Genomic DNA, 44,602 nt, shown 5'->3' on the forward strand with positions numbered 1-44,602 from the left:
CATAAATTCTTTTTTTTGACAAATGAATCCTATTATAAGCTTTTGCTCTCTTTAAAGCTGCTGAGTATGGATTCCCGGCTGCTGGTTTTGGTTGCCACACACCATCGTATCCTACATAGTAACGACCACCATCTACCCATTTATCCCTTACCATTTTGCCTTTAGAATCAACATAGTAACGACCGCCATCTACCCATTCATTCTTGGCCACCTTTCCATCTGATTTATAATAATAGTATCCTACCCATTTATTGCGGGCAATGCTTCCTTCTGGTGTTAAATCTAGTTTTTGAATTGCATAGTTTGCTTCTTCTTTTGTAAATTGTCCAATCCAAGGAGAAGTTAGCCTCTCATAAATTTTTGTCTTTGATAAATTGGCATTCTTTCGGTATTCTCTTGCTTGAATTAAGGCATTCGCCTTATAGTCTGCTTGCAAATGATTGATAGCATATTGTGCAGTGTCACTATTAAAACCTTCAAAAATTAACATCTCATAAATTCTTTTTTTTGACAAATGAATCCTATTATAAGCTTGTGCTCTCTTTAAAGCTGCTGAGTATGGATTCCCGGCTGCTGGTTTTGGTTGTCGCACACCATCGTATCCTACATAGTAACGACCACCATCTACCCATCTATCCCTTGCCATTTTTCCTTCAGAATCAACATAGTAACGGCCACCATCTACCCATTCATTCTTGGCCATCTTACCATCTGATTTGAGATAATATCTACCTACCCATTTATTACGAGCAGAGCTTCCTTCTGCTGTTAGATAATAATAATATGAACCATAGTTTTTATCATAAATCCAGTCACTTTTAACCTTTTTTCCATCAGAATCAACATAATAACGACCACCATCTACCCATTCATTTTTAGCTCTCTTTCCATCTGATTTGAGGTAGTAATTTCCTACCCAGCCAGACTGAACTTTAGATTGTGATTTATCCTGTTTAGGAGTTGTTTCTTTAGCTTTTTCAGTCGGTTTTGGTGCCGGCTTCAGCGCGGGTTTTGGTGCTGGTGTTTTCGGTTTCTCAGCGGATTTTGGTGCTGGTTTCGGTGCTGGTGTTTTCGGTTTCTCAGCAGGTTTTTGAGCTGGCGTTTTCGGTTTCTCAGCGGGTTTTGGTGCTGGCTTTGGTGCCGGCTTCGGCGCAGGTTTTGGTGCCGGCTTCGGCGCGGGTTTTAGTGCCGGCTTCGGCGCGGGTTTTGGTACGGGTTTTGGTGCCGGTTTCGGCGCGGGTTTTTGTGCTGGTGTTTTCGGTTTCTCAGCAGGTTTTTGTGCTGGTGTTTTTGGTTTCTCAGCAAGATTTGACGCCGAAGTTGTATTCTCTTTTACAACCTTACCGCTTTTAGAAACATCCTTTTCTTGAGCAGAAACATGCTGAGCCGAAAAAGGAAAGGCTCCAGTTGTATCTGTAAGTGAAATGAGTCCCAGTGTTGCAGTTGCTAAGCTGGTGACTAAAATTTTTTTTGATTTTTTCATAAAAATCTCCATTGTTTTTAATGATTTATACCTATAGTATACCATATGCTTTATTTTTCTTTCAAATCAAATATTAAATATTCAGAAATAAATCTAAAACTTAATTGAAAATCTATAGTTATATCACTTCCAACTCATACAAGCCTCTGACTGCATTACAGCCATAGATAGCCTCCGCCTGAGCTAGGTCTTTTAAAGTCAAGACTTTTTCCTCTACCTGTCCTCTTTCCAGCAAATACTGACGATAAATTCCTGGCAAAATTCCTAGACTGGTAGGCGGTGTGTAGAGTTTTCCAGCGATTTTCAGAACTAGATTACCGATAGATGTTTCCAAAAGCTCCCCTGCTGCATTATGGTAAATGATTTCCTGTTTACCTAGACTTAAGTGTGGTCTATGAGTTGTTTTAAAGTAGGTAAACGCCTGATTCAAATCTGCTTCTTGCAGGCAGAGTTTAGCTTTGCAGAAGGTCGGACTAAGAGGTGTTAATACTTGCCGACTGAGTTCCATCTCTCCAGATTTGCTGAGACTAATTCGCAAACGGTAGTCTTGGTGGGAATCACAAGCTTGGCACTCTTCCTCTATCTTTTGTCTCAGTTCTTCTGGATCAAAAGGATAGGCAAAATAACGACTCGCCTTTGTCAGCCTTTCCAGATGTTGATCTTCAAATAGCAAACGCTTCTGGCTGATTTTCCCAGTCGTAATCAATTGGAAGCGAGCTTGTTTACGATAGAGAACAGCCGCCTTTTGATGCACTTCACGGTATTCAGACTCCCAGGTGCTATCCCAAGTAATCCCTCCGCCAACTCCATAAATGGCTTGACCCTTGTGAAGTTGAATGGTCCGAATGGCGACATTAAAAATCCGTCGCCCATTTGGAAGTAAGAGACCAATCGTTCCGCAGTAGACTCCTCTGGGTCGTGGCTCCAAGTTCTTGATGATTTCCATGGTCGCAATTTTCGGAGCTCCCGTTATGGATCCACAAGGAAAGAGTGACTGAAAAATTGCAACCAAGTCCACATCCTCTCGCAACTGACTCTTGATGGTCGAAGTCATTTGCCAAACAGTTGAATACTGCTCCACTTGGCACAGACACTCCACATATTCACTGCCCACTTCAGAAATACGGTTCATATCATTTCGCAAGAGATCCACAATCATCATATTTTCAGAGCGATTTTTAGGATCTTGCTCCAACCAAGCTGCCTCTTTCAAATCTTCATCGTCAGTCAGACCACGTCTAGTTGTTCCCTTCATTGGACGAGTCGTTAATTCTCGGTCATTTTGCTCAAAAAAGAGCTCTGGGCTCATGGAAATCACTGCCATCTCATCATGTTCAACATAGGCATTGTAACCCGCCTCCTGCTCAACCACCATGCGATTGTAAATGGCAAAAGGATTGGCACTTAAATCTTGCTTGAGTTGGACAGTGTAATTTACCTGGTAGGTGTCCCCCTGACGCAAATGATGGTGAATCTGGGAAATAGCTTTTTCATAGTCCTCTGCAGATGTTTTTTCTCGCCACTTTGAAGGCAGATCTACTTCCTCATAAGTCAGAGGAATAGGGGATGTTTCCACCCTATCGTGAACGGTAAAGTAAAGCAAATACTCGCCCAGTAGAGGAACCTTGTGAACTGCTAGTTTTTCCTCAAAAGCAGGTGCGGCCTCGTAACTGACATAGCCCACGACATAATAGCCTTGCTCTTGGTAGCTTTCCACTTTTGCTAGCAAGTCTGCTACTTCTACTAAATCTCTCGTTTTTAACTCTTTAATCGGATGGGTAAAAGTGTATCTCTCCCCCAAAGCTCTAAAATCAATCACTGTTTTTCTATGCATATCTTAAGTATAGCACAAAAAAGCCGACCTAGAACAGCTAAATCCAGCTTTGTTTACTGATTTCTATGACGAAAAATCTTCTCTAAGTTACTTTTTCCTACTTTTGGCAATTCTCCATCAGATAGCAATAGTTCTTCTAGTTAAAAATACTCTTGTTGTTGGAACACTTGGCACAAGAATTCAACAAAAAACAGAGAGAGCCTTGGTTTCTATACCCTTACTCTCTCTGTCTTTTACTTTTTAAAAATTAAAAACCAAATTGCTTTTTTCTGTTACTACAGAATGATTTTACGACTTTCTGATAGAATCTTGTGGATACTGCGCACGCGCACCACCAATGAGTTTTGGACGGCTAGCAAGAACCGTTACGTGGGCGTGCCCAATCTCACGCAAAACTGGTCGAATTGGAACCTGAACATGCTTGACATGCATACCAATTGCAGTATCTCCGATATCAATCCCTGCATGAGCCTTGATAAATTCAACCTCAACTGGATCTTGCATAAACTTGAAGGCCGCCAACTGACCTGAACCTCCTGCATGAAGAGTAGGAAGGACACTAACGATTTCTAGCCCAAACTGCTCCGCCACCTGACGTTCGACGACGAGGGCACGATTGACATGTTCACAACCTTGAACGGCTAGATGAATTCCTTTCCCTCCCAGGATATCCAAAATCGTCTTCACAATGATTTCCCCAATTTCTTGGCTGGATTCCTTGCCAATCTGGCCACCTATCACCTCACTAGAAGAAAGGCCCAAAACAAAGATAGATCCTTGCTTCAGATTAGCTTTTTCTAATACATCTTTTACAATCTGGCTTGTTTCTCTTTGAATGTCTTTTTCCTTCATACTTGATACCTCTTTTGTCATTATCTATCATATCGTTTTTTCTACGTTTTAGCAAGATAGATAACCTAGAAAGCTTGCTCAATTACGCATAAAACTCCCAGAATTGACTGGGAGTTAACTAGTTTCTATTCTATTGATGTATATTTCAACCGTCGTCCCTTTTTCGGGTGCAGAATTGATCTTCATCTGGTAATTGTTTCCAAAATGAAGTTTGAGCCGTTGGTCAACGTTTTGAAGACCAACTCCCCCACGTTTGAGCTGACCTTGACTGCTATCACCAGGATTTTGGAAACCAACTCCATCATCCTCAATGCGGATGATTAGTCCTGAATCCTTTTTCTGGACGGAAACTTTAATATATCCCTGTCCATCTTTCTCCTTGATGCCGTGATAAAGGGCATTTTCTACAAGGGGTTGTAGCACCAGTTTAGGCAAGACTAAATTATCAAAGTCAGGATCTTCAGCAATTTCATACTCCAGCTTATCCCCATAACGTTGTTTCTGGATAAAGAGGTACTGGCGGACATGATTGATTTCATCAGACAGACAAATCAAATCCTTGCCTTGATTGAGCGCCAAGCGGAAATAGGTTGCCAAGGACTTGGTCACCTGAACCACTCGCTGACTATCCTGAAACTCAGCCATCCAGATGATAGTGTCCAAAGTATTGTAGAGGAAATGGGGGTTAATCTGACTTGACAAGGCTTGAAGTTCATACTGCCGGGTCGCTTCTTCCTGCCTGCGCACATCTGCCATCAGCTGATCAATCTGATCCAGCATGGCATTAAACTGGCGAGTCACTTCTCTCAGTTCATAGGCACCAGCTTCCTTAGCACGCAGATTTTGTGTACCAGAAGCAATTTCCAGCATGGTTTCTCTCAGGTCCTTCAAGGGGGCGATCCAGCGCTTGAGACTGAACCACACCAAGCAGAGACAGGTAAGAAGAGATGTGACACTAGCCCCAAACAAGGTCCACATGAGTTGACTCCGAACTTTGTCTAACTTCTCCAACGAAGACACGCCTATAACCGTCCAATCAGTTCCTGCAATCTTTTCCTGACTGACATAGGATTGATGATTCAGCGTATAGCCCTGCCCCGTCTCAATGTAGGGTTTCATGGCCTCCATTTCACTTGCTGAGCTATAGACAGTACGTTTAGGATGGTAGACAAATTCATGGTTTTCATTGATGATAAAGGCAAAGCCCTGCTGGCCCAACTGGAGTTGGTTGAGATAGGCTTCCAGAGTTTCATAGGAAATATCCAAACGAAGTACGCCAAGATTGGCTCCCTTTGTATCAACAAGTTCCTGAGTGACAGAAATGACCCACTGACTGTCTGATTTACGAGCTGGTGTCAAAACTGGCTTAGCTCCCTGATGAATAGCCTTTTGGTACCAATCCTCAGCCATCATATCTGAGGAAGTTTTCATCTGCACACTATCATCTGTAGAAATAACCTGACCGGATTTGGTGACCAGTACCACCGTTTTCAAGTCCTGGTCTGCCTTTAAGATAGTCAAAAACAGATCTCGGATTCCCTTGACTTGGTCTTGGTTAGGATTCTCAGCATAGGCTAAGACATCCTTCTGCTGGGTCAAACTGGTAGAGGTGGTTTCTAATTTTTTGATATAAGACTGAATAAAGTGGCTAGTTTGGCTAATGGTCGTTTGGCTATTACCCTCGATAGTAGCCTCAATAGCTGATGAACTAGATTGATAATAGAAAGTCCCAACCACAGCTAGTAGAATGAGAAAGACCAGAAAGATGGAAATAACCATTCTGACTAAAAGAGAAGAACGCTTCATCGACCTTCTCCCTTCTTAAACTGACGAGGTGTCACACCTGCAATCTGTTTAAAACGTTGAGTAAAGTAGTTCATATCTTCAAAGCCAACCTTTTCGGCTATCTGGTAAATCTTTAAATCTGTTGTCAAGAGCAAGAGCTTGGCTTGTTTGACACGCTCTCTCACCAGGTAATCCTGAAAAGGCAGCCCCAACTCTTTCTTAATCAAGGAACTCAAATAAGTCGGACTAAAGCCCAAGTCACTGGCCAAGCTCTTTAAACTAAATTGACTATCAGCCAGATGAGACTGGATCTTCTGAGCAATATTTCCCTCAAACTTATCGGTTAATAAATCTTGTAACTGCTCTTCTTTTTCTTCCTTGTCTAGCTTTTGCTTGATTTTCCCCAACATTTCCTCAATATCCTGACGAGAAAAGGGCTTGAGCAGGTAATCATCTACACCGAGTTTGACAGCAGACAAGGCATAATCAAAATCATCGTAACCCGTCAAAAATACCAGATGCACCTGAGGATAGGTTTCTCGTACCAGACTGGCCAACTGGATGCCATTTAGCTGAGGCATGTTGATATCGGTTAAAATGATATCTGGCACCTGCTTTTGAATCAAGTCCCAAGCCTGTCTTCCATTTTCAGCCTGACCGATGATTTCCATATCGTAGGCTGCTACATTGACCAGCTTGGTCAAGCCTTGTCTTACCAGATACTCATCTTCTACGATTAAGATTGTGTAGGTCATGCTCTGCTCCTTTACCACTTACTAGTATCAGTATAGCAAAATTCTCCTCTAACTGCTTAGGAAAGACTTCTTAATCAACATAATCTAGTAAATAAGCATAGCCTTTTTCTGCCATTTGGTCTTTGGGAATAAATCGGATAGAAAGACTATTGATACAGTAGCGCAAGCCACCCTTGTCCTGAGGCCCATCTGTAAAGACATGGCCAAGGTGAGAATCTCCAACTCGACTTCGCACTTCCATGCGCGTCATATTGTAAGACTTATCTTCCTTGTAGGTAGCAACATCTGGACTGATTGGTTGGGTGAAACTAGGCCAACCACAACCAGACTCAAACTTGTCCTTTGATGAAAAGAGGGGTTCGCCAGTGGCCACATCCACATAGATACCGGATTCAAATTTATCCCAATAGCGGTTTGAAAAAGCTCGTTCTGTTTGATTTTTCTGGGTAACTGCATACTCCTCAGGTGACAAGGTCTTTTTCAATTCTTCATCGCTTGGTTTGGGATATTTGCTGGCATCGATGACGGGATATGCAGCCTGATTGACATTGATATGACAGTAGCCATTTGGATTTTTCTTGAGGTAGTCTTGATGATAGTCCTCAGCCACCACAAAATTTTTCAAGGGTTCCTTTTCAACTGCCAGAGGTTGGTCATATTTTTTAGCAACTTCATCAAAGACTTGATTGATTACTTCCAAATCCTTGTCATCTGTGTAATAAACGCCGGTACGATACTGAGTCCCCACATCATTTCCTTGTTTATTTTTGCTGGTTGGATTAATGATGCGGAAATAATGAAGCAGAATTTCTTTGAGGGAAATTTGATTGGCGTCGTAGGTGACATGGACAGTCTCTGCATGTCCTGTTTGGTTGATCAATTCGTACTTGGTTGTTTCCCCTCTACCATTTGCATAGCCTGAAACGGCATCTGTCACTCCGGGCACGCGTGAGAAGTATTCCTCAACTCCCCAGAAACATCCCCCAGCTAGATAAATTTCGTGCAAGTCTGCGTCTTTACTAATTTCTGTTTTTTTCACTGTTTTTCCTCCTTGGCTAACTGACGCTTTCTCAATTTGCGAGCTATCTGTCTGCCCTGCATTTCGCGTCAATAGAAAATAGAAACCGGTTAGGGCTAGGAGAATGACCCCTGCCAAGACAAAAAGTTTTACTTTATCATTCATAGCCTTTCTCTACCCCATTTCTTTCAATTCTTTTAAAATCATATCCTTATCCATAAAACCTGGTTGCGTTTTGACCAGCTTGCCTTCCTTGTCTATAAAGGCTTGAGTGGGGTAAGAACGAACACCATAACTTTCCAAAAGTTTGCCTGACGGATCAATTAAAACCGGAAAATTTTTATAATCCAAGCCCTTGTACCAGTTCTTAAAGTCCGCTTCTGCTTGCTCCCCCTTGTGGCCAGGAGATACCACTGTCAAGACCACGTAGTCATCACCTGCATCCTTAGCAATTTCATCCGTATCTGGAAGACTGGCTAAACAGATAGAACACCAAGAAGCCCAGAATTTAAGATAGATTTTCTTGCCTTTGTAGTCAGATAAACGATAGGTCTTACCATCTACTCCTATTAGTTCAAAATCGGCAACCGCCTGACCCTTGGTGGCAGTTTGCGAGCTGACTTGTTCTGTTTTGGATTGCTCCTTCATAGTTGATTCGTCTGACATGTTTTTTGCCGAACAGGCTGCCAAGCAACAGACTGAGCCTACTCCAAGGAGACAAGTTTGCCATTTTTTCATTTCTTTTTCCTCTCTATTCAAATAATCTTGTCAAAATGGAAGCATTTCCCAAAAGCACCAAGATTCCCATCACGATAATGAGGAAACCACCCACTTTTTTGAGGGTTCCGAGGTAAGGATGGAGTTTTCGAAAATGTTTCAAAACATAGCTGGAGGCGAGAGCTAGAACCAAAAATGGTAGCGCCAAACCCAGCGTGTAAACCAACATGAAACCAGCTCCCTGCCAAGCACCTGAGCCACCTGAAGCCGCTAAGGCCAAAACAGACCCCAGAACCGGCCCTACACATGGCGTCCAAGCAAAACTAAAGGTCAACCCCAGTAAAAATGCCTGACTATAGCCCTTACCGCTTTGTCCCTGTCTCTTTAATTGTAGCCTTCTTTCCTTGTAAAGTCCCTGCAAATGTAAGACTTCCATCTGGTGCAAACCCAAAAGAATGATAACGGCGCCCGTCACATACTGAAACCAAGAAGCATACAGCAAGTTACCTAAAAAACCAGCTCCATAGCCCAGTAAGATAAAGATAAAAGAAATCCCCGCTATAAATGCCAGAGTTCGTAATAAACTAACAACTGAGATTGAAATTTTTCCGCTAGAAGCCTGAGCACCATCTTTGTCATCCAACAAGACCCCTGCATAGACCGGTAACAAGGGTAAGATACAAGGAGAAAAGAAGGAAAGAATTCCAGCAAGAAAAACACTGATAAAAAAGAATACATTGTCCATTGCCTTCCTCCATTCTTTGATTTGATAAGTCTATTATAATTCCCAACTCTAAGAAAAAACAGGGACAATGATAGGAAAAAATAGGAATTTAATCAGTTTATTCAGAAATCTGGCACAAAAAAAGCCAGACAATGTCTGACTTTGATAGAAACAGAAAAGAAATCACCTGTCTTCCCTACTTATCTGGTAATAAATAAGGTCCGAAACGTAGTCTTTTCTCTCCACACCATTGGCAATAGTTTTTAGATAGGACATTCCAGCCTTCTCCATCACACGGCCTGAAGCTGGGTTAAGACTGGCGTAACGAGCTCTGACCTTTTGAAAGCCTGCTTGAGTAAAACAAAAGTCTAACACAGCTCTCAAGGCTTCCGTCATCATACCACGACCCCAATAGTTTTTTCCTAAAATATATCCAATTTCACAACTTGAATCTTTCTCATTCATCTCAACGATGCTGATATCTCCTATCACTTGCTCCGGATTTTCTTTGAGACAAATGGCCCATTTGTAATAGTTGGGATTGGGATAGGATGCAACCCAATTTCGAATCGAGTTCCGAGTCACCTCAACATCAAGATGAGGATCCCAGGTGACATAGGTCAGATTCTTAGCAGACGAAGCCCAATTTTGAAACATGGCTTCCGCATCACTCTCCACAAATCTTCTCAAGATTAAACGTTTCGTCTCTAACATTTGCGTACTGATTGCTTTCATAATGTTACCTCGCTTTCTAAGCTTAAGGCTCAAGATAAAAAGGCCCCCCGGACCTTCCTCGCTTTCTCATTTCTAGGCTCAGGGTAAAAAGGTCCACTGGAGGTTCCTCGTTTTCCCGTTTCTAGACTCGGGCTGAAAACCTCCACTGGAGGTTTTCACTCCCAAAAGTCATCAAATACGGTGATTGGTAGATGGCGTTTGTGTTGGCCTTTGTACCACCAGTTTTCGATAATCGCTTGGGCTTCTGGACTGATTGTTTTGTCTTCGAGGTAGTCATCAATTTCATTGTAAGTGACTCCAAGTGCGACTTCGTCTGCTAGTCCAGGTTTGTCTTCTTCTAGGTCTGCTGTTGGGATTTTTTCATAAAGGGCTGGGTCTGCACCAAGCTCTTTCAAGAGTTGCTTTCCTTGACGTTTATTGAGGCGGTAAAGGGGGAGAATGTCTGCACCACCATCACCAAACTTAGTAAAGAAACCTGTGATATTTTCCGCAGCATGATCTGTTCCAATGACCGCTCCGCTATGGGCACCCGCAAGGGCATATTGGGCAATCATACGACTACGAGCTTTAATATTGCCCTTGTTAAAGTCTGAAACAGGACTTCCTGTCGCTTCAACTGCAGCTGCCATGGCATCAGCTGATTCCTTGATATTCACAACCAAGCTGACATCTGGTTGGATGAAAGCAAGAGCTTTTTGAGCATCTGCTTCATCAGCTTGCACGCCATAGGGCAGGCGGACAGCGATAAATTGGTAGCTGTCATCTCCTGTCTCTGCTCGCATTTCTTCCATAGCTAATTGCGCCAAGCGCCCTGCTAAGGTTGAGTCCTGACCTCCAGAAATCCCTAGTACAAAAGTTTTAAGGAAGGGGTGTTTTTTCAAGTATCTTTTTAAGAAGTCAATGGAACGACGGATTTCTTCCTGAGCGTCAATCACTGGCTTGACACCCAGTTGCTGGATAATTGTCTCTTGCAAACTCATTCTTCTTCTCCTTCACCAAGGGCTTCTTTGCGCATCTTGTCAATCAAGTCCATCTTATCTTGCCAAATATCATGCGCCAAATCTACTGGATAGTGCTGTGGATTGAGTACCCGTTTATACTCATCCCAAAGCTTGTCAAATTCTTTGCGAGCATAGGACTGAATCTCGGTCAAACTAGGCAAATCGTAAACCAATTTCCCTTCTTTGAAAATATCCACCAAGAGAGGAACAGCATCAAAATTTCGAACAGTCTTTTTGATGTAGGTATAAGTTGGATGGAACATCTTGATTTCAGTCATGCCGCTCACATCAACACCATCATAGGTGATGTAGTCACCTTCTGACTTGCCTTTTTCACGACTGGTAATGCGCCACACCTGTTTCTTACCTGGCGTTGACACTTTTTCAGCATTATTAGACAGTTTGATGGTATTGCGCATACGACCATTCTCATCTTCGATAGCTACAATCTTATAAACTGCCCCAAGAGCTGGCTGATCATAGGCTGTAATCAGCTTGGTTCCCACACCCCAGACATCAATCTTGGCCTTTTGCATCTTGAGGTTGAGAATAGTATTTTCATCCAAATCATTAGAAGCATAGATCTTGGCCTCTGTAAAGCCAGCCTCGTCCAGTTGCTGACGGACTTTCTTGGAAATGTAGGCAATGTCCCCAGAGTCGATCCGCACACCCATAAAGTTAATCTGATCACCCAGCTCACGCGCCACCTGAATGGCAGCTGGCACACCGATTCGCAACGTGTCATAAGTATCTACTAAAAAGACACAGTCACGATGGGTCGCCGCATAAGCCTTGAACGCTTCATAGTCGTTTCCATAAACTTGTACCAAGGCATGGGCATGAGTCCCCAAGACAGGAATATCAAAGAGTTTACCAGCACGCACGTTGCTGGTTCCATTGGCGCCACCAATCACGGCTGCGCGTGTTCCCCAGATAGCTGCATCCATTTCTTGCGCACGACGTGTCCCAAACTCCATCAAGGGTTCATCTTCAATAACCGAACGAATACGTGCCGCCTTAGTCGCTATCAAGGTTTGAAAGTTAACGATGTTTAAAAGAGCAGTTTCAACCAATTGACATTGGGCTAGAGGGCCTTCCACCTGCACAATCGGCTCATTAGCAAAAACCAAGTCCCCTTCCTGGGCAGAACGAACCGTCAACTCCAACTCGAGATTGCGGAGGTAGTCTAAGAACGCACCGTGATAGCCAAGCGACTCCAAGTAGGCAATATCGCTATCTGAAAAGCGCAAGTCTTTAAGATAGTTCACAATTCTTTCCAAACCAGCAAAAACTGCATAACCGTTGTTAAATGGTTGCTGGCGGAAATAAACTTCAAAGACCGCCTTCTTATTGTGAATCCCTTGGTCAAAGTAAACTTGCATCATATTGATCTGGTACAAGTCCGTGTGCAATGTCAAACTATCATCTGGATACATCTGTTTTCCTTCTTCCTTCTTTATAAAGGTATGAACGTATTCTACCACTTTCACACCATCCGATAAATTTAGTACTATTATAACACATTTTACCGAGATTGATAAAAAGCTAACAAGCTATTCTCCATTCTCCAGTTCATCCATATCTTGCTCAAACTTTTTTTGAGCCCATTCGCCATAACTTTTAAGGCCTAGATTGCCAATAAAAACCCAAGGAAGATAAATCAGATAAGTAAGCACCCAAGCAGATAAGTATTTAACGTTCAAAGGATTGTGCTGATAAATTTCGATATTGAATTGATAATTTTGCAACATCAAGAGAGTCGTAATAGCGAGAGTTACCAGCAAACACCCTACAATCGTAAAATGAAAACGACTATAGTAGGTCACTCCAAGATGTCGTGCACGATTGAAAAAGAAGAAAATTCCTAACAAAAGGGTAATCAGAAGAATATTAGGATTAAACAGAGCAGGTGCTAATACAGCCACCAAATAACTTAGTAGAATGAGCCCGATAAACACATGAAAAGACTCTGTCCCAGCTTTGTTAATCAGTTGTTCTTCCCTTTCGTCTAGTAATTGATAATAAAAAAATCTATTCTTCATCTTCTTCCTCCCAAACTTGCTGATTTCTGCGATTCAAGTATAGGATAACTCGGTCCATAGAATAACTCCCAACGAGATAGATGATAACTGCTAGAACCACTTTTAGGGAGTACTTCCAAGTCAATAGACTGACCAGTTCCTCGCGATTGCCTACGATATCAATCAATAAAATCACTATAGAAAATCCCAAAGCAGATAAAATTCTTTCTTTTCCAGTATTCTCAACAATATCTCGAATATCAATTCCTACATACATGCGGCGAATAATGGCATACAAACCTACTCCAATCAATAAAAGTAATTCTGGTGAATAGGATAGAAGCGTTAAATTGAAAATATAAACTTTGGCAAAAATTTCCAGTGCCAAAAATAGGCACATTCCCAAAAGAATTTCTCCTGAAATCTTTCCATCCAATTTTTCCGTACGTTCATCTTTGATCACAAGTTTTTTTCTATTTTTCATCTTCTTCCTCCCAAAATAGTTGGTCTAATGTTTTTCCTAAGCATCTGCAAATGGACTGGCAGAGGGAGAGACTAGGATTGTATTTCCCAGCTTCAATCAAGCCTATAGTCTGCCTAGTAACGCCCACAGCTTCTGCCAAATCCCCTTGTGTTAAATCACACTCCACCCGAGCTAATTTTAATTTTAAATTTTTAGCCACTAGTGTCCTCCTTCACATTCTTAAAAAGTTGCGCTTCTTTTAAAAACATTATACCATATATCTAACTTAATGCAATATATAAATGTCATTTTGTAAGATTTTATTAACAAAAAAACTCTCTACTACAAAAAATAGAGAGCGTTGCCTTTAAATATAGGATTTCAAAATATCAACGACATCACTTCTTTTCTTGACCTGATGGGCCTTGATGCCCAATTTCTGAGCTGAGTTTGTATTGTCCTCAATATCGTCTAGAAAGACACAATTTGTAGGATCTAGCTGGTATTTATAGAGAATCTCCTTAAACATTACCAAATCAGGCTTTATAGCTTTTATATCACAGGATAAGACAAAGCCATCTAAAAGTTCTTTTAAGGGAGATAGTTGCTCTTCCAGCAAGTCATAAAATACCTTTGAGGTATTGGACAAGACAAAGATGCGATGCCCCTTTTTCTTTAGTTCTGACAAGACAGGAGAGACTTCCGTATAAATGTCAATGTAGCTAGGCCAGTTCCAGATAACTTCTTCGACCTTCTTTTGAAAGGTCCTGCCAATCATTGACACAACTTTAAGCACCAACTCTTCTCTCGTCATGGTTCCAAGATCTAATCTTTCCCAAAGCCCCGACTGAAAAATGGCCTTATCTAAAATCAAATATTCTTCCTTCGTATCCGAAACACCTTGCAAAATCTTATCTTTGTTCCATTCTAATAAAACGTTACCCATATCTAGTATGATATCCATTAGCCCACCTCCATAGTGATGTGAAGATTTCCTCTTTGATTTATACTTTCATATTTAGCTTACAAATCCTTTTGGTAATAGTATCTTTTCCCTGTATAGGGATAGTTTTGCAAGGTAAAGACTTCCTTGTAGCCATGCCTTTTATAAAAATCTGGTGCTTGAAACTGGTAAGTATTTACAAAAGCAAAACGACAGTTTCGTTTCTTGGCTTCATTTTCTGCTCGCTGCAATAGTTTTGAACCGATTCCTTGTCCCCGTAATTCCTCTCTCACAAACAAATATTCGATTTCCAACCAATTTCCGAAAGTCTCAGCTACTAAGCCCGCCATGAGATTGCCCTTTTCGTCTTCAACATAAAGGTTCAGTGGCTTACTTTCAGCCTCTTCTCTTTTAGAACGATTATAAGCACGAATCAAATTCCCTATTTCTTGCGCTTTATGAGATTCCTTATTTTCCAATCTAAGGTACATCCAAACCTCCTAATAAACTACTACAGCTTGATTATAGTCTTATTTCGATGGACTGTCAAACTAGAAAAACTCACCAAACAAAGTTGATGAGTTCATGATTTATTTTCTAAATTTCCACTGACTATAAATCCCAAAAACAAAGATCCAGATAGCAGAACCAACTGCCCCCATGAAAGTGGACTCTTGCAAAAAGAGAGTCACAAAAACAAAGACAAAAAAGAGAATGGTTAGGGGATTAAGCAAGCGATACTGAGGCATGAGGTAGCCATCAGCCATGAAATCTTGTGACTTGCGGTATTTGAGATGGGCCACCATTATCAAGATATAAATCGCGATGTAAACACCTGATGAGGATGCGGTGATCAAAGCAAAGGCATCGGAAACACCTGGCAAAACATTGATAAAGGCAGCCAGAGCAATTAAGATTGCTGAAGCGATGATGGCATTTTGCGGAACATTGTGACGAGAAAGAGTATCTGCCTTAATAGCTTTTAAGAAGCGATTGGGTGAATCATGAGCAATCTGGTAGAGGTGTCGCCCTGTTGAATAGAGGGTTGAATTAAGAGCAGATGCTGCTGAGGTCAAGACAACAAAGTTGATTAGAGCCGCTGCCCACTTGATCCCTGCCAGCTCAAAAACCGTTACAAATGGTGAATCTGAAGAAGCAAGTTCTCTCCAGGGAATAATAGACATAATGGCTAATAGAGCACCACCATAGAAGAAGACAATTCGGAGAGGAATTTCTTTAACTGCTTTTGGCAAAACCTGACGAGGATTCTTCGTTTCAGAGGTTGTCACTCCGATAAATTCAATCATCAGATAGGCAAAAAATACCATTTGAAAGGCCATGACAAAGTTCATGACTCCATTTGGGAAAAGAGAGAATTGATTGCTGATATTTGCCAGACTTGCAGCACCATATGGTGTTTCAAATCCTGTCAAGACCATAAAGACCCCTGTTGCAATCATAGCTAAAATAGCCACAATCTTAACCATAGCAAACCAAAACTCGACTTCTCCAAAGAGCTTAACCGCAATCAGATTGACCAAGGCCAAAATCGTTAAAAAAACAATCTGAATCAACCAACTAGGCCAAGAAGGAAACCAAAACTGAACATAATGCGAAATCGCAGTGATTTCTGCCATACCGATAAAGACGACAGACAACCAATAAGACCAAACTGAGAAATAACCCCAGCCTTTCCCCAAATGACGGGTGATAAAGTTGATAAAAGTATGTTGTTCTGGATCCTGATATAGCATCTCCCCAACAGCCCTCATCATCAAAAACATAAAGGCTCCTGTAATCATGTAAATCAGGAGGATAGAAGGTCCAGTAAGGCTGATAGAACGACCAGCACCTAGGAAAAGTCCTGTTCCGATTGTCCCCGCAATGGCCATCACCTGAACATGGCGATTGGTTAAACCACGCTCCATTTTATTTTTTTTCTTATTTGAACTCATATAGTCTCCTATTTATTCAAAAAATCAAAAAGGAGTTGAGCAAGTCAAGACCTCCACTACTCCATTTTCATTCTATTTAGGCTGTTTTTTCAACCTTTAAAATTTTGACATCGTAACTACCAACAGGTGTCTCAATCGTAACAATATCGCCTGTTTTTTTGCCGATCAAAGCTTGTCCAATCGGACTTTCATTTGATACCTTCCCAGCGAAAGCATCTGCACCTGCAGAACCGACGATGATGTAGACTTCTTCTTCCTCTTCACCGATTTCTTGAATGGTTACGGTCTTACCGATAGCTACCTCATCTTGGGAAACTGCATCGCTATTAACAATTTCAGCATAGCGAATTTTTGTTTCTAGACTTGAAATTTGTCCTTCAACAAAAGCTTGTTCATCCTTAGCTGCTTCGTACTCACTATTTTCTGAAAGATCCCCGTACGAACGAGCAATTTTGATACGCTCTACGACTTCAGGACGACGAACGAGTTTCAATTCTTCTAATTCTTTTTCTAACTTTTTCTTTTCTTCAAGGGTCATTGGGTAAGTTTTTTCTGCCATTTTTTCAACTTTCTTTTCTATTACTTTTTTAAAACAAAATTATGTGGAAAACCACATAATTTTAGTTTGAACTACTTGATTGTGTTAATTTACTATTGATATGTTCTGCAACGTTTTGGTCATGCTCTTCTTTTGTCGTTGCAAAGTATACTTTACCGTCTTCAACATTAGCTACAAAGTACAAGTACTCACTCTTTGTCTGATTTACACTTGCTTCAATCGCATCGAGGCTTGGACTATCAACTGGTCCGGGCATGAGGCCAAGATGTGTATAAACATTATAAGGTGAATCAATCGTAGTATCAATTGCAGTATCATCAGCCAAGCTAATCTTTTGGCCAAGTTTTCCTTCAGCATACAAGATAGCAATGTTGCTTTGAAGTGGCATACCAAGATTCAAGCGGTTATAGAAGACTCCCGCAATCAATTTACGATCTTCGGTCTTAGCACCTTCTTTTTCGACAAGAGAAGCAATACTGAGCAATTCATTAACTGTCAGATTCTTTTCTTTGATCGTAGTGTAATACGGTGACATGGCCTTGTCCATAGCTGCTAACATATCATCAATCAAGCTTTCAACTGTGGTGCTGTCTTTGATAGTGTAGGTTGCTGGGAAAAGGTAACCTTCAAGGCGATAACGAACGCCACTGTCTTTTGTTGGAAGACTTCCAAGAAGGTTTGGATACTTGGCTACTAGTTGGGAGATGAAGGTTTCATCTTGAGCTTTTGCCATGAAAGCATCCGCTGTAAGAGGTTCTTTAAAATCACCTTGGAGTTGACCTACTGTCTGAGCAATTTGCTCTAAGGTATAACCTTCCGGAATAGTTAAGTTCGCAAGCACTGGTTCTTGAGGTTCAGGAGTTCCACCTTTTTGCAATTCTTGAATCAAGTCATCCGTACTCATGCTCTTCTTCAAATTGTAATAACCTGACTTCAAATCTGAACCCTTATACTTAGCATAAATACTAAAGATAAGTCCATGTTTGACCAAACCAGATTTTTCCAAAGTGCTCCCAATTTGTTGCACGTTTGATCCTTCTGGAATTTGAACTGTCACATACTCCTTAGAGCTCGCATCAACAGGTTTCAAAGAGTTTTGAACGTAACCGTATCCAAAGTATCCACCAGCAGCCACAAGCACCAAGAGGACTAAAAAGGTTACTAGGAAACCTTTGGCCTTTGATTTCTTCTTTTTCTTGGTTGGTTTTTTACCTTTACGGCGACGGTTACGACGTGGTTCCTCCGTTAATCTGTCTGAGGATCCAGTTGAAACTAGCGCTTCAGCTTTATTATCAGAAGAAGGAACTGATGTATTGGCCTCTTCTGTCTTATAAGTCACATCTATCTTGGTCGGAGTATCGTTAAATTCTTTTTCTTCAGGTTCAAGATCAACTGGTTCCACCTTAGGTTGAACGGACTCCACTACAGGTTCTTCAGCTGGATGAATCGGTTCTACTAGAGGTTCTTCAGATTCTACAACTTCAATCTTGTCAATGACAGGCTGTCTAATCTCTTTCTCTTCTTTTTCATCCGTTTTATCAGCTTCAGCACTCGAAAGTGGAGGAACACTCGGCGCATTCTTTAGAATTTTATCGACAACAGATAGGGAATCAGCCATCAACTCTTCTGTTGAAGTATCCGATTCAGGATTTACAGGAGTTACTGAACTAGCTTGAGATGATGAAGCTGTCAGATTTGGAATGTCTACTTCTTTCTCTCTTCTATCTTGTTCTTTTACTCTCTCTAAATCACGTAGAATCTGCTCTTTAAAGCTTAATTTTTCTTCTTCTCTTGATTTTTCAGTCAAAAGCATTACCTCCTTGTTGACAATCCATAATATTATATCTTAAAAGTCGCAGAAAAGCAACTAACTAGGGCATTCCCTAGCTAGTTTTCTTTATTTTCTGGCTGCCAAACCATATCATACCATGTTTCCCCAGCAAAGCTTGACTGGGATACTCCTTCATTAACAAAGCCATGTTTTTCGTAATAAGGGATGAGATAGTCATGGCAGGTCAAGTTGATACCTTCTCGTTCATGTTCTAAAGCGACTTCTTTCAGAGCCCTTAACAATCTTTTCCCCACGCCCAAGGCTTGTGCCTCCTTAGCTATGGAGAGACAGGTCACAGAGATATAGCCTCCAGGTCGATGGCTATAGTCTTTTATCTCTTCTGTAAAGGACTGATCTTGTAGATGACGATGTGGGACGACTGGACCTTCGATATACCCAAGGATACGTCCCTCCTTTTCAGCTACGAGAAAACTGGTCTGAATTTCACGTAAGTGCGCCTCAAAGACCGAACGAGGAATCGCTTCTTCAAGGGAGAAATTCTCCAGTTCTATCTCTAAAATTTGATCTAAATCCGAAAATCTTGCTTGTCTGATTTTCATACTTCCTCCTGATAAAAAGGATTGACCCAAATCAGATTCCATCCCGAAAATCTTGCGTACGGAGCCTCTAGCAATTCTCCCGTAGCAAAGTCATTCATCTCAAAATAAGAGAGCAAGTCATCAGGACAAGTCAAGCGAAGATACTCATACCCTCCTTCTACCGCCACTTGTTTCAAGCTAGCAAGAAGAAGGGTTCCCAAGCCTTGCCTGCGATGGTCAGGATGAATAGCAAATGATTTTATTTCTATCCATGTGGGATGAAGAGACTGAGACTCTCCTAAAACATAGCCTACGAGCTGGTTTTCATCTCTAGCTACAAGAAGGGTATCCGCAATCTTACGGATACTCTCTTCTAAAAACTCGTAGTTCACTATTTCTTCTGAGGATAAACAAGATTCTTCAATTGCTACAATTTCTTCTAAATCCGATAAAGTAGCCCGTCCTATGGTGATTGGAATTTCCATTCTTTTTTCTTATTGAACGTTACTTGTCAAATTAGACAAAAGACGTTCAAATGAGTACTCATAGGTTTGGATGTCTCCTGCTCCCATAAAGACATAGACTGCATTATCATGCTCAAGGAGTGGTGATACATTTTCAACTGTGATGACTTGGCTTTTCTTCTTAATTTTATCTGCTAGGTCTTCTACCTTGACGTCACCATGGTCCACCTCACGGGCTGATCCATAGATTTTCGCCAAGTAAACAGCATCTGCCTGGCTCAAAGCTTTAGCAAAATCGTCCAATAGGGCAATGGTTCTAGTAAAAGTGTGTGGTTGAAAGATTGCAACAATTTCCTTGCTTGGGTATTTCTGACGAGCCGCATCTAAGGTCGCAATGATTTCCGTTGGATGGTGGGCGAAATCATCAATAATAATGGTGCCATTGACAACCTTTTCAGTGAAACGACGCTTGACACCAGCAAATGTTTTCAAGTGTTCACGTACCAAGTTCAAGTCAAACCCTGCTGTATAAAGTAAACCAATAACGGCTGTCGCATTCATAATATTGTGACGACCAAAGGTTGGAATGTGGAATTGACCCAACTCTTGTCCGCGGAAATGAACTGTGAAGGTCGAACCAGTCGTAGAACGTAGAAGGTCGCTGGCTACAAAGTCATTTCCCTCAGCATCAAAGCCATAGTAATAGATTGGAGCATTGGCTGTAATCTTACGCAACTCAGCATCCTCACCGTAGACGAATAAACCTTTGGTAATTTGTTTAGCATAATCATTAAAGGCATTGAAAACATCCTCTAGACTAGTAAAGTAGTCTGGATGGTCAAAGTCAATATTGGTGATAATAGAGTATTCTGGGTGGTAAGGCATGAAATGACGCTCATATTCGTCAGATTCAAAAACAAAATACTTAGCATTTTCAGAACCTCGACCCGTTCCATCCCCAATCAAGAAGCTAGTGTCTGTGATGTGAGACAAAACATGAGACAGCATCCCAGTCGTTGATGTCTTACCATGCGCTCCTGCAACCCCCATGCTGACAAAGTCACGCATAAAGCTGCCTAGGAATTCATGGTAACGTTTGTAGCTGATACCATTTTTGTCGGCATAGGCGATTTCAACGTTATTATCTGGACGAAAGGCATTTCCAGCAATAATTTCAAGATCCCCTTGCAGATTCTTTTCATCAAAAGGAAGAATCGTAATCCCTGCCTGCTCTAGTCCACGTTGAGTAAAGTAGTATTTTTCAACGTCTGAACCTTGAACCTTGTGTCCCATTTGGTGCAACATCAAGGCCAAGGCACTCATCCCTGATCCCTTGATTCCAATAAAATGATATGTTTTTGACATGTTTTTCTCCCTTACTCAGTAATTCTTGTCAGATTCAACTCTTGAGCAACCTGACGTTCCTGTTCCGTTTGCTTATTCTTTTTATTATATATTTGACTCTTCTTTAGGAAATCATAGTTGTTCTTTTTAGCCTTTCCTGTTTGGACTTTCGGAGTTGGAGTTACTACCTGCCCAGCTTCCTCAGCTAAGATATAGTGGGACTGGCTCAAGTTTTTACTAAACTTAGCAAACTCACCTGGATTTTCCTTTTGAAATGGTGCTGTTGGTTGGTTTCCTTGACGAACAAGTGTTGAACCATTGTGTCGTCTAGTATGACTAACATCCTGAGTCAAATACTTGGCCGAACGTTTCTTCTTCAGATCCGCACGCGCCTCTTCTCGAGCCAATTCAGCATATGTTTTTTCAACTTTTTTAGATTCTTGGCCTGGTTTTGACTCCTTGCTAGCTACCGAAGGAGTTACAGCCTGTTCCTCATTGATAGGAGACCATTCCAAATAGTTTTTATCGCGGTAATCACCCTTGATATTGCTAATAAAGTCTGACTCATCGTACAAGTCCATGACTGGCATTTTGGTCAGCATGATCTCATCATCTGACACCAATGGAAATCGATCTTGTTTCATTTTGTATTTCCTTTCAACACTTCATTATAGCGTATTGTCTTGATTTTTCAAGTGCTGGCTTCAGAAATCCCTAAAATTTCTCGAATTTCTGCCAGACTTAGGCTCGCACGCGATTCTGTCCCATCCAAAACTTGGGAAACCAGGTGTTTCTTCTGTTCCTGAAGTTCTTGAATCTTTTCTTCAATGGTTCCTCTAGTAATCAAACGGTAAACCTCTACCTTCCGCTCCTGTCCCATTCGGTGAGCTCGTCCGATAGCCTGAGCCTCGACAGCAGGATTCCACCAGAGGTCCACTAGGATGACGGTGTCAGCTCCTGTCAGATTGAGACCGACACCACCCGCCTTAAGGGAGATAAGAAAGATATCCCTTTCCCCTTGATTAAATATTTTGGTCATCTCTTGTCGGTCTTGAGCAGGAGTTGAGCCCGTAATTTTGAAGGAAGTCAAGCCCAAATTTGGGAGCTCTTGCTCGATTTTTTCCAACATTCCTTTAAATTGAGAGAAAATCAAGACCCGATGCCCACCATCTGCCACTTGTAGCAATAAATCTCGGAGACTATCCAATTTACCACTGGCTCCTTGGTAATCGTCCATAAAGAGAGCTGGCGTATCGCAGATCTGGCGCAAACGCATGAGACCAGATAAAATTTCTACCCGGCTTCTCTGGAATTCTTGATCTGTCACTTGTGCTAGGCGGTCTCGCATCTGTTGCAACTGGGCGAGATAGATGGTCTTCTGCTGGTCTTCCAGTTCATTTTTATAGACGACTTCGATCAGATCAGGCAGTTCTGTAAGGACTTCTTCTTTCTTACGCCTCATGACGAAGGGCTTGATAAACTGCGCTACTCGGTCAGCCGGTAATTTCATAAACTCCTTTTTACTTGGTAAGAGCCCCGGAAGCACAATTTGGAAGATAGACCACAACTCTCCTAAATGATTTTCGATGGGCGTACCTGACAAAGCAAAGACTGCCGGCACCACAAACTGGCGCAAACTCTGAGCAATCTTAGTCTGGGCATTTTTCATGACCTGGGCTTCATCTAAGAAGAGAAAATCAAAAGCCATCTCTTGATAAAGCTCGCTGTCTTGACGAAAAGTAGCATAGCTAGTTACATAGATTTGGTGATTTTCAGAAAGAATCGCTTCTCGATTCGCTTTCAAACCATGAACGACAGCCAAATCCAACTGTGGTGCAAATTTTCTGAATTCATCTGCCCAATTGTAGATTAAACCTGACGGAGCTAAAATCAAGACCCGACTTTCTTCGGTCACCTGACTGGTCAAAAAAGCAATAGTTTGCAGTGTTTTTCCCAGTCCCATATCATCGGCTAGGATGCCACCAAAGCCATAGTGATGAAGCATCTGGAGCCAACGGACACCCTTTTCCTGATAGTCTCTCAAACTCGCCTGAACCTGTATATCTCCCAAAGGAAAATCCTCTGGATGAGTCAAATCATGAGCTAAATGCTGAAATTCCTCTGAGAAGGAGATCCTGTCTCGACCTTCGAAAAGCTGAGAAAGGCTATAAGCCAGAGATTTTCGAGCTTGAAAAGAACCATCTTTTAGATCAACCCCCAGTTCCTGCAAATTTTGACGAATCTGCTTGGTTTCCTCATCAAAAAAGTACACTTGGTCAGAAGAACTGATATAGAAATCCTGATTGCTGGTCAGGGCTTTAAGAGCTTGATCAATCTCTTCTTGGGCAATCCCTTGGAAATCAAACTGGATTTCCAACAATCCTCCCTTGGACTCAATCTGAACCTGAGGAGCTTGGACACTGTAGAGCTGATTCATCTCATCAGACAAGAAAACCTGACCCAACTTCTCAAAAGCTGGAATCGTATGGTGAAAGAAAGAATAAACCGTTTCCGGCTTCAAAGCCTGTCTCCAAGACTGAAAATTGGCCTCAAAACCAGCTCCTAGACAGACTTGAAATAGCTGGTTTTCCAAGACGGCATCGCTTGAAAATGGTAATTGTTCCAGCTGTTGACGACTAGTTACCTTAACATCTCCATAGTCAAACTGGATATCCAAACGGATGCGGCCGTCATCCTCCCTATCAAAGTAAAAGATTGGTGAAAAGGGTCTGATTTGCAAGCGCTCAGGAGCAGAAACTGTGCCCAGCTGTCCAAACAAAGGCAGACAGGCGGCCAGACGGTCACGATCACTGTTGTCAAACTGGAGGCATTTTCTCCCTCTCTCCTCCTGAGGAAGCTCCTTGATTTCCTTTAGTAGGCTGATTTGTTTAGGGTTTAAGAGATAAAGATTCCCCTTACGAAAGAGAACCGCCCCTCCATAGAATACGTTGACTCGCTCAGTCTCAGAGATCTCCATCTCAAAATAATCGGGATACTCCTGCACGGAAAAAGAGAAGAGTTCCGCATCGGGAGTTAAATCGTGAAAGATAAGATTTTCATAACTATCGATCTGGTGCTCAAAATGAAAATCCTCCAAATTCATCAGCAACTCCACTCCCTGCTCAAAAAAGGTCAGAGGGAAAAAGAGGTGACGACCTTGATTGGGGAAAAAGAGGTCTTGACTCAGTCCCTCCTCAATCAAGCCACATAAAAAAGTAAGAACTTCTTGACTAGCTGTATCAAAAGCCTCCCAAGACAAGTCATTTTCATAGTGTTTCCCAATCATATATGGCTTTCGATGGACTAAGACCTTCAAAAAGAGTGGGATGTCACGAATGACATAATATTTTTGACTATCAACTAAACCGATTCGGAGAGTCCAAAGGAGGCGATTGGTCCCAGCTTCAACCTGGCCTTGAGCCGACAAAGTGTAGATTTTCTCTCTCTTCTGAGGTTGAATACGCTCCAAAAAACTACCACCAAAACTAACCTTGGTTTCGACCTCTTCTTGCTCTTCATGTCCTTTTTCTAAGGCTTGTAAAATCACCTGGCCTTCCTCATCATTCTTCAGATAATGCTCGAGCGCTGCGAGGTGAACACAGTAACCTCTTTTTTGGAAAAAATCACAAGCACAAAAAACCAGATCATCCTCTAAACTGTAGCGCAAGTCTTCTCCCGCCACACGAGTATAGAGGCGATCCCCTTTTTCCTTGATAATCTCAATGTTGCCTGTCTCATAGAGAGTAACACCCTCCATGCGCAACTTTCCTGGAATCAATTTAGCCATAGTTACCCCTTTATCTTATCTTTTCATTATACCACATTTTCCCCTATGAAAATAGCCTTCTAGGAAGACTTTTCTCCTAGAAGGCTGGATTTTTAAAGTGTAGCAAAAGTGGTCACGATGCGTTGGCAAACCTCTTCTAGTACTGACTTCGGCATAGCCACATTGAGGCGGACATGAAGGGATCCCTCCTCCCCAAAGTCCAAACCTCGGTTCAAGATAACCTTGGCTTCATTCTTCAAAAGCTCTTGCAAGCGGTCATCCGTTAGGTCATAGGCTGAAAAATCAAGCCAGATCAAGTAGGTACCTTGTGGTTTCATGACCTTAATCTTGGTTTCGTTGCCCAAAACATCCACTACATAGTTAATGTGGTCCTCGATGACTTCTTTTAACTCTCCTAACCAGTCCTTGCCATAACGGTAGGCAGCTTCTGTTGCCAAATACCCCAAGCCTGAGATTTCATGCTGGTTATTGGCCAACTGGCGTTTTTGGAAAGCCACACGAAGCTTTGGATTTTCAATAACTGCATAGGAATTTTTCGTTCCAGCAATATTAAAAGTCTTGGTAGCACTGCTCAAAACAAGAGCAAAGTTTTTGAAGTCTGGATTTACAGTATTAAAAGACTGGTGTTTGTGACCAAAGAGGGCCAAATCTTGGTGAATCTCATCCGAAACCAACAAAACACCATGTTTTTGGCAGAGAGTTCCAATCTTTTCCAATACTTCCTTTTCCCAAACACGTCCACCAGGATTATGAGGATTGCAGAGGATATAAAGCTTCACATCCTCTCCCACCATATCCTTCTCCAACTGGTCAAAGTCAATCTCAAACAATCCATCCTTTTCCACCAAAGGATTGGCAATCAATCGGCGATTGTTGAGTTTGACACTGCGGGCAAAAGGTGGATAGACCGGTGTGTTAATCAGAACAGCCTCACCTTCTTTTGTAAAGGCTTGAATAGCTGTTGAAATAGCTGGCACCACTCCCTCGATAAAGACGAGGGCATCTTTGTCAAAGTGATAACCGTGTTGGCTGGCTTCCCATTCCTGAACCGACTGAATCAAAGCGTCGCTTGCATAAGTATAGCCATAGACCAACTGATCTGCATAGGTTTGTACGGCTTGTCGAATCTCAGGTAAGACTACAAAGTCCATATCCGCTATCCAGGCTGGTAGAATTTCTCGATCATCTTCTGCCTCTTTCCATTTATAGGTATGATGCCCAAAACGATTGGGCAGGCTTGTAAAATCATATTTTCCCATATCTATCTTATCCTTCCAAGGCTTGGCGCAAGTCCGCAATCAAATCTCTAGCATCCTCAATCCCAATAGACAAACGCAAGAGGTCATCTGTCAAACCATAAGAATGGCGCACTTCTACTGGAATATCCGCATGGGTCTGCGTCGTTGGATAGGTGATCAGACTCTCTACCCCACCCAAACTCTCAGCAAAAGAGAAGACCTTGAGGCTGTTCAAAATATGAGGAATACGTTTCTCATCCACTACTTTAAAGGAAATCATTCCCCCACGACCAGTATAGAGAACTTCCTTGACTGCAGGTGAAGATTCTAGAAAAGCTACTATTTCTTGGGCATTAGCTGTAGAACGCTCCATGCGCAGAGACAAGGTCTTAAGACCACGAATTAACTGATAACTATCAAATGGTGACAAGACAGCACCTGTCGTATTGAGATTGTAGAACAGTTGTTCATATAGTTCTAAACTATTAGTCACAACTACCCCAGCCAAGACATCATTGTGCCCTGCTAGATATTTGGTGGCTGAGTGAAGAACAATATCCGCACCATCTTCGATTGGTCGTTGGTAAATCGGACTGTAGAAGGTATTGTCTACGACTACTTTAGCCCCCTTGTCATGAGCTAGTTTTGCTAGTTTTGCAATATCAAATTCTAACATCAAAGGATTGGTTGGCGTTTCGATGTAGAGAACATCCACATGATTTTCCAGATCAGCAATCAACTCTGCTTCAGTATTAGCATAGGTAAAATGGAAACGGCCTTCTTGCTCCACTTGGTTGAACCACCGGAAAGAACCCCCATACAGATCGCGCACAGCCAAGACTTTACTTCCCACTGGAAAAACACTAAAAACCAGTACAATCGCCGCCATACCTGAGCTTGTTGCTAGAGCATAGTCTGCTGATTCAATCGCAGCCAAGACTTCTTCCGCCTTACTGCGAGTTGGGTTTTTAGTGCGCGTGTAGTCAAATCCTGTAGACTGACCGAACTCAGGATGCTGATAAGTTGTTGAAAAATGAAGCGGAGTTACCAAGGCACCTGTAGCCTTATCTGACTTGATTCCCGCCTGGGCCAAAATTGTGTTGATGTGTAGTTCTTTGCTCATACAATACCTCCAAATCTATAGTAACTATTGTACCACTTATTTTCACTAACTTATTTTCTTGTTTTCAAGAGCTAGTTATAGTTTCAAACTATATAAAAACGATAGTTCCTTGAGAAACTATCGTTTTTCCTGTTGAGTAGACTCGCTATTTAACGTGTTTTGCCAGTTCTTCTTGGGCTTTTTTATTTGATTCTTCTTTTTCTTTCAACCATTTTTCTTTAGCTTTTTCATACTCATCAGTCGTTACAGTCTTATCTTGCAACTTGAGGTACTTGTATGATTCGACACCCTTATTTCCAGCTTGTGAGAATGGCGCTGAGAATGGAACTGTCTTTCTCAAGCTAGGTGTTCCACCTTGGGAAACGTTTGGAATTGCAAGGGCGCTATCAACGAGCCAAGCTTGAATTTCAGCATATTTTTCATAACGTTTTGCTGGGTCTTGCTCCTTGTTCGCTTCTTCCAACATTTGAGTGTAAGTATCCAGACCAACTGCCTTAGCCTTGTCATTAACCTCACCTGGTTCTAAACCAAGGTTTTGCAACATACCACCGTTATTGACATTTAAGATATCAAGATAGCTTGATGGATCCAAGTAGTCAGCACTCCAACCGCCATTATAGATATCAAAGTCTTTTTGAGCTGCCGTTTGAGCGAGGTAGCTAGAATTATCGTAGTCATCTGTTGATAATTGTTGGATATCGATAACCACATTCTCAGCTCCGAGAACAGATTCGATGGATTGTTTCAAAGAGCTCGTTTCAAGTACACCTTTTTTAGCTGATTGGTCTACAGATACATCCAAGTGGATTGGGAATTGTACACCCTTAGCTTCCAATTCTTTCTTAGCTTCTGCAAATTTAGCTTTAGCCTTGTCAGGATTGTAGTATGGGTCTTGCGCGTCTGCAAAGTTGATTCCTTGCCATTCTTGGCCATAGTTGACCATCTTTTCTGAAACAACATCACCAAAGTCTTTTCCGTTGATACTTACAAATGTTGGAGGTACAACCAAGTTACGAATAATCTTTGTTGCTCCTTCTTCCCCTTGAGATTGTGCTCCATAGGCTGTACGGTTATAAGCATAGTTGAAGGCTTGACGGAAGTTTTTATTCAGAACTGCTTCTTGGGTTGATTTCTTTTCGATATCTGAGGATTTAGAAGTGAAGTTATAAGATTTTCTGTCCAAGTTGAAGTTCAAGTAATAAGAAGTTGCGTTTTGCATACTATAGATGATGTTATCCTTGTTCTTCTCTTTAATTCCTTCAAAGCTTGAGCTATTTGGGTAGAGACGCGCGTAGCTGTATACTCCTTCTACGAAGTTACGAGCTAGGGCATCTTGGTCACTACCATCATAGTAAGTCAATTTTACATCATCCACAAAGACATTTTTAGCATCCCAGTAATTTGGATTTTTCTTGTATTCGATAACAGATTTTGAAACAAAAGATTTCATCAAGAAAGGTCCACTGTACAAAATACTAGAAGGATCTACCTTACCAAAATCATCCCCTTTTGATTTCAGGAAGTCTGCATTGACAGGGAAGAGAATGGTTGAAGTTGTTTTAGAGTTCCAATAAGGTTCTGGACGTGTCAAAGTGTACTGAACTGTTTGGTCGTCAATCGCCTTAACACCGACAGTTGAAAAGTCAGTTGTTTTCCCGTTGATATAGTCATCCAAACCTGCTACAGAGTCTTGAACCAGGTACAAGGCTTCGGATTTTTTATCAGCAGCATATTTCAACCCAGTGACAAAATCTTGCGCCGTTACAGGGGCGTATTCTTCACCCTCATAGGTATACCATTTTGCATCCTTACGCAATTTGTAAGTATAGGTCAAACCGTCCTGAGAAACAGTCCAATCCTCTGCCAACGATGGAACATAGTTACCGTATTGGTCATTTTCCATCAATCCATCTACCAAATTAGTAACGATGTCGTTGGTTGTTGCACGGTTTTCTGCAAGATAGTTCAAACTAGATGGATCGCTCGAATAAACATAGTTATATGTTTTAGAAGAACTACTTGAGTTTCCACATGCGCTCAGTAAGATACCTGCGCTTAACACGACACTTGCAAGTGTCAGATACTTGGCCTTAGACTTTTTCATTTCCAGAACCTCCTGTTTTAAAGATTTGTCTTATTATACAGCTTTGGTTTTATTTAGTCAAGCGATTTCTGAAGAAAAACTTAAAAAACATATTTTTCTACTCTTAATTTTAGAAAAAGTTCTCCTTTTTTAAGAAAAATATACTATAAAAACCTTTCTATTATAGAAAGGTTAATTCATTGCTTTTATTTATAAATCTTCTTACGATATTTTCAATCGTGTCCGTAGTCGGTCCGCTTGGGCCTTACCTATTATCTTGTCTAAAAGTCGTGTCCGTAGGCTCATCAAACCATAGAGACCTCCTCCAAGCCCTCCGATGAGAGCTACGTAAAGGAAACTCCAGAGACGTCCACTTGGCTGGAAGACAAAACCGAGTAGCCATTGTAAGAAGCCAACTAAGATAAACATGACAAGGGTCAAGATGGTAATCAAAATGGTCCGCTTCAATATAATCTTTCGACGAGCACCCGTTACCTGGCAAATGTCTCGGTACATCAAGACATTCGGAATGATTAGTCCGATGGTCGTTGAAATCAAAGGACCGTAGCTGTGGAAAATAGCAATGGTTGGCAATTGCAAGACTAACTTAGCAATAGAACCATAGACAAAGTAAAGCACTGCCTTTCGGTTTCGGAACATGGCCTGAAGCATAGGAGACAAGACCATATACAAGCCTAGGATAGTAGACTGTAAAACTGCAAAGACAAATAAACCCATGGCCAGACTATCTGGCTTACCGTAAAAGACTGTATAAAGAGGTTCCCCTACCATGACCACTCCAACCGTTGCCGGTAGTAGAAATAAGAAGAGCATGGTGAGGCTATCTTGGACTAGGCGAGCCGCCGCCTGCAAGTCGCCTTTTACATAGTTTTCCGTCAACAGTGGCAAGCCGACACTCCCAATCGAAACTCCCACAGAGATTAAAATCATGGTAATTTTATTCGGATTGGCAGAGAAATAAGAAAACATAACAACCAAGTCTTCATCGCTATAGTTGGTAAACCACTTCATACTATTGATAAAAGTCATCTGGTCTAAAATCTGAAAGAGTTGAATGGCAGACCCTGTCAGGATAAAAGGAATGGCTTCCTTGATGGTATCGACTAAGAGTCGCTTACTATTGATCTTATCCCGTGTTTCAAAGACTCTTTTGAGCAAACCTTCTTGGGCAAGGAAGTAGATCAAAACTGCAAAACTTGCCACCATCCCCACAAAGGCCGCAAAGGTCGATTGGGTAACGGCTGATAGGTAGTCACCAGAACCCATCTTCATAATGAAGAAGGTTGCCATCAACATCCAGATAACACGGATCACCTGCTCAGCGATTTGACTCATAGCATAGGGTTTCAGGTTATTCATCCCTTGGAAGAAGCCCCGGATGACACTCATAGATGGGAAAATCAAGACCGCCCAAGCCAAACTCTGCATGATGGGAATCAGGTCTTTCCCCACACCTGACAAATCTGCTAACCAGGGAGAAAAGAGATACAAGACCAAAGCAAAGACTAAGCCCAAGCCCGTCATAAAGCTTAGGAAACTCCGAATCAAGGCAAAGCTGTGCTCTTCTTCTCGCATGGTATTGTACTTAGCCACTTGTTTGGCGACTGCAACTGGGATACCCGCTGTCGAAATCAGCAAGAACCAGGCGTAAATATTGTAGCCCATGGTAAAGAGTCCATTTGCCTTAGCAGCATAGGTCCCCATCCAGATATACCAGGGAATAATGTAGATTGCCCCAAGGAGGCGACTAATAAAGTTACTAGCTGTTAGCCAAGCAGTCCCTCGCAACATCTGGGCTTGCTGGTGATTGTTTTCGTTAGACATAGCTTCCTCATTCAATTTTAATAACTAGGAAATTTTCCTCATCTTCCATTATAAACTTTTCCTTGTTACTTGTAAAATTCAGACTTTCGGTTTACAATAGAAAGTATGATAAAGATTGAAACCGTATTAGATATATTAAAAAAAGATGGTCTCTTCCGCGAGATTATCGACCAAGGACACTACCACTACAACTACAGTGAAGTTGTTTTTGACAGCATCAGTTACGACAGTCGAAAAGTAAAAGAAGGTACTCTTTTTTTTGCCAAAGGCGCTGCCTTTAAAAAAGAATACCTCCTATCCGCTATAAGTCAAGGCTTAGCTTGGTACATCTCCGAAAAGGACTACGAAGTCGGTATCCCTGTCATCGTTGTGAACGATATCAAGAAAGCCATGAGTTTGATTGCTATGGAATTTTATGACAATCCACAAGAAAAACTCAAAATTCTCGCTTTCACAGGAACAAAAGGAAAGACAACATCTGCTTACTTTGCATACCACATTCTATCTCAACGCTACCCAACAGCTCTCTTGTCAACTATGAACACAACTCTAGATGGCAAGACCTTCTTTAAATCTTCCTTCTCAACGCCTGAAAATATCGATCTTTTCGACATGATGGCTCAGGCTGTTAAGAATGGAAGAACCCATCTTGTAATGGAAGTTTCTAGCCAAGCCTATCTTGTTCATCGAGTATATGGTCTGACCTTTGATGTAGGTGTCTTTCTTAACATCACTCCTGACCATATCGGTCCGATTGAGCATCCTAGCTTTGAAGACTACTTCTATCACAAACGTCTCTTGATGAAAAATAGCCGAGCAGTTGTCATTAACAGCGACATGAACCACTTTTCTGTGCTAAAAGAACAAGTGGAACATCAAGAACATGACTTCTATGGTAGCCAGTCAAGTAACCAAATCGAGAACTCCAAAGCCTTTAGCTTTTCCGCTACAGGTAAACTCGCTGGTGATTATGATATTCAACTCATTGGCCACTTTAACCAAGAAAATGCAGTTGCTGCAGGACTTGCCTGTCTTCGTCTAGGTGCTAGTCTCGAAGATATCAAAAAAGGAATCGCTGCAACCCGCGTTCCTGGACGTATGGAAGTCTTGACTCAGAAAAATGGAGCCAAGGTCTTCATCGACTATGCCCACAATGGTGACAGTCTGAAGAAACTCATCAATGTGGTTGAAACTCATCAAACTGGAAAAATTGCTCTGGTTCTCGGTTCGACAGGCAATAAAGGAGAAAGTCGACGCAAGGACTTTGGCCTCCTCCTTAATCAACATCCTGAGATTCAAGTCTTTCTCACCGCTGATGACCCCAACTATGAAGATCCAATGGCCATTGCTGAAGAAATCAGCAGCTACATTAGTCATCCTGTTGAAAAGATTGCCGATCGTGAAGAAGCCATCAAGGCGGCGATGGCCATCACAAATCAAGAACTCGATGCTGTGATTATTGCAGGCAAGGGAGCTGATTGTTACCAAATCGTCCAAGGAAAGAAAGAAGACTATCCTGGAGACGCAGCTATCGCAGAACGTTATCTATAAAAAAATCAAGGGAACTATTCCCTTGATTTTTTTAGTCTTCTTTCTTAAATGAATTTTTAAGACCTTCAACGGCACCTTCTACAGCACCTTTAGCATCTTCAACAACTTCTTTTGCTTTCGCAACTGTTTTTTCTACAGTACCTTCTGCTTCTGTCTTGCTATCGCCAGTAACTTTACCAAATCCTTCTTTGATAGCACCAGTTGCTTGATCCAATTTATTTTCAAGTGACATAGCTCTGTCTCCTTTGCTTTTAATACGATAAACGTTATCGCTTACATTCAGTTTATGCTTATTCTTTAGCAAAGTCAAACAATCTGCTCAAAAGCAAGCAATTAAGGTAAATAGAAAGTCAACTGTTCCTTGTCGAAATCAACAGCCAACTCATACTTCCCTTCTTCGTTTTGCACAACATAGCCTAGGACGACCAAACTATCCACAAAGATATCACGGCGTTTCTGCATCAGTTGATCTTTTTTGAGGAATTTTAACAAAAAAGTCGTCATATATTTGAGGGCATACTCAGGGTTAACATCTCCTAAAATGGCATATAGTTCCTGCTGTTTTTGTGTCAAAGGATAATGATTCTTGACCTTGTAGAAATAATTCGACAGGGTCATCTTTTCTCTTGCAAAATCCGTAGATTCGACTAAAATGGCTGCATTGGTTTGATTGCGCAATTCTGTCTCAAAAGTCTTTTTCAGCAAGGCTTGATAGACTGGATTGTCCTCTCTGATAAAAATCTCTTGGTCAAGGGATAGATTGTCTATCGATTCTAGAAAAGGGAGGTTGAGTGAATAGCGTTTATTTTCCCTTAATATCAAACCTGCCTTTATATACTCTTCCATGAGTTTATCAACTGCCACATCTGGAAACTGAGCTTTGATTTCTCGTAGAATCACATCGTCATGCTGGTCCAGATAGTCCACCAAATCTATAAAAAATAGCTGCCGAGTCAAACGAGAGGGATTAAAAATCTGAATCATGAAGATTCCTTTCTTTACATTCTAAAAGAGGGGATGCTGCTAGTTGACTAGGATTGGTCCCTGGTTGATTCAGAGGCACAGGAAGTTCGAGGTTCCTGTAATATTCTCTCCAAAAATCACTAATCACCTGCTCCCCATCCCCAAATTTCATGGGAATAGTTTCAAAAATCGGTAGGATTTCAGCGATGTACTGAGAGCAGTAAAAGCCAGACCCATCTGGATAAAACGAGTTATTATAAGGAGCACCTAGATGCTGGTTAGCTCTTTTCTTTACTTTTTGAATATCTATTTTTGGATAAAGATAAAGATCATACAGACAAGCTGGCTCTAAGAAGTCTCTTAGTTTTTGACAGATAACACCAACTTCACTAGTTGCATGATAAACAAAGCCGTCTAAAAAGATAGCTACATGACTATAGTTCCCAGTAGAATCCTGAATGGCCTGCCCCAAATCCGACTCATCTCTTACAAAAATCAAATCGCCATTTGCTAACATGCTTCTCTCCTAGAAAAAAAGGAGTTAAAACTCCTTTCGATATAAGACAAACTAGCCTTTCCTATTTTGAACTGACATCAGGAACTTACCCATTAAAGCTCTCAGTCAACTGAGGCACCACTTGTTTCTTACGTGAAACAGCACCTGGAAGGAAAGCGTGGTTGTTTTCAAGTTTGAAGTTGAAAGCTGCTTCCACCTTGTCCATGTTTGATCCAAGAGCAAGGATTTCTGAGTTTGAATTGACGATGTCTGTAATCATCAAAACAAAATCTGAGTAGCCGTTTGCCGCATTAGCCGCTTGCATTGCTGCTTCGATTTCAGCTTGGCGTTCCAAGACTTCAGCAATATCAACAGTATTGACTTGGGCAACACGAACCTTATTTCCGTTGAGTTCAAATGTCTTAGCATCGATGTCAATCAATTCCTCAGCAGATTTGCTAGCCAAGTTAGTACCAGCCTTGAGCATAGCAAGACCGTACTCTTCCAAGTTGACACCAGCTAATTCTGCCAATTCTGGAGCAATGACTTTATCAGATGGGTGAGTTGTTGGAGATTTCAAAAGAAGGGTATCTGAAATCAAACCTGAAAGCATCAAACCTGCGAGTTCTTTAGGAACTGCTACTCCATGTTCTTTGAACATGCGGTAAACGATAGAAGATGCTGATCCAACTGGTTCCAAGCGCATGTAAAGTGGGCTTGCAGTTTCAAAATTAGCCACACGGTGGTGGTCCACAACTCCGTAAACTTCTACTTCTGCGATATCTGATACAGATTGTTGGAATTCATTGTGGTCAGTCAAGATGACTTGCTCTGCACCTTCTGCTTTAGCAGATGTGATAACACGCGGTGCTTCTATGCCAAAATAGTTCAAAACGAAGGCTGTTTCTTCGTTTGGAGTACCGAGAGCAACTGCTTCTGTGTCCAATCCATAAGCTTCTTTTGCAAGGTAAGCAAAGGCTACAGATGACCCGATGGCATCTGAGTCTGGATTTTGGTGACCAAATACTAGAATCTTAGACATGATAATACCTCATTTAATTTATTCATCTTATTGTAGCACTTTTTTCCTCTTTTGACAAAAGTAAGAGGAGCCAAAGGACTCCTCATTAGCCATCAATATCGTTGACTAGATTTTTCTCTTGATTTTCGGATAAAAATCGTTCTTTCTGTGGACGTTTTTTTCGTTTGAGGAGAGCCTCTGCAGACATGGCTTCTTCCTTGCTGGCAAAACCTTGAGCATAGATGAGCCTGACTGGCAAGCGAGCTCGAGTATACTTGGCTCCCTTACCACTATTATGAACGGCAAGGCGTTTTTTCACATCCGTTGTATAGCCCGTATAGTACGAACCGTCGCGACACTCCACCACATACATATAAGCCTTATAATCCATAATAAATCTCTTGAATTTCTGGCGTATAAGAACCATCATCATTGTGAACAATGAGTGGTGGCAGGACCTTGAAGCCACTTGTCGATCCATCCTTGATAGCTTCGATTAAGAGCATATTGGCCTCCTTCTCTCGTTTAGGATAGACAAATTGCAGGCGCTTAGGTGCCAAATTGTGGCGTTTGAGCATGTCTAGGATATCCAAGAGCCGATCTGGACGATGAACCATGGCCAAACGGCCATTGGATTTGAGAATACTCTGAGCACTTCGACAAATTTCTTCTAGGTTAGTTGCAATTTCGTGTCTTGCTAGGAGGTAGTGTTCACTCTCGTTGAGATTGGAATGTGGATCGACCTTGAAATAAGGTGGATTGCACAAAATCATATCCACCTTACTTCCTTGGATGTGAGCAGGCATATTTTTCAAATCATCGCAGATGACCCGCATCTGCTCTTCCAAGCCATTCAATCGAACCGAACGCTCTGCCATATCTGCCAAGCGCTCCTGAATTTCTACAGAGAGAATTTTTGCCTTGGTACGACTACTTGCAAAAAGTCCAACTGCACCATTTCCAGCACAAAAGTCCACAATTAAGCCATTTTTAGGAAAGCGAGGAAAGCGCGACAAGAGAACACTATCCACCGAATAGCTAAACACCTCTCTATTTTGAATGATCTTAATATCTGTCGAAAAGAGCTGGTTGATGCGCTCTCCTGGTTTTAATAATTGTTCTTCCATATATTGATTTTAAAAATACGAAATCTAATAAACTAGTTTTTCTCTCTCAGATTGTTAAGGGCTTCACGCGTCCAAACAGGCATCATTCGACCAAGTGGAGCAAAACCATGCTTGATCCGATCATTCGAAAAACGTCTCCGTCTTGGTAGCTGATGTTTTTCTTCCTCCAGAGTGCGAATAGATAGACTGGCTTTACCTGAAAATTCGTCTAAATCAACAACCTGAACTTGCACTTCTTCACCAATTTTCAAAACTTCATAGATATTTTCGATAAATCCCGTTCGAATCTCCGAGATGTGAATCAACCCAATCACCCCTGTCTCTAACTCAACAAAGGCACCATAGGGCTGGATTCCTGTAATACGCCCATTTAGCTTATCACCGATTTTCATCTTAGTCCTCAATTTCAATCGTTTCAATTACTACATCTTCAACTGGTTTGTCCATAGCGCCTGTCTCAACAGCTGCAATGGCATCCAAGACTGCAAAAGATTCTGCATCGATCAATTGCCCAAAAACAGTATGGCGGCGGTCTAGGTGAGGAGTTCCACCTTGTTCAGCATAGATCACAGCGATTGGTTCAGGCCAGCCACCACGCGCAATCTCTTTCTTAGAGTAGGGCAAGTGTTGGTTTTGCACGATAAAGAACTGACTGCCATTGGTATTTGGACCAGCATTAGCCATAGAAAGAGCCCCACGAACATTATAAAGTTCTTCTGAAAATTCATCTTCAAAAGCTTGTCCATAAATAGACTCTCCCCCCATACCAGTACCAGTTGGGTCTCCGCCTTGGATCATAAAGTCCTTGATAATACGGTGGAAAATCACTCCATCATAGTAACCATCTTTTGAAAGAGCGACAAAGTTTGCTACTGTTTTGGGAGCCTGTTCAGGGAAGAGCTTGATACGCAAGTCTCCATGATTCGTCTTAATAGTCGCTAGAGGACCTTCTACTGTTTCAATTTCTACTTGTGGGAAATGCAATTCTTTTTCTACCATACCAAATCCTTCTAAGGCATCAAAAATGCCATCTTCTTCTACTGTTTTTGTAATATAATCTGCTTTTTCTTTGATCTTTTCGTGGGAAACTCCCATAGCAATACTGATTCCAGCATAATCAAAGAGTTCTAAGTCGTTAAGACCATCTCCAAAGACCATGACATTCTCTGGTTTCAAGCCTAGATGTTCCACAACCTTGGCTACACCAGTTGCTTTGGATCCTGAAATCGGCACGATATCAGATGAATGTTCATGCCAACGCACCATGCGAAGTTTATCTGATAAAGACTCTGGTAAGTGCAAGCTATCTCCTTTATCTTCAAAGGTCCACATCTGATAAATATCTACTTTTTCATGGAAGTCAGGATCAACATCCAAGTTTGGATAAATCGGATCAATAGCCTCACTGATCAGTTCTGTTCGAGTAGAGAGCTTGGCGTCATGACTGCCAACCAAGCCATATTCAATTCCCTCTCGCTTGGTCCAAGAGATATACTCCTCAACATCTGACTTGTCAATCTGATGTTGATAAATGACCTGATCTTTTTTATCTTCGATATAGGCTCCATTCAGGGTTACAAAAAAGTCCGGCTTGAGCTCACGAATCTCTGGAACAACTCCAAAAATACCACGTCCAGAAGCAATACCTGTTAAAATTCCTTTTTCACGCAACTGCTTAAAGACAGTGGAAATTGTAGCTGGAATAAAACCTGTCTTTGACGTACGCAGGGTATCATCAATATCAAAAAAGATGATTTTAATCTTCTTTGCCTTGTATTTTAATTTCGCATCCATCTCTCTACCTCTTTTTTCCATTACTCTTTCCATTATACCATAAAGCTGATGAAATTCCTTTTTTGAAAAAAGATGAAAATCCTATCAAAAAGAGAGCCAGTAAGACTAGCCCTCTTCATCCTAGAACAACTCCATAGCAATCATAGTAATCATCGTTGCATCATAGTAGTTGTCCAAAGGTAAATTTTGTGTGAAAATGTATTTATTTTGCTGAAGAAGTTTCAGATAACCTTCTCCCTTGTCAGACGCATAGGTAATCGGTGCCAGAAAGCTACCTGCCTGGTATTGATTGAGGGCAGTTCCATTCATGTCATAACCAGCATAAATGCGTTGTTCTTTCATAAAGAAATCCATCATCTTTTGAACGAGTTTTTGACTTCTTTCGTCTTGACTTTGAGATAAGTGATAAGGCAAGCGACAAGCATTATAAGAATACGCCCCATCATATTGAGATTCAATAGTATTTGCTTTAGCAACACGCGCACCTGACTTCTCTACCCAGATAAAGTCTGGCAAGAGACCTGTCTCAGATTGAGAACTAATTTGCTCTAATTGCCCAAGCATTTTATCCTTAATATCTAGCCATTGTTTATCACCAGTTAGATTATAAAATACTTGGAAATAATGAGGTAGTGTATCAGATGTTCTCATCAGATAGTAAAAATCTGAATTTTTTTGGGCCCAATTTCCTACTTTTAGGACACCAGTCTTCTCATTATAATTGAATCGAAGAATATCAATCAAGATACTTTTGGCTTGTCCTTCATATTCCTGAGCCTTATCTGGCCACTGCTTGGCAGCTTCAATCAAAGAATAAGCGATGTAGAGATCTCCATCAGTTGCGTTTTGCTTCTCAACCGTTTCGCTACCATTTGTGATCACTTGCTTCCAAGACATCAACTGCGTTCCCTCGATACGATGATTTTGGTAATAGCGATAAAGGCTATCAAAATTTGCTTGTGTTGCTTGCCCTTTTTGGGCTGCTAAAACCGTTATGAGCATGCCGTAACTTTGGGCTTCAGATAGAACTGTTGTTCCCTCCGAATCACTCGTCGTACGAACATAAGACTGATCGCCTTTTGTAACAAGAAACTGTTGACTCCATTGGCGGTAAATACGATTGCGCATCTCGATTCTACTCCTTCCCCTTGCCAAAAACAAGGTTAAACAAGAGATAGAAAGAATGAGCACAAACCAGACATATTTTAATTTATTCGTTTTCATAGAACCTCCTATCCTGCAAATCGCTTGGTTTTAACCCACTTGGTTTCTTTCCGTCGGAGTACTTTGTCCAACACGATTGAAGAAATGGAGTCAACGGATACAACGATAAACATCTGTGCATAAGAGAAATAGGCTACCAAGGCTAACCAGATTTGTTTTGTCGTCGCTTGTCCAAACTGACTTGCTAATGCCGTCATAATTTGCATCAAATAGAGACCAATCATGAGAATCCAGTTGAAGAGCATGAGCTGGGCGATGTAAATATTATCCGCATCAAAAGCAAATGGAATTCTGACATCTGGGAAGAAAAGATTAAGACAGATCGCTAGCACATTCGCTAGGAAAATCAAATCCGATAGGACAATGGCAAAGTTAAACCAAAAGAAAACACAAGAATAGTTAAAGACTTCTAGTTTAACGCGCCAGTTTGCTCTGCCAAATAAATGCTTAAAATTTGAGAGAACAACTTCGTAGTTTCCTTTAGCCCAGCGTTTCCGTTGCATATAGTAACTCTTTAAAGTCTCAGGTTCTTGTTGGAAAGCCTCTGAGTTATAAGCAAGGGCGATCAATTTACCACTCTGCATGATTTTAAAAGAAATATCGGTATCCTCAGTCAAGGCACCATTTTTCCAACCACCGATACTCTTTACAAAGTCGGTTTGAATGATAAAGTTGGTTCCTGGGATACGACCAATTTTAAAGAGATGCCACATCCCAACATGGTGCACCCGCTGGGTAACAACGATTTCTTGGTTGATACAGCGTGTCAAGAAATTTTGATTGGCATTTCGAGTCTTGTTGCGACCGAAAGATGCCACGTGGCGTTCTGGGTCTTTCATCACTTCTTTGACAAGGAAATATAGGGCATTTTTTTCAGGCATGGCATCCGCATCATAGACACAGATGTATTCACCTGTTGCCATCTCCAAAGCATCGTTTAGAACACCTGCTTTTCCTCCCGTACCAGTACGGTCGATAATAGTAAGATTTCTTTCTGCATATTCAGGCATGGCTTGTACAGACAAACATTCAGCATAAGTGTTGTCCGAACAGTTATCCGCAAACAGGAGTAACTCCACACGATCGTGAGGATAATTCATGTCCAAAATAGCTTTTGCCGTTTGGGCAATAACCACATCCTCATTATGGGCAGGTACAACAATGGTAACCTTAGGATAATAAGGTAGTGGCGAAGTATCTACACGAAAATCACTGTGCTTAAACCAAAAGTGTACAGCTGAAAAGAGAATTACCAAACCCCAAGCCAGAGAAATCCAAATAGTAAGCAGAGTAAAAATCATTAAGATTTGACTAATCATGATTCACCGCCTTAAAATTTTTATTCACTCGATGGTAAAGTACATTATAAGCAATAAATAGTATGACAAAACAAATGCCAAAAAAGAGACTGAGTCCCAAAGCAATACCAAAAAATAGTTCGGTCAAAGTCATGTTTTCCTCCTAATATTCTACAATTACATCCGTCTCGAGTTGACGCTTTAAATGACTAGCAACATCAGAGTAGTCTTTATATTTACTTCTATTCTCAGAATTAATCATCAGGTAACCTGTTTGAAATTGAATTCCTTGGTTTCCATCTTCTCCATGAAAAACTAAACTGCCTAGTTTCTCCTGTAAACCATTCAAATAGAGTTGCTTCAAAGAATCTTGACTACTAATAGATAAAACAAGAAAATTCCCATCTGAAACGTAATAGAGTTTATCGTTGTAACTCAATTCCTGAGAAATTACCTCTTGAATACGACTGAGCATCTGGTTATGTTCTTTCGGTTTAATCTGGAAGAACAAATCTTCATGTGCCCAATGAAGCAATAGAGATTGAACCGTCACATCACTTTGTTCAGTTACCATAGCATGGTAATCTGCTCGAGCTTCGTCCTCTTGTTCTTGTACCTTTGAGGCCACCTTGAAGAAATAATAACGAACCTTAAGTAGAATCCCAATCAAAAGAGGAAAACTGATTAATAAGAAGACCAGTTGAATGATTGGGATATAAACCACACCCGCCACCAAAACGATAAGTCCAAGCCCAAATGTTAAGATAAGGGTCCAAGTAAGCAAAAGGTCAGATAATACTAACACTGCAAACAAGGCTAAAGCTAAAAACAAGATTTGTTCTAAAATGATTACTCGAGCAAAGAAAAAAGAAAGCCCTAAAAGAAGCGACTCGCACCCCAGAAAAGCGAGGAGCCAATTCCTAAATTTATTCCATGTTTTCATCACGCCTCTTCCCCCTCTTTAAATTCAGATACAGATTCAGCCATCCCAAAATAATGTTGTATAGCACGAACGATTCGTTCAGATGCTCTTCCATCTCCATAAGGATTTGGTGCCTGAGACATTTTTCTATAAAGAGTTTCATCTGTTAAGAGTACTACCATAGCCTCTTTCACACGTGCTGGATTCGTACCAACTAACTTCAAGGTTCCTGCACGAACCCCTTCTGGGCGTTCCGTCGTGTCACGAAGGACTAGAACAGGTTTTCCGAGGGAAGGCGCCTCTTCCTGAACACCGCCAGAGTCGGTCATGATAAAATAACTTCTTGAAGCCAAATTATGAAAATCGAGTACATCTAAAGGTTCAATCAAGTGGATGCGATCATGACCAGCTAGAATATCCTTGGCTGCTTCTTGCACAGCAGGACTAAGATGAACAGGATAAACAACTTCAATTTCCTGATGAAGATCTACCATCTCACGTAAAGCTGTAAAGACATTTCTCATTGGTTGACCTTGATTCTCACGACGGTGCATGGTTACCAATACAAGTTTCTTATCTGGATCCAATTGATCTAGAACTTCATGATAGTAATCCGATTGAACGGTTAATTTCAAGGCATCAATGGCTGTATTCCCCGTAATGACAATAGCAGACTCAGGATGATTTTCCTTGAGGAGATTATCTTTACTCTCACTAGTTGGAGCAAAATAAAGATCAGCAAGATTATCTGTCATCTGACGATTCATTTCTTCTGGGAAAGGAGAATACTTGTCAAATGTTCTTAGACCAGCTTCAACGTGGCCGATACGTACCTGATTATAGAAAGCAACTAAACTTGCTGCAAAAGTTGTCGTTGTATCTCCATGAACAAGAATCATATCTGGATGTTCTTGCTTAACAATTGGATCAAACTTTTCTAAAATTTTTCCAGTAATATCCAAGAGGGATTGATTTTTCCCCATAATATCCAGGTCATAATGCGGCTCGATGCGAAACGTTTCAAGAACTTGATCCAGCATTTGACGATGATGAGCTGTCACAACTGTGATCGTCTCAATGCTGTCACTATGTTTTTGCAATTCTAACACTAAAGGGGCCATTTTGATGGCTTCAGGTCGTGTTCCAAAAACAAGCATCACTTTCAGTTTTTTCATTATTGTATCCTTCTACTATAATAAAATTTGACACATCAGATTAATTAGTACATTTGATAGTTCCAATATCAATTAATTTAACTTTCGTAATTATTTTACCGTCAATTAATTTATATGTCAAATCTTTCTAAGTATATTATTGCATTTAATTTAATTTTAAATAATCGTAATATTTTTGTAATGATATAATTTACACTGTGTAAACCTTCCATCTTAAACTTTTATTAAATATTTTTTAAAATTCTAAACCTTACCATCTTTTGAATATTTATTTTTTATTTTGATAATTCAAATAATTATATTTTATCGTTTCATAGAATACATCTCTTTTTCTAACAAAAAAATCCCTCTCTAATGAAAAAGGAATTTACGACTTCTTACTATTTTAAAGTTAAACTTTATAAGATCTATCTTAAATCAAATCTTTTGACAGATATAAAACAAGGTCACCGATATCTTCACAAGTAGCTTTCATCGCCACTGGATGGTTCTGATACCAAACACCCGTCCCATCTGGAATATAGCCTCGTTTGATGTACAATCTCTGGGCAGGTCCATACCCTGAATGGAGACCAACACCAAGGGTCACCTTATCCGATATGAGCCTAACTCGTTTTTCTGCTTCTTCCATCAAGAGATTTCCAATACCTTGATTTTGAAAGGGCTCAAAGACATTGAAATCTGAGAGTTCTGGATAGATTTCTGCAAAAGGCCCCTGCTTAGCGCAGGGCAAAATTGTGATATAACCCGCTAAAGCACCCTCAACCTCTGCAACTAAGACTTCTCTCTCCCCACATTCTTGTTCAAGAAAATATCTATCCAAAATTTCTTCTCTACCCAGCCAACCTTGATTGATAAAACCTTGGGATAAGTGTTCGGTATCAGATTCGATCATTTTTCTAATAATACTGTTTCCCTTCATAAGGCACCCCTTTGAAAATTCATACTATCATTATAACACGTTTATAGTCAAAGAAAGAAAAAAGACCCAGTGAGTGTACTGACCCCAAAAAGTTGGACAAATAGTTATTGAAAGGATTTAGTCTTGTATTGCACAGGACTAGGTCCTTTTCTATCATTTGTCAAGTATATCAAGGTATTTGATGAAGAATAGTTTGATTTCCATAGTCAAACTAAGGAAATTGTCTTTTTCTGAACGAAAGTTTAATGAAAAAAGTGTACACTAAACCAACACCTTATCTGGTGATTTTTTTGATAAGGCGTTACAATGATATGGCATAAACAATTTTACCGATTTTGGGTGGAAGTATAATCATAAAGTTTGTTATGCGTTATGAGGTAATACATTGTTCTAATGAGACGATGTATAGAGGCAATCGTGTGTGGTTTGGTTGAAGTCACTTGCGATTGTCTTTTCCGTTTCTCATAGAAGTCTGCGAAAAGAAGGCTTGAAGACGACGAGAATAGACCCCAGTCGCCTTGAAGACAATCTCTGACTGGTGAACAGTCTTTAAGTCCCCAAGTAGTCGATTAAATCCGATGGCATCATTGGGTATGGTATAGCCATGTATTTTCTCTCCATTGACCAAGATGGCCACTTCTGAACTTGCTTTACTCACGTCAATCCCAAAAACTACTCGCATGATATTACCTCTTTGTCTTGAATGATTCCTTGCTTTAGTGATGTCATTTTCAATACTCGACGTTTTTCGTCCCACATACTTTGATAACATTCTTCCTAAAACGGGGGTCTTATCAGTTTTAGTTACGACGTCTAGCACCAAAGAACTTATTGACTTAACAAGACACCTCTACTTTAACATAATGAAAAAGTAGTGAGTACTTTCTCCCGTCGGAGATTCCCTCACTACTAACCTTAGTATGTTTTAGTTTGACCTTAATTCGTTTGTTGTTGTAGTAATCAATATAGTCCACAATAGCTTGTTCCAATTGGTTAAGCGACTGAAATGA

The 44,602-nt window shown here is 41.0% G+C and carries 43 protein-coding genes and 1 pseudogene; 1 reads left to right on the plus strand and 43 read right to left on the minus strand.

Going from position 1 to position 44,602, the window contains the following annotated elements; translation table 11 throughout:
- From HMPREF1125_RS10780 to HMPREF1125_RS10915, 28 genes are all read right to left on the minus strand, one after another.
- Positions 1 to 1,483: Ltp family lipoprotein (locus HMPREF1125_RS10780; protein ID WP_000748602.1), on the minus strand; the 1,483-nt coding region annotated here is incomplete at its 3' end.
- A 118-nt stretch (positions 1,484 to 1,601) separates the two neighbouring features.
- Positions 1,602 to 3,317 carry an aminodeoxychorismate synthase component I gene (gene pabB, locus HMPREF1125_RS10785; RefSeq protein ID WP_002883344.1) on the minus strand — a complete coding sequence of 572 codons (1,716 nt, stop codon included), beginning with the start codon at positions 3,315 to 3,317 and terminating at the stop codon, positions 1,602 to 1,604.
- Between the two features lie 288 nt (positions 3,318 to 3,605).
- Positions 3,606 to 4,169: a TIGR01440 family protein gene (locus HMPREF1125_RS10790; RefSeq protein WP_000659522.1), complete on the minus strand. Its 564-nt coding sequence runs from the start codon at positions 4,167 to 4,169 to the stop codon at positions 3,606 to 3,608.
- A 114-nt stretch (positions 4,170 to 4,283) separates the two neighbouring features.
- Positions 4,284 to 5,975: a cache domain-containing sensor histidine kinase gene (locus HMPREF1125_RS10795; RefSeq protein ID WP_000831102.1), complete on the minus strand. Its 1,692-nt coding sequence runs from the start codon at positions 5,973 to 5,975 to the stop codon at positions 4,284 to 4,286.
- On the minus strand, positions 5,972 to 6,709 hold the full coding sequence (locus tag HMPREF1125_RS10800; protein WP_000222605.1) for a response regulator transcription factor: 738 nt from the start codon (positions 6,707 to 6,709) through the stop codon (positions 5,972 to 5,974). Before HMPREF1125_RS10800 ends, HMPREF1125_RS10795 begins: the two co-directional genes overlap by 4 nt.
- 70 nt (positions 6,710 to 6,779) lie before the next feature.
- Positions 6,780 to 7,892 carry a peptide-methionine (R)-S-oxide reductase MsrB gene (gene msrB, locus HMPREF1125_RS10805; RefSeq protein ID WP_000998588.1) on the minus strand — a complete coding sequence of 371 codons (1,113 nt, stop codon included), beginning with the start codon at positions 7,890 to 7,892 and terminating at the stop codon, positions 6,780 to 6,782.
- A gap of 9 nt (positions 7,893 to 7,901) precedes the next feature.
- Complete coding sequence (locus HMPREF1125_RS10810; RefSeq protein WP_000759269.1) at positions 7,902 to 8,465, minus strand: redoxin family protein; 564 nt, start codon at positions 8,463 to 8,465, stop codon at positions 7,902 to 7,904.
- A gap of 13 nt (positions 8,466 to 8,478) precedes the next feature.
- Positions 8,479 to 9,189 (minus strand): thiol-disulfide oxidoreductase-associated membrane protein CcdA2, encoded by a 711-nt coding sequence (ccdA2, locus tag HMPREF1125_RS10815; protein WP_000370892.1) that lies wholly within the window; start codon positions 9,187 to 9,189, stop codon positions 8,479 to 8,481.
- Between the two features lie 162 nt (positions 9,190 to 9,351).
- The gene (locus HMPREF1125_RS10820) at positions 9,352 to 9,903 is read right to left on the minus strand and encodes a GNAT family N-acetyltransferase (RefSeq protein ID WP_000644469.1); all 552 of its coding nucleotides are present in this window, start codon (positions 9,901 to 9,903) and stop codon (positions 9,352 to 9,354) included.
- Between the two features lie 155 nt (positions 9,904 to 10,058).
- Positions 10,059 to 10,883 (minus strand): ammonia-dependent NAD(+) synthetase, encoded by an 825-nt coding sequence (nadE, locus tag HMPREF1125_RS10825; RefSeq protein ID WP_000058056.1) that lies wholly within the window; start codon positions 10,881 to 10,883, stop codon positions 10,059 to 10,061.
- The gene (locus HMPREF1125_RS10830) at positions 10,880 to 12,340 is read right to left on the minus strand and encodes a nicotinate phosphoribosyltransferase (protein WP_000283145.1); all 1,461 of its coding nucleotides are present in this window, start codon (positions 12,338 to 12,340) and stop codon (positions 10,880 to 10,882) included. Before HMPREF1125_RS10830 ends, nadE begins: the two co-directional genes overlap by 4 nt.
- Before the next feature lie 117 nt (positions 12,341 to 12,457).
- Positions 12,458 to 12,946: a DUF6773 family protein gene (locus HMPREF1125_RS10835; protein WP_000797149.1), complete on the minus strand. Its 489-nt coding sequence runs from the start codon at positions 12,944 to 12,946 to the stop codon at positions 12,458 to 12,460.
- Positions 12,936 to 13,409: a DUF6773 family protein gene (locus HMPREF1125_RS10840; protein WP_000797304.1), complete on the minus strand. Its 474-nt coding sequence runs from the start codon at positions 13,407 to 13,409 to the stop codon at positions 12,936 to 12,938. The genes HMPREF1125_RS10835 and HMPREF1125_RS10840 overlap by 11 nt, the downstream gene beginning before the upstream one ends.
- Entirely contained in the window at positions 13,399 to 13,608 is a 210-nt protein-coding gene (locus HMPREF1125_RS10845) for a helix-turn-helix transcriptional regulator (RefSeq protein ID WP_001107493.1), read from the minus strand. Before HMPREF1125_RS10845 ends, HMPREF1125_RS10840 begins: the two co-directional genes overlap by 11 nt.
- Before the next feature lie 147 nt (positions 13,609 to 13,755).
- Entirely contained in the window at positions 13,756 to 14,352 is a 597-nt protein-coding gene (locus HMPREF1125_RS10850) for an HAD family hydrolase (protein ID WP_000351388.1), read from the minus strand.
- 59 nt (positions 14,353 to 14,411) lie between these two features.
- Positions 14,412 to 14,822 (minus strand): GNAT family N-acetyltransferase, encoded by a 411-nt coding sequence (locus tag HMPREF1125_RS10855; RefSeq protein WP_000281294.1) that lies wholly within the window; start codon positions 14,820 to 14,822, stop codon positions 14,412 to 14,414.
- A gap of 99 nt (positions 14,823 to 14,921) precedes the next feature.
- Complete coding sequence (locus HMPREF1125_RS10860) at positions 14,922 to 16,286, minus strand: amino acid permease (protein ID WP_000097713.1); 1,365 nt, start codon at positions 16,284 to 16,286, stop codon at positions 14,922 to 14,924.
- A 76-nt stretch (positions 16,287 to 16,362) separates the two neighbouring features.
- Positions 16,363 to 16,845: a transcription elongation factor GreA gene (gene greA / locus HMPREF1125_RS10865; RefSeq protein ID WP_000818771.1), complete on the minus strand. Its 483-nt coding sequence runs from the start codon at positions 16,843 to 16,845 to the stop codon at positions 16,363 to 16,365.
- A 61-nt stretch (positions 16,846 to 16,906) separates the two neighbouring features.
- On the minus strand, positions 16,907 to 18,658 hold the full coding sequence (mltG, locus tag HMPREF1125_RS10870; RefSeq protein WP_000927557.1) for an endolytic transglycosylase MltG: 1,752 nt from the start codon (positions 18,656 to 18,658) through the stop codon (positions 16,907 to 16,909).
- A 74-nt stretch (positions 18,659 to 18,732) separates the two neighbouring features.
- Entirely contained in the window at positions 18,733 to 19,236 is a 504-nt protein-coding gene (locus HMPREF1125_RS10875; protein ID WP_000702413.1) for a GNAT family N-acetyltransferase, read from the minus strand.
- Positions 19,233 to 19,700, minus strand: coding sequence for a GNAT family N-acetyltransferase (locus tag HMPREF1125_RS10880; protein WP_000405302.1), 468 nt, complete (start codon positions 19,698 to 19,700; stop codon positions 19,233 to 19,235). Before HMPREF1125_RS10880 ends, HMPREF1125_RS10875 begins: the two co-directional genes overlap by 4 nt.
- 9 nt (positions 19,701 to 19,709) lie before the next feature.
- Positions 19,710 to 21,044 carry a UDP-N-acetylmuramate--L-alanine ligase gene (murC, locus tag HMPREF1125_RS10885; RefSeq protein WP_000048097.1) on the minus strand — a complete coding sequence of 445 codons (1,335 nt, stop codon included), beginning with the start codon at positions 21,042 to 21,044 and terminating at the stop codon, positions 19,710 to 19,712.
- Between the two features lie 11 nt (positions 21,045 to 21,055).
- A complete protein-coding gene (locus HMPREF1125_RS10890; protein ID WP_000806755.1) occupies positions 21,056 to 21,667 on the minus strand; it encodes a hypothetical protein in 612 nt (203 codons plus the stop codon).
- Between the two features lie 47 nt (positions 21,668 to 21,714).
- On the minus strand, positions 21,715 to 24,810 hold the full coding sequence (locus HMPREF1125_RS10895; protein WP_001096258.1) for a DEAD/DEAH box helicase: 3,096 nt from the start codon (positions 24,808 to 24,810) through the stop codon (positions 21,715 to 21,717).
- Positions 24,811 to 24,902: 92 nt separating this feature from the next.
- Positions 24,903 to 26,069, minus strand: a complete 1,167-nt coding sequence (locus HMPREF1125_RS10900; RefSeq protein ID WP_000521343.1) for a MalY/PatB family protein — start codon at positions 26,067 to 26,069, stop codon at positions 24,903 to 24,905.
- 7 nt (positions 26,070 to 26,076) lie between these two features.
- Positions 26,077 to 27,171 carry a cystathionine gamma-synthase gene (locus HMPREF1125_RS10905; RefSeq protein ID WP_000031981.1) on the minus strand — a complete coding sequence of 365 codons (1,095 nt, stop codon included), beginning with the start codon at positions 27,169 to 27,171 and terminating at the stop codon, positions 26,077 to 26,079.
- 145 nt (positions 27,172 to 27,316) lie between these two features.
- The gene (locus HMPREF1125_RS10910) at positions 27,317 to 29,275 is read right to left on the minus strand and encodes a peptide ABC transporter substrate-binding protein (RefSeq protein WP_000748547.1); all 1,959 of its coding nucleotides are present in this window, start codon (positions 29,273 to 29,275) and stop codon (positions 27,317 to 27,319) included.
- A gap of 201 nt (positions 29,276 to 29,476) precedes the next feature.
- Positions 29,477 to 31,099 carry a putative polysaccharide biosynthesis protein gene (locus HMPREF1125_RS10915; protein ID WP_000064202.1) on the minus strand — a complete coding sequence of 541 codons (1,623 nt, stop codon included), beginning with the start codon at positions 31,097 to 31,099 and terminating at the stop codon, positions 29,477 to 29,479.
- Positions 31,100 to 31,204: 105 nt separating this feature from the next.
- On the opposite strand from HMPREF1125_RS10915, the gene HMPREF1125_RS10920 reads away from it, so the two are divergent.
- Complete coding sequence (locus HMPREF1125_RS10920; RefSeq protein ID WP_000590275.1) at positions 31,205 to 32,650, plus strand: UDP-N-acetylmuramoyl-L-alanyl-D-glutamate--L-lysine ligase; 1,446 nt, start codon at positions 31,205 to 31,207, stop codon at positions 32,648 to 32,650.
- A gap of 31 nt (positions 32,651 to 32,681) precedes the next feature.
- On the opposite strand, the gene HMPREF1125_RS10925 is transcribed toward HMPREF1125_RS10920, so the two are convergent.
- The 15 genes and pseudogenes from HMPREF1125_RS10925 to HMPREF1125_RS12665 all read right to left on the minus strand — a co-directional run.
- Entirely contained in the window at positions 32,682 to 32,882 is a 201-nt protein-coding gene (locus tag HMPREF1125_RS10925; protein WP_000051179.1) for a CsbD family protein, read from the minus strand.
- A 101-nt stretch (positions 32,883 to 32,983) separates the two neighbouring features.
- Entirely contained in the window at positions 32,984 to 33,634 is a 651-nt protein-coding gene (locus HMPREF1125_RS10930) for a DUF1803 domain-containing protein (RefSeq protein WP_000614465.1), read from the minus strand.
- Positions 33,618 to 34,130, minus strand: a complete 513-nt coding sequence (locus tag HMPREF1125_RS10935) for a YiiX/YebB-like N1pC/P60 family cysteine hydrolase (RefSeq protein ID WP_000880662.1) — start codon at positions 34,128 to 34,130, stop codon at positions 33,618 to 33,620. Before HMPREF1125_RS10935 ends, HMPREF1125_RS10930 begins: the two co-directional genes overlap by 17 nt.
- An 85-nt stretch (positions 34,131 to 34,215) precedes the next feature.
- A complete protein-coding gene (locus HMPREF1125_RS10940; RefSeq protein WP_000036026.1) occupies positions 34,216 to 35,151 on the minus strand; it encodes a manganese-dependent inorganic pyrophosphatase in 936 nt (311 codons plus the stop codon).
- Positions 35,152 to 35,236: 85 nt separating this feature from the next.
- Complete coding sequence (locus HMPREF1125_RS10945) at positions 35,237 to 35,521, minus strand: GIY-YIG nuclease family protein (RefSeq protein ID WP_000384643.1); 285 nt, start codon at positions 35,519 to 35,521, stop codon at positions 35,237 to 35,239.
- Complete coding sequence (locus tag HMPREF1125_RS10950) at positions 35,511 to 36,257, minus strand: tRNA1(Val) (adenine(37)-N6)-methyltransferase (RefSeq protein ID WP_000392507.1); 747 nt, start codon at positions 36,255 to 36,257, stop codon at positions 35,511 to 35,513. The genes HMPREF1125_RS10945 and HMPREF1125_RS10950 overlap by 11 nt, the downstream gene beginning before the upstream one ends.
- A gap of 32 nt (positions 36,258 to 36,289) precedes the next feature.
- On the minus strand, positions 36,290 to 36,649 hold the full coding sequence (locus HMPREF1125_RS10955; protein WP_000689612.1) for a S1 RNA-binding domain-containing protein: 360 nt from the start codon (positions 36,647 to 36,649) through the stop codon (positions 36,290 to 36,292).
- A 1-nt stretch (position 36,650) separates the two neighbouring features.
- Positions 36,651 to 38,051 carry a bifunctional Cof-type HAD-IIB family hydrolase/peptidylprolyl isomerase gene (locus HMPREF1125_RS10960; protein WP_002883346.1) on the minus strand — a complete coding sequence of 467 codons (1,401 nt, stop codon included), beginning with the start codon at positions 38,049 to 38,051 and terminating at the stop codon, positions 36,651 to 36,653.
- A 120-nt stretch (positions 38,052 to 38,171) separates the two neighbouring features.
- Positions 38,172 to 39,275, minus strand: coding sequence for a glycosyl hydrolase family 8 (locus tag HMPREF1125_RS10965; RefSeq protein ID WP_002883348.1), 1,104 nt, complete (start codon positions 39,273 to 39,275; stop codon positions 38,172 to 38,174).
- Between the two features lie 8 nt (positions 39,276 to 39,283).
- Positions 39,284 to 40,594, minus strand: a complete 1,311-nt coding sequence (locus tag HMPREF1125_RS10970; protein WP_000625362.1) for a glycosyltransferase family 2 protein — start codon at positions 40,592 to 40,594, stop codon at positions 39,284 to 39,286.
- A gap of 142 nt (positions 40,595 to 40,736) precedes the next feature.
- The gene (locus tag HMPREF1125_RS10975) at positions 40,737 to 41,516 is read right to left on the minus strand and encodes a hypothetical protein (RefSeq protein WP_000860548.1); all 780 of its coding nucleotides are present in this window, start codon (positions 41,514 to 41,516) and stop codon (positions 40,737 to 40,739) included.
- Positions 41,516 to 42,670, minus strand: a complete 1,155-nt coding sequence (gene wecB / locus HMPREF1125_RS10980; protein WP_000734412.1) for a non-hydrolyzing UDP-N-acetylglucosamine 2-epimerase — start codon at positions 42,668 to 42,670, stop codon at positions 41,516 to 41,518. The genes HMPREF1125_RS10975 and wecB overlap by 1 nt, the downstream gene beginning before the upstream one ends.
- A 412-nt stretch (positions 42,671 to 43,082) precedes the next feature.
- Entirely contained in the window at positions 43,083 to 43,592 is a 510-nt protein-coding gene (locus tag HMPREF1125_RS10985) for a GNAT family N-acetyltransferase (RefSeq protein WP_000678130.1), read from the minus strand.
- Positions 43,593 to 44,064: 472 nt separating this feature from the next.
- A pseudogene (locus HMPREF1125_RS10990) lies at positions 44,065 to 44,274 on the minus strand (IS110 family transposase); the annotation flags it as partial.
- Between the two features lie 154 nt (positions 44,275 to 44,428).
- A partial coding sequence (locus HMPREF1125_RS12665; protein ID WP_000310354.1) for an IS3 family transposase occupies positions 44,429 to 44,602 on the minus strand: 174 nt, incomplete at its 5' end.

The organism is Streptococcus oralis SK304 (assembly GCF_000287715.1).
Classification (GTDB): domain Bacteria; phylum Bacillota; class Bacilli; order Lactobacillales; family Streptococcaceae; genus Streptococcus; species Streptococcus oralis_Y.

Coding starts and splice junctions, on each gene's coding strand:
- pabB (WP_002883344.1), bottom strand. CDS start 3,317: ATGCATAGAAAAACAGTGATTGATTTTAGAGCTTTGGGGGAGAGATAC.
- HMPREF1125_RS10790 (WP_000659522.1), bottom strand. CDS start 4,169: ATGAAGGAAAAAGACATTCAAAGAGAAACAAGCCAGATTGTAAAAGAT.
- HMPREF1125_RS10795 (WP_000831102.1), bottom strand. CDS start 5,975: ATGAAGCGTTCTTCTCTTTTAGTCAGAATGGTTATTTCCATCTTTCTG.
- HMPREF1125_RS10800 (WP_000222605.1), bottom strand. CDS start 6,709: ATGACCTACACAATCTTAATCGTAGAAGATGAGTATCTGGTAAGACAA.
- msrB (WP_000998588.1), bottom strand. CDS start 7,892: ATGAATGATAAAGTAAAACTTTTTGTCTTGGCAGGGGTCATTCTCCTA.
- HMPREF1125_RS10810 (WP_000759269.1), bottom strand. CDS start 8,465: ATGAAAAAATGGCAAACTTGTCTCCTTGGAGTAGGCTCAGTCTGTTGC.
- ccdA2 (WP_000370892.1), bottom strand. CDS start 9,189: ATGGACAATGTATTCTTTTTTATCAGTGTTTTTCTTGCTGGAATTCTT.
- HMPREF1125_RS10820 (WP_000644469.1), bottom strand. CDS start 9,903: ATGAAAGCAATCAGTACGCAAATGTTAGAGACGAAACGTTTAATCTTG.
- nadE (WP_000058056.1), bottom strand. CDS start 10,883: ATGAGTTTGCAAGAGACAATTATCCAGCAACTGGGTGTCAAGCCAGTG.
- HMPREF1125_RS10830 (WP_000283145.1), bottom strand. CDS start 12,340: ATGTATCCAGATGATAGTTTGACATTGCACACGGACTTGTACCAGATC.
- HMPREF1125_RS10835 (WP_000797149.1), bottom strand. CDS start 12,946: ATGAAGAATAGATTTTTTTATTATCAATTACTAGACGAAAGGGAAGAA.
- HMPREF1125_RS10840 (WP_000797304.1), bottom strand. CDS start 13,409: ATGAAAAATAGAAAAAAACTTGTGATCAAAGATGAACGTACGGAAAAA.
- HMPREF1125_RS10850 (WP_000351388.1), bottom strand. CDS start 14,352: ATGGATATCATACTAGATATGGGTAACGTTTTATTAGAATGGAACAAA.
- HMPREF1125_RS10855 (WP_000281294.1), bottom strand. CDS start 14,822: ATGTACCTTAGATTGGAAAATAAGGAATCTCATAAAGCGCAAGAAATA.
- HMPREF1125_RS10860 (WP_000097713.1), bottom strand. CDS start 16,286: ATGAGTTCAAATAAGAAAAAAAATAAAATGGAGCGTGGTTTAACCAAT.
- greA (WP_000818771.1), bottom strand. CDS start 16,845: ATGGCAGAAAAAACTTACCCAATGACCCTTGAAGAAAAGAAAAAGTTA.
- mltG (WP_000927557.1), bottom strand. CDS start 18,658: ATGCTTTTGACTGAAAAATCAAGAGAAGAAGAAAAATTAAGCTTTAAA.
- HMPREF1125_RS10875 (WP_000702413.1), bottom strand. CDS start 19,236: ATGAAAATCAGACAAGCAAGATTTTCGGATTTAGATCAAATTTTAGAG.
- HMPREF1125_RS10880 (WP_000405302.1), bottom strand. CDS start 19,700: ATGGAAATTCCAATCACCATAGGACGGGCTACTTTATCGGATTTAGAA.
- murC (WP_000048097.1), bottom strand. CDS start 21,044: ATGTCAAAAACATATCATTTTATTGGAATCAAGGGATCAGGGATGAGT.
- HMPREF1125_RS10890 (WP_000806755.1), bottom strand. CDS start 21,667: ATGAAACAAGATCGATTTCCATTGGTGTCAGATGATGAGATCATGCTG.
- HMPREF1125_RS10895 (WP_001096258.1), bottom strand. CDS start 24,810: ATGGCTAAATTGATTCCAGGAAAGTTGCGCATGGAGGGTGTTACTCTC.
- HMPREF1125_RS10900 (WP_000521343.1), bottom strand. CDS start 26,069: ATGGGAAAATATGATTTTACAAGCCTGCCCAATCGTTTTGGGCATCAT.
- HMPREF1125_RS10905 (WP_000031981.1), bottom strand. CDS start 27,171: ATGAGCAAAGAACTACACATCAACACAATTTTGGCCCAGGCGGGAATC.
- HMPREF1125_RS10910 (WP_000748547.1), bottom strand. CDS start 29,275: ATGAAAAAGTCTAAGGCCAAGTATCTGACACTTGCAAGTGTCGTGTTA.
- HMPREF1125_RS10915 (WP_000064202.1), bottom strand. CDS start 31,099: ATGTCTAACGAAAACAATCACCAGCAAGCCCAGATGTTGCGAGGGACT.
- HMPREF1125_RS10920 (WP_000590275.1), top strand. CDS start 31,205: ATGATAAAGATTGAAACCGTATTAGATATATTAAAAAAAGATGGTCTC.
- HMPREF1125_RS10925 (WP_000051179.1), bottom strand. CDS start 32,882: ATGTCACTTGAAAATAAATTGGATCAAGCAACTGGTGCTATCAAAGAA.
- HMPREF1125_RS10930 (WP_000614465.1), bottom strand. CDS start 33,634: ATGATTCAGATTTTTAATCCCTCTCGTTTGACTCGGCAGCTATTTTTT.
- HMPREF1125_RS10935 (WP_000880662.1), bottom strand. CDS start 34,130: ATGTTAGCAAATGGCGATTTGATTTTTGTAAGAGATGAGTCGGATTTG.
- HMPREF1125_RS10940 (WP_000036026.1), bottom strand. CDS start 35,151: ATGTCTAAGATTCTAGTATTTGGTCACCAAAATCCAGACTCAGATGCC.
- HMPREF1125_RS10945 (WP_000384643.1), bottom strand. CDS start 35,521: ATGGATTATAAGGCTTATATGTATGTGGTGGAGTGTCGCGACGGTTCG.
- HMPREF1125_RS10950 (WP_000392507.1), bottom strand. CDS start 36,257: ATGGAAGAACAATTATTAAAACCAGGAGAGCGCATCAACCAGCTCTTT.
- HMPREF1125_RS10955 (WP_000689612.1), bottom strand. CDS start 36,649: ATGAAAATCGGTGATAAGCTAAATGGGCGTATTACAGGAATCCAGCCC.
- HMPREF1125_RS10960 (WP_002883346.1), bottom strand. CDS start 38,051: ATGGATGCGAAATTAAAATACAAGGCAAAGAAGATTAAAATCATCTTT.
- HMPREF1125_RS10965 (WP_002883348.1), bottom strand. CDS start 39,275: ATGAAAACGAATAAATTAAAATATGTCTGGTTTGTGCTCATTCTTTCT.
- HMPREF1125_RS10970 (WP_000625362.1), bottom strand. CDS start 40,594: ATGATTAGTCAAATCTTAATGATTTTTACTCTGCTTACTATTTGGATT.
- HMPREF1125_RS10975 (WP_000860548.1), bottom strand. CDS start 41,516: ATGAAAACATGGAATAAATTTAGGAATTGGCTCCTCGCTTTTCTGGGG.
- wecB (WP_000734412.1), bottom strand. CDS start 42,670: ATGAAAAAACTGAAAGTGATGCTTGTTTTTGGAACACGACCTGAAGCC.
- HMPREF1125_RS10985 (WP_000678130.1), bottom strand. CDS start 43,592: ATGAAGGGAAACAGTATTATTAGAAAAATGATCGAATCTGATACCGAA.